Below are 45269 nucleotides of genomic sequence, written 5' to 3'. Positions count from 1 at the left end.
CCCCCCCCCCCCCCCCCCCCCCCCCCCCCCCCCCCCCCCCCCCCCCCCCCCCCCCCCCCCCCCCCGGGGGTCCGATGGTGTCCCGAGCCGGTCCGCGGCCCGCCGCTCGTGGGCCAGTACGTAGCCCAGGGCGATGCCGACGGTGACGACGACGAAGAACCCGATCAGCCAGGACAGCACGACGAAGACGAGCCCCAGCCCGCCGAACTGCTCCAGGCTCCGGTCGATGGCGCGCGGCATGTAGTACCGCGACCCCAGCGTGACGGCCTGCACCCCGACGGCGACGAGGACCGCACCGGGCAGCAGCGGCAGCCACGGAATCCTGGAGCCGAGCAACAGGTGCTGGGTCCACCACCACAGCAGGGTGCCGCTGACCAGGGAGACCAACGCGCCGACGGCCGGGCCGGCGCCGAACGCGTCCTGGACCGGTCCCTGGAAGAGCAGCGCGGTCATCCACACGACCAACCAGGCCACCCACCGCCAGGCGGCGAGCCGGGCTCCGGCCTTCGGCAGGTGCCAGGACCGCTCACAGGTCGTCTGCAGGGCGCGGCTGCAGGCGGTGGCGGACAGCAGCGTCACGAACACTCCCAGGGCGCCGGTGCCGGCGACGACCGCCGTGTCGCCGGCGGCGTACACCGCGCGGACCTGGTCGAGGGCCGCGTCCGTCATGCCCAGGGTGGCGCTCATCGTCCTGATGAGCTCCTGCCGCATCCACTCGGGCGCGAGCGCGCCGATCACGAACAGCGCGGGGATCGCCCCGAGGAAGGCCTGTGCGGCCAATCGGGTGGCGCAGTCCAGGACGTGGATCCGTGCGAGCTGTTCCAGGACCCGGCCGAGGAACGGCGCGTAGGTGCGCATCCAGCCCGGCACGACGAAGCGGCGCGGCAAGAGGCGCGTTCCTGGCACGGTGACGGCTCCTTCCGGGGGAACGCGCGCCCTTGGCCTGCGGCCGCGCCGTTCACGAGCAGGATGCGGGATCGGGCACGGCGCGGCACCTCGGGCCCGCGTTTCCCTCGCCGCGACGGCGGCGAAGCACAGCCACCACCGGGTGTTTTTCCATATGTTCGCGAATCCGTTACAGAACCGATACATCTCCACCCATGTCCGGACCTGAATTTCGGACGGCTTCGGAGAAAACTGTCCGCCGTTGCGCCCCAGGAATCACATCCGAGAAAGCAGGACGTTCACAGGTATCCGACCGACCTCAAGTCCACCCGAACGCGGAGGTATCACGATGTCCGTCTGCAGGAATGACTCCCATAAAGCCCGAGAGGCCCTCCGAGTTGTCCGCCGCACCGCCGGATTCCGTCCCCCTCGCCTATTTTTGCTCCTCTGCCTGCTGACCGCGGGCACCCTGGCCGGCCCGGTATCACCGGCCGAAGCGGCCACACCGTACGGCGCCAAAGCGGTGGCCGTGGCGGCCTCGAAGGAAGGCGCCCCTTATGCACGCGGCGGCATGGGACCGAAAAGGTTCGACTGCTCGGGGCTGATGCTGTATTCGTTCCGGAAAGTCGGGAAACAGCTCCCCCGCACCGCCGAGCAGCAGTACGAACACACTTCCCACGTATCCCGCGACAAACGCGCATTGGGTGATCTTGTGTTCTTCCCACAGGGCTCGACCATGGAACACGTGGGCATTTATGCCGGTCAGGACAAGATCTGGCACGCCCCTCGTCCTGGCACCCGCGTAAGACTGGAACGGATTTGGAGCAATAACGTTCGCTACGGCCGGGCCGGTTGACGGAAGGACGACATGGGGAGGCCCCGGCCCCTCCCGGAACCGCCCGGACGGGGGCGGTCGGGAGGGGCCGGGGCCGGGGGGATCAGCCGTTGTAGCAGACGTTCCCGACAGCCGGGTTCAGGAGACCGATCACGTTCACGCTGTTGCCGCAGACGTTGATCGGCACGTGGACCGGGACCTGGATCAGGTTGCCCGACAGGACGCCGGGCGAGCCGGCGGCGATCCCCTCGGCATTGGCGTCGGCCGACGCCGCGGACGCGCCGCCCATGACCGCCAGGCCGACCGCCAGGGCAAGACCCGCACTCTTCCACACTCGCATCACGCGCACTTCTCCTCGCAACTGCCGCAGCGGCGCGCCTGCGCGCCGCACGGTCCCGGGTCGGGGCCGTCCCCCTCTCTTCGGCAGCTTCGGGCGCCGAGCACCGCCCCGGGGCGGTGCTTTCCCTCTAAGGAGTGCCGCCGCGCCCCTGATCGGCCGTATCGCGCGGACCCGGATCCGATCAGCCGTTCAGGCCCTTCATCAGCTCGGGGGCGTAGCGGTCGCCCGAGGCCACGCCCAGCGGGGCCACCGCGTCGATGCGCGCCAGGTCCTCGTCGGAGATCTCCACCCCGGTTGCGGCGACGTTCTCCTCCAGGTATCGGCGGCGCTTGGTGCCCGGGATGGGCACCGCGCCCTGGCGCAGCGTCCAGGCGAGGGCGAGCTGGGAGGGGGTGACGCCCTTCTCGGCGGCGAGGCTGCGGAGCAGGTCGACCACGGCGAGGTTGCGGTCGAAGTTCTCGCCCTGGAAGCGCGGGTCCGTGCGGCGGAAGTCGTCGGCCGCGAAGTCGTCGGGGCTGGTGACGGCGCCGGAGAGGAAGCCGCGCCCGAGGGGCGAGTAGGCGACGAGGCCGATCCCGAGTTCGTCGAGGGTCGCACGGACGCCGTCCTGCTCGATGCCGCGCTCGAAGAGGCTGTATTCCGTCTGCACCGCGGCGAGCGGGTGCACGGCGTGGGCCCGGCGGATGGTGGCGGGCGCGGCCTCGCACAGGCCGATGTGGCGGACCTTGCCGGCCGTGACGAGCTCCGCCATGGCGCCGACGCTCTCCTCGACGGGGACCCGCGGGTCGATGCGGTGGAGGTAGTGGAGGTCGATGTGGTCGGTGCCCAGGTGTCGCAGGGATCGGTCGGCGGACCTGCGGATGTAGTCCGGGGTGGCGTTGTGGCCGCGGAAGGCGCCCTCGTCGGTGAACTCGATCCCCGTCTTCGTGGCGATGACGGCGGACTCCCGGCGGCCGGCGAGGGCCCTGCCGAGCAGTTGCTCGTTGAGGAAGGGGCCGTAGCCCTCCGCGGTGTCCAGCAGGGTCACGCCCAGTTGCAGGGCCCGGTCGATGGTGGCGAGCGACTCGGTGTCGTCGGTCGCCCCGTAGTGGGCGCTCATGCCCATCAGGCCGAGTCCCTCGGCGCCGACCTTCAGGCCCTGGCCGCCCAGTGCGCGCATGTCCATGGTGTTTCTCCTCGGGGTGTCCGGTCCCGTCCGGTGGTGTCCGGTGGGCGAAAGGGAAAGTAACTAACTGGATAGGTAGAGCATGCGCGCATCGGGCGCCACATGTCAATAACTGGATAGTTACTTGCTAGGCTCCCGGTATGGCACGGGACTCCAGCGCAACCAAGGCACGCCTCCTCGACGCCGCCTTCTCCGAGTTCGCGACCCACGGCATCGCCGGAGCGCGGGTGGACCGGATCGCCGAGGCGGCCCAGGCGAACAAGCGGCTCATCTACGTCTACTTCGGCAACAAGGAGCAGCTCTTCGACGTCGTGCTCCAGCGGGCGCTGGAGGCGGGCTCGGATTCCGTCCCCTTCCGCGTCGAGGACCTGCCGGGGTACGCGGGGGCCGTCTTCGACCACCTGGTCGAGCGGCCGGACCTGATGCGCCTGGTGCTGTGGAAACAGTTGGAGCGGCCGGGCTCCACGCCCGCCGAGGCCGAGTCCTACAGCGCCAAGATCGGCGTGGTGGAGCGGGCCCAGCAGGCCGGGTACGTCGATCCGGCGATCGACCCCGTCGACCTCCTCGTGCTGGTCATGGGCCTGTCCCAGGCCTGGTTCGGCGCGCTCGGCGGCCCCGCGGCCGGGGGCGCGGGCGCGGGTTGGCCCGAGGAGCGGCTGGCCCGCCACCGCGAGGCCGTGGTGGAGTCCGTACGCCGTATGACGACACCGCCCGGGGGCCCGGTCGGCTGAGGGAGCCCGACATCCGGGGCGACCGGGCGGCCGGAGTGTCCGGCGGCCGTTACGGCGGGTCCTCCAGCGGGGACGGCCGGCCGGATTCCGGTTCGGGGCCGGTACCGGGACCGATGCGGAGCTCGAAGTCGCCGTCGTACTCCTCGTGGCCGGCGACCACCGCCTGCGCGACGGCCTCCTCGCCCATCTCGCCCCGGACGATCAGTGGGTCCCTGCGCAGGTCGCGCAGGAGGGCCACGCACATGCCGATCATCACCACGGTGAACGGGGCCGCCACGAGGATCGTCAGGTTCTGCAGTCCGGCGAGCGCGTCCCCCTTGCCGTTGCCGATGAGCAGCATGACGGCCGCGACGGCGCCGGTGACCACGCCCCAGAAGACGACGATCAGCCGGGCCGGCTCGAAGGTCCCCTTCTGCGAGAGCGTGCCCATCACGATGGAGGCGGCGTCCGCTCCTGAGACGAAGAAGATGCCGACGAGGACCATCACCAGCAGGCTCATCACCGTCGGGATGGGGAACTGCTGGAGCAGCCCGAAGAGTTGGCCCTCGGGCGTGGTCTCGCCACCGAGCCGGCCGCCCTCCTGGAGCTTCATCGCCGTACCGCCGAAGACGGCGAACCACACCAGGCTGACGCTGCTCGGGACGAGGATGACCCCGCCGATGAACTGGCGGATCGTACGGCCGCGGCTGATGCGGGCGATGAACATGCCGACGAACGGCGTCCAGGAGATCCACCAGGCCCAGTAGAAGACCGTCCAACTGCCCAACCAGGTGGCGACCTCACCGGCGCCGGTGGCCTCGGTGCGGCCGATGAGCTGCGGCAGGTCGCCGAGGTAGGCGCCCAGGGAGGTGGGGATCAGGTCGAGCACGATGATCGTCGGGCCGGCGATGAACACGAAGACGGCCAGCACGAGGGCGAGGACCATGTTGATGTTCGACAGCCACTGGATGCCGCGTTCGACGCCGGAGACCGCCGAGGCCACGAAGGCGACGGTGAGCACGGCGATGACGCCGACGAGGAGGCCGGTGCTGACCGTGTCCATCCACCCCAGTTCCCGGAACCCGCTGCCGATCTGCAGGGCGCCCAGGCCCAGCGAGGCGGCCGAGCCGAAGAGGGTGGCGAAGATGGCCAGGATGTCGATGACGCGGCCCGCCGCGCCGTGGGCGTGCCGTTCGCCGATGAGGGGCTCGAACACGGCGCTGATCGTCTGACGGCGCCCGCGGCGGAAGGTGCTGTAGGCGATCGCGAGGCCGACGACGGCGTAGATCGCCCAGGGGTGGAGCGTCCAGTGGAAGAGCGTGGTCGCCATCGCCGTCTGCATGCGTTCGGCGGAATCGACGGGGTGGGTGCCGGGCGGCGGCTTGTCGTAGTGGGCCAGTGGCTCGCTCACGCCGTAGAACATCAGCCCGATCCCCATGCCGGCGCTGAACATCATCGCGACCCAGGACACGGTGCGGAATTCGGGAGCCTCGCCCTCGCGGCCGAGGCTGATCCGACCGTAACGGCTGATGGCCAGCCACAACGCGAACACGACGAAACCGCTGGCGGCCAGCATGAAGGCCCAGCCGCCGTTGTGGATGAGCCCCTTCAGCAGGCTGCTCGACACGCTTTCCAGCGAGTCGGTGGCCAGGGCGCCCCAGAGCACGAAGGCGAGCGTCAGGACCGCCGTGACGCCGAAGACCACCATGTCCGTACGGGAACGGGGGGCGGCCGGTGGCTCTTTCGACAACGGGGTCCCCTCTCACGCGTGACCTCGTTCGCCGCGGCCACGCAGGAACGTTTGCGTGGATACCTGACCTATCACGCTTATCGCCCGTAACCGGGCTCATCCTCACCGCCGGCGGGCAGTCCGCAACGCCGTTGGCCCAGTCGGGGGCGGTTTCGGCGCGGCCGCCGCGATGTCCGGGGCCGTGCGACGGTCGCGGGTCAGTCTCGGACGGGACGCGAACCACGGCTGGGCGGAGGTCCACGCATGCCCGGTGCTCCCCGCGGCGGGCCGACCCTCTACCTCGTGGGGGCCCTCGCCGGCTGCGTCGTCGGACTGGTCGGCGGGAGCTTCCGCTGGTGCCTGGAACGCGCCGACGCGCTGCGCGGATCGCTGCTGGACGCCTCGCAGGAGCTCGGCGTCGCCGGCCGACTGGTCCCGATCGCCCTCGCGGCGGTGGGCGCCGCCGTCGCCTGCGCGATCGCCCGGCGGGTCCCGGCCGCCGCCGGGAGCGGCATCCAGGACGTCGAGGCCGTGTGGCACGGGGAGCGGGAGCCGGACCGCCTGCTGCCGCTCCTGCCGGCCAAGTTCGTGGGCGGCGTGATCGCCATGGGCTCCGGTCTCCTCCTCGGCCGGGAGGGGCCGACGGTGCACATGGGCGCCGCGATCGGCACGGAGGCGGGACGCCGTACGCGGATGAGTGCGCGGGACGTCACCCTGCTGCACACCTCACTGGCCGGAGCCGGGCTCGCGGTGGCGTTCACCGCCCCGCTCGGCGGTGTGGTGTTCGTCCTGGAGGAGGTGACGAGGACGATCCGGGCCCGACTGGTCCTGCTCACCCTCATCGGTACCGTCACCGCCGTCGGATGCGCCCGGCTGATCCTGGGCGACCGCCCCGTCTTCGCCATGCCCGACCCGGCGGCGCCGCCCCTGTCGCTGCTGCCGGCCTTCCTGCTGCTGGGCGCCGCCACCGGCGTGCTGGGTGTGGGCTACAGCCGGCTGGTGGTCGGCGCCCTCGCCTACTGCGACGGCGTCACCCGGGTCGGGCCGGTCGCGCGGGCGGCCGTCATCGGGGCCGTCGTGGGCCTGCTGCTGGGCATCGATCCGTCGCTCGGCGGCGGCGGGGAGCAGTTGAGCGGGCTCCTGGTGGACGGCGAGGTGCCGGTGGTCACCGTGCTGGCGGGGTATCTGGTGGTGCGCTTCGTGGCGGGGCCGCTCAGCTATGCGGCCGGTGCGCCGGGCGGCCTGTTCGCCCCGCTGTTGGCGTTGGGCGCCCTGTGGGGAGCTCTCGTACAGGGCCTCGCGGCCCCCGTGCTGCCGGGCGGGACGGGAGCGGCGTCGTTCGCGGCCGTCGGCATGGCGGCGCTGTTCGCCGCGGTGGTGCGCGCACCCTTGACCGGTGTCGTGCTGGTGGTCGAGATGACGGGGGCCACCGCGCTGGTCGTGCCGCTGCTCGCGGCCTGTTTCGCCGCGACGCTGACCGCCGACCGGTTGGGGAGCGTCCCGATCTACGACACCCTGCGGCTGCGCATGACGCGGTCGTCCTGACGCCCCTGCGGCCTTCCCGCGGCGGAACCCACCAGAGGATTCCGATGTGACGGGTTTCGGGCGGATTGCCCGTTACGTTGATCCGGTGACCGCCCCAGCACCGTCCGCCGCTCCCCCGCAGACCTCCCCCGCCAGGGCCCTGCTCCCGCTGGTCCTGCCCGCGATCGTGATCGGCGTGGGCTCCAGCCTGCTGCTGACCGGCGTGAGCGAGCTGGCCGACCTGCTGAAGAACGTCCTGTGGGGGACCCTCCCCGACGCGATCGGGGTGGGCCGCTGGTCCGTCGCGTGGATGCTGGCCGTCCTGACCGTGACCGGTCTCGCGGTCGGGCTCGTCGTGTGGAAGGTCCACGGACACGCGGGGCCGGATCCGGCGACCACCGGGCTGGTCGACCCGCCACTGCCGCCCGCGGTGATCCCGGGCCTGTTGCTGGTGACCACGCTGTCGCTGGCCGGCGGTGTGAGCCTCGGCCCGGAGAACCCGATCACCGCCGCGAACATCGCCCTCGCCTTCTGGTTGGGCCGGAAGTTCATGCCGGCCGGTGCCCCGCAGCTGTGGGTGGGGCTGGGCGCCGCAGGGACGGTCGGGGCGCTGTTCGGGACCCCGGTCGCGGCCGTGCTGATCCTCACCGAGTCGATGGCGTCGGGGCCCGGGCAACCGGCGGTTCCGGGCGGCAAGCCCCCCACGCTGTGGGACCAGCTCTTCGCCCCGCTGATCGCGGCGGGCGCGGGGGCGCTGACGAGCAGGTTGACCGAGGCGCCCGTCTTCGGACTGCCGCTGCCGGCCTTCACCGGTCCGGGCTGGGCCGACCTGCTCGGCGCGCTGGTGGTCTCCTCCGTCGCCGCCGCCATCGCCATGGCGGCCGTCTACGCGTTCCCGTACGTCCACCGCGCCTTCCACCTGCTGCCGCATCCGGTGCTCGCGCTGACCCTGGGCGGCCTGGTGCTGGGGCTGCTCGCGGCGCTCGGGGGGCGGCTGACCCTGTTCAAGGGGTTGGAGGAGATGGGCGAGCTGGCCGCCGATCCGACCGCGTACTCCGCCGGCGCGCTGCTCCTGATGGCCGTGGTGAAGCTGGCGGCCGTCCTGGTGGCTTGCGGGTCCGGGTTCCGCGGCGGCCGGATCTTCCCGTCCGTCTTCGCGGGGGCCGCGCTCGGACTCGCGGTCAGCGCCCTGGTTCCTTCGGTCCAGTCGCCGGTCGCGGTGACCTGCGCGGTGCTGGGCGTGCTGCTGGCCGTCACCCGGCAGGGCTGGGTGAGCCTGTTCACCGCCGCGATCCTGGCCCCGGACCCGGGACTGCTGCCGCTCCTGTGCGTGGCGCTGCTGCCCGCCTGGCTGCTGGTGAGCGGGCGGCCGCAGATGCAGCTGACGGAGGCGGGCGCACCGCTGCGCTGACCCGGCGCACCTCCGGTCCCGCACCGCGCCCGGCCGCGGCTCACCCGGCCCCCGCCGCCGGCTCCCGTCCCTTGGTCGCGGTCCCCTCCGCCGTCCGTCACGCCGATCGCCGAGAGTGACACCCGTCACTTCGAGTGACCGATGGGACATGACCTGCGTCGCGCGGGGCAAGTGCGGAACTTGCCAGCTCACCGCGGGTCCGCCGCGGTGGCACAAGCGGAGGTACAGCGCGTCGTGTCGGAGCAGAAGACCATCTACACAGCCGGGACATGGCGGTCCGCGGCCTCGGGAGCGACCAGAGAGATTCTGGATCCGGCGGACGGGTCCGTCCTCGCCGTGGTGGCCGAGGGCGGCACCGCGGACGTCGACGCGGCCGTGAGCGCGGCCCGCGACGCCTTCGACCTGGGCCCCTGGCGCACCGTCCCGGCCCGCGAGCGGGCGGCGCTGCTGCACCGCACGGCGGACCTACTGGGGCGCGAGCGCGACCGCATCGGTCTCATGGAGAGCCTGGACGCGGGCAAGACCCTCGAAGAGGGCCGCGCGGACGTGGACTGCGTCATCGACGCGTTCCGCTACTTCGCCGGCCTCGTCGCCGGGGAGGACGCGGGCCGGGTCGTGGACGCCGGCGACCCCGACATCCACAGCGTCGTCGTCCACGAGCCGGTCGGGGTCTGCGCCCTGATCACCCCCTGGAACTATCCGCTGCTCCAGGCGAGTTGGAAGATCGCCCCGGCGCTGGCGGCGGGCAACAGCTTCGTCATCAAGCCGAGCGAGATCACCCCGCTGACCACGGTGGCGCTGATGGAACTCCTGGCGGAGGCCGGTCTTCCCGACGGGGTGGCCAACCTGGTCACCGGGGCGGGCGATCCGGTCGGTGCGCGCCTCTCCGCGCATCCCGACGTCGACCTGGTGTCCTTCACCGGCGGACTCGTCAGCGGTACGAAGGTCATGCGGGCGGCCGCCGAAACGGTCAAGAAGGTCGCCCTCGAACTCGGCGGCAAGAACCCGAACGTCGTCTTCGCCGACGCCTGCGCCACCGACGAGGGCTTCGACACCGCCGTCGACCAGGCCCTGAACGCCGCGTTCATCCACAGCGGCCAGGTCTGCTCGGCCGGCTCGCGACTCATCGTCGAGGAGCCGGTGCACGAGCGCTTCGTCGCCGAACTCGCCCGCCGCGCCGAGCGGATACGCATCGGCCGCGGCACCGACCCGGGCGTCGAGTGCGGCCCGCTCGTCTCGGCGGCGCAGCGGGAGCGCACCGAGTCCCACGTCGCGGCCGCGCTCGCCGAGGGCGCCGTACTGCGCGCCGGCGGCGAGCGCCCCGACGGACCGGGCTTCTTCTACCGGCCCACCGTCCTCGACCGGTGCCACCGGCGGATGCGCGTCGTGCGCGAGGAGGTCTTCGGCCCGGTGCTGACCGTGGAGACCTTCCGGAGCGAGGAGGAGGCCGTCGCCCTCGCCAACGACACCGAGTACGGGCTCGCCGGCGGCGTCTGGACGTCCGACGCGGGCCGCGCCCGCCGGGTCGCCGGCCGCATGCGGCACGGCACCGTCTGGATCAACGACTTCCACCCGTACCTGCCGCAGGCCGAGTGGGGCGGCTTCGGGAAGTCCGGCACCGGGCGCGAGCTCGGACCGTCCGGGCTGGCCGAATACCGCGAGTCCAAGCACGTGTACCAGAACCTCGCCCCGCGCCCCGTGCGCTGGTTCGCTGGTTGAGGAGGCAGGAGAAGACATGAGCACGACCACCCCCCACCATCAGGACCGATCCGCGTCCGGCGCGGCCCCGACCGTCCAGGAGTACGACTACGTCATCGTCGGCGGCGGCACCGCCGGCTCCGTGATCGCCTCCCGACTGACCGAGGACCCGGACGTCACCGTGGCCGTCATCGAGGGCGGGCCGAGCGACGTCGACCGCCCCGACGTGCTCACGCTGCGCCGCTGGATGGGCCTGCTCGGCGGCGAACTCGACTACGACTACCCCACCACCGAGCAGCCGCGCGGAAACTCGTACATCCGGCACAGCAGGGCCCGCGTCCTCGGCGGCTGCTCCTCGCACAACACGCTCATCGCCTTCAAGCCGCTCCCCTCCGACTGGGACGAGTGGTCGGAGGCGGGCGCCGAGGGCTGGCACGCCGCGGCCATGGACCCGTACTTCGACCGGCTCCTCAACAACGTCGTGCCGGTCGCCGAGGCGGACCGCAACGCCATCGCCCGCGACTTCGTGGACTCGGCCCAGGAGGCCCTGGGCGTGCCGGTCGTCGAGGGGTTCAACCGCAAGCCGTTCCACGAGGGCGCCGGATTCTTCGACCTCGCCTACCACCCGGAGACCAACAAGCGGTCCTCGGCCTCGGTGGCGTACCTCCACCCGGTCATGGACGAGCGGCCCAACCTGCGCATCCTGCTGGAGACCTGGGCGTACCGCCTGGAGCTGGACGGGACGCGGGTGCGCGGCGTCCACGTCCGCTCGGCGGACGGCGGACGGTCGCTGGTCACCGCACGGCGCGAGGTGGTCGTCTGCGCGGGCGCCGTGGACACCCCGCGGCTGCTGCTGCACTCCGGCATAGGCCCCCGCGAGGACTTGGAAGCCCTCGGGATCCCCCCGGTCCACGACCTGCCCGGCGTCGGCGAGAACCTCCTCGACCATCCGGAGTCCGTGATCGTCTGGGAGACGGACGGTCCGATACCCGAGAACTCGGCGATGGACAGCGACGCCGGCCTGTTCGTGCGGCGCGACCCCGACTCCCCCGGTCCCGACCTGATGTTCCACTTCTACCAGATCCCGTTCACCGACAACCCGGAGCGGCTGGGCTACGAACGCCCTGCGCACGGCGTCTCGTTGACCCCGAACATCCCCAAGCCCCGCAGCCGCGGCCGCCTCTACCTGACGAGTGCGGACCCGGAGGTCAAACCGGCCCTGGACTTCCGCTACTTCACGGACGAGGACGACTACGACGGTCGGACCCTGGTGGACGGCATCAAGCTGGCCCGCCGGATCGCCGCGACCGAGCCGCTGGCCGGCTGGCTGCGCCGCGAGGTGTGCCCGGGACCGGAGATCACCGACGACGAGGCGCTCAGTGCGTACGCCCGCTCGGTCGCGCACACCGTCTACCACCCGGCCGGCACCTGCCGGATGGGCGCCGCGGACGACGAGGAGGCGGTGGTGGGGCCGGACCTGAAGGTCCGTGGCCTCGATGGCATCCGCATCGCCGACGCCTCCGTCTTCCCGACGATGCCCGCGGTCAATCCGATGATCGGAGTACTCATGGTCGGCGAAAAGGCTGCCGAGCTGCTGGGCGGTGAGGTCCTGTGACCACCACCGGTCCTGCCAGTACCACCGGTTCCGGGATCACCCCCGGTTCCGACATCACCACCGCGCCCGATTCCGCGACCGCGCCCGAGGGCGCCGGCGCTCCCGTGTTCGGGGTCCGGGGCCTGTGGAAGGTCTTCGGGCCCGACCGGAAGGCGGCCCGGGTCCCCGGCTCCGAGGACGCCGCCCTGTCCGCCGCCGAGCTGCGCGAGCGGACCGGCTGCACCGCCGCTGTCCGCGACGTCACCTTCGACGTCCGCAAGGGCGAGGTGTTCGTCGTCATGGGCCTGTCCGGCTCGGGCAAGTCGACCCTCGTGCGCTGTCTGACCCGGCTGATCGAACCCACGGCGGGGTCGCTCTCCATCGACGGCGAGGACGTCCTCGCCATGGACGCGGGCCGGTTGCGCGAACTGCGCCGTCACCGGGCCGCCATGGTCTTCCAGCACTTCGGGCTGCTGCCGCACCGCACCGTCCTCGACAACGTCGCCTACGGGCTGGAGATCCAGGGCATGAGCCGCGCCGAGCGGCGCGCCAAGGCCGCCGAGATGGTGGCCAAGGTCGGGCTCGAAGGCCTGGAGTCCCGCCGGCCCGGACAGTTGTCCGGAGGCCAGCAGCAGCGCGTCGGTCTCGCCCGCGCGCTCGCCGCCGACCCCGAGGTGCTCCTCTTCGACGAACCGTTCAGCGCCCTCGACCCGCTGATCCGCCGCGAGATGCAGGACGAGGTGGCGCGGCTCCACCACGAGGAGGGCCGCACGATGGTCTTCATCACCCACGACCTGGCGGAGGCCCTGCGACTCGGCGACCGGATCGCGCTGATGCGCGACGGCCGCATCGTCCAGCTCGGCACGCCGGAGGAGATCGTGGGCTCGCCCGCCGACGACTACGTACGGGACTTCGTCCGCGACGTGCCGCGCGAGCAGGTGCTCACCGTACGCGGCGCGATGCGCCCCGCGGCGCCCGGCGAGGACGCCCAGGGGGTCGCCCTCGCTCCCACCACCACGGTCGCCGAGGCCATCGAGGCCGTCGCCCGCAGCGGGGCGTCGGCGCGGGTCGTCGACCGGGGCCGGTGCCTGGGCGTCGTCGACGACGCCGCGCTGCTCGCGGTGGTGGCCGGCCTGCCGGCCCCGGCCGGACGGGGGGTGGCGGCATGACGCGCCGACCCCGTCGCACCGAAACCGACACCGGGAGGTGGTGCGGATGACCACGACGACCAGACCAGTACGGGAACCCGGCCGCCGGGACCGCGCCGGCGACCCGGGGAAGCCGAACGGGAACCGGGGCCCCGCCCGACCCGGCTCCGCCGTCTCCCCCGGCGGCCGCCTCAAGGCGATGCTCCACCACCGCGCCGGCCGCAGGGTCCTGCCCCTCGCCGTCGCCGCGGTGGTGCTGATCCCGCTCGCCATGGCCTTCCCCGGCTCCGGCAGCTGGCCCGCGGCCCTGTCCGTGGACCTCTCCGGGCCGCTGGGCCGGGCCGGGGACTGGATCGTCGACAACCGCGACGGCCACCCGCTCTTCCTCTACTTCTTCGGACACATCAGCAACGCCGTCGTGGTGTCCGTGCGCGCGGTGTACGTCGTCCTGCTCGCCGCGGGCTGGACCGGCGTCACCGCCCTGGCCGGACTCGTCGCGCTGCGCCTGGCGGGCGTACGGCTCGCCCTGACCTGTGTGGCGGCCTTCGCCGCGTGCGGGCTGCTCGGCATGTGGGTACCGACGATGCAGACCCTCGCGCTGATGGTCGTCGCCGTGTCCGTGTCCGTCGTCGTGGGCGCCCTGCTCGGCCTCGCCGCCGGGCTGTCGTCGCGCGCCGACCGGCTGCTGCGGCCCGTCCTGGACACCATGCAGGTGCTGCCCGCCTTCGCGTACCTGCTGCCGATGGTGCTGGTCTTCGGCATCGGCGTGCCCGCCGCGGTCCTGGCGACCGTGGTGTACGCGGCCCCGCCGATGGCCCGGCTCACCGCCCTGGGCCTGCGCGGGGCGGACGCCGGGGTGCTGGAGGCCTCGGCCTCCCTCGGCGCGACCGGACGCCAGCGGCTGCTGACCGCACGGCTCCCGCTCGCCCGCGGACAGCTGCTGCTCGGCGTCAACCAGGCCATCATGATGGCCCTGTCGATGGCCGTCATCGCCTCGGTGATCGGTGCGGGCGGTCTGGGCGACCGGGTCTACCAGGCCCTCGCCTCGGTCGACGTCGGAGCCGCGCTCGCCGCCGGCATCCCCATCGTGCTGCTCGCCGTGGTCCTCGACCGCACGGCCGACGCGGCGGGCCGCCGGCTGGGCGGCGCTCCGGTCCCCCCGGACGAACAGCCCCTGCTGCGCAGGGTTTTCGCCGGCTGGTACGGGCGCCTGCTCACCGTGCTCACCGCCGTCGCCGCCGCCGTCGTGGGCCACATGGCGGGAACGACCCTGTGGCCCGGGTCCTGGACCGTGCCGATCGCGGAGCCCGTCAACCGGGCGGTCGCCTGGATGACCGACCACCTCTACTCCGGGGTGCCCGTGGTCGGCGGCACCGCCGACTGGGCGGCCCGCTTCACCGGCTGGATCCTCGACCCGCTGCGCGGTGGCCTGCAGGCCGCCCCCTGGTGGGCACTGCTGCTGCTGACCGGGGTGATCGGCGTCCTCGTCGGTACCTGGCGGACCGCGCTGACCGCGGTCCTCGCGCTCGCCGCGATCGGCGTCCTCGGGGTGTGGGAGCCCTCCCTCGACACCCTGTCCCAGGTGCTGGCGGCCGTCGCCGTCACCCTCGTACTCGGTTTCTCGATCGCCGTCGGCGCCGCCCGCAGTCCCCGTGCGCAGCGACTGCTGCGGCCGGTGCTCGACGTCTGCCAGACCATGCCGCAGTTCGTCTACCTGATCCCGGTCGTCGCGCTGTTCGGCGTCGGTCGGGCGCCCGCCGCGGCCGCCGCGGTCGTGTACGCGCTGCCCGCCGTCGTCCGCATCACCACCCAGGGGCTGCTCGACGTGAACCCGGCCGCCGTGGAGTCGGCCCGCTCGCTGGGAGCGACCGGCTCGCAGCAGCTGTGGCAGGTCCGGCTGCCGTTGGCCCGGCCCGCGTTGCTGCTGGCGGTCAACCAGGCCGTGGTGCTCGTACTCGCCGTGGTGATCATCGGCGGCCTGGTCGGTGGCGGCGCGCTCGGCTACGACGTCGTCCTCGGCCTCGCCCAGGGCGACCTGGCGACCGGTCTGGTCGCCGGCGCCGCGATCGTCTGCCTCGGTCTGATGCTCGACCGCGTCACCCAGCCCGCGAAGGAGGCCTGACATGAACGAGCGCAACCACCCGGGCCGCCGCGGCCGCCGGGCCGCCGCCGCGTTCGCCGCGGGTACGGCCCTCGCCGTGCTCACCGGCTGCGGCGCGGCCGACATGACCCGTCAGGCCTCCCCGTACGCGGCCGCCCAGGGCGCGAAGACGGTCACCCTGTCCGTACAGTCCTGGGTCGGGGCCCAGGCGAACACCGCCGTCGCCTCGTACCTGCTCGAACACGAGCTGGGCTACCGGGTCGACACCGTCCAGGTCGACGAGGTCCCGGCGTGGGACGCGCTCAGCCAGGGCCGGGTCGACGCGATCCTGGAGGACTGGGGCCACCCCGAGCAGGAGAAGCGGTACGTCGAGGACAAGAAGACCATCACCCCGGGCGGCGACCTCGGCGTCACCGGCCACATCGGATGGTTCGTGCCGACGTACTTCGCCGAGGAACATCCGGACGTCACCGACTGGAAGAACCTCGACAAGTACGCCGACCTGTTGCGGACGCCCGAGAGCCGTGGAAAGGGGCAGCTGATGGACGGCTCGCCCTCGTACGTCACGAACGACAAGGCCCTGGTGAAGAACCTCGGGCTGGACTTCGAGGTGGTCTTCGCCGGCTCCGAGGCCGCTCAGATCACCCAGATCAAGCAGTTCGCGAAGGAACGCAAGCCCTTCCTCACCTACTGGTACAAGCCGCAGTGGCTGTTCGAGCGGGTCCCCATGACGGAGGTGAAGCTGCCCGAGTACAAGGAGGGCTGCGACGCCGACCCGGAGAAGGTGGCCTGCGCCTACCCGCACACCCCGCTGCAGAAGTACCTGAACACTCGCTTCGCGGAGCGGGGCGGGACGGCGGCCTCCTTCCTGAAGAAGTTCCGCTGGTCCGTCGAGGAGCAGAACGAGGTGTCGCTGATGATCGCCGAGGAGAAGATGCCGCCGGCCGAGGCGGCGAAGAAGTGGGTGGAGCGCAACGAGGACACCTGGCGGGCGTGGGTGAACTGAGGGGAACGAGCCGAACGGGTGGCGCCCCGATCCGGGGGTGTGCGGGGGCCGATTGCGGGTAGGCGCAGCACGTGATCACCTCCGTGACCGCTCCGGACGTGCCCACCACCCGGATGAAGCATCAAGAGAAATCGGAGGGCAACATGATCGTCATCGGCCTCATTCTGCTCATCATCGGCTTCATCACCGGCATCAGCATCCTGTGGACCATCGGCATCATCCTGCTGGTCGTCGGGGCGATCCTGTGGATCCTCGGTTCCCTCGGCCACGCCGTCGGTGGACGCAAGCACTACTGGTAGGGACCGGGGCATTCGGGGCATCGGTCACGACCAGTTCTCCGTAGGTGTGCGGCGGCCCGCGCCGGGTGCGGGCCGCCGCACGCCCGTGCCTGCGTGCGGGCGGTGTGCGTCCGGGCGGTGGGGCGGGGCGGCGTAGCAGGGCGGCGGTGTAACGGGTGCGGCGGTGCGGCATCGCGCATCCGCGACGCGACACCGCCGGGGGGGGCGCGCGGCGCCCGCCTCGCCGCTACCCGATGGTGGCGAGCTGCCGGGCGAGCACGTCGGGCGCCGGGAACGTGGCGCCCACCGCGCCGACGCGCTTCCAGTGGAGGCGGCCGTCCGGCCCCACGATGAACACGGAACGTCGCAGGCCGATCAGTGGCGCGTCGATGCCGAAGGCCCGGGAAACGGTCCGTCCCGCGTCAGCGAGCAGGGGAATGCGCAGGTCACGATCACGGGCGAAGCGTTCGTGGCTGTCGACGTCCTGGGGGCTGATGCCCCAGACCGTCGCGCCGGACGTACGGAGCGCGTCGAGGCCGTCGGAGTAGGAACACAGCTGTCTGGTGCAGACGGGGGTGTTGTCCCCGGGGTAGAAGGCCAGGACCACGGGCTTGCCGCGGTGGTCCGCGAGGGCGTAGTCGGAGCGTTCGAACCGGTCCTGGAGCAGGACTCCTCCGGGCAGGGAGAAGTCGCCCACGATGTCCCCCACTGCGGGAGTACGGCCCATGGTGGTTCCTTCCGTAGTCGGTGACGCGTCGCTTCGCGGCGCGTCGGCAGCCATTCTGCGCCCCGTTCCGACCGTTCGGTACGGGGCCCCTGGGCGCGGGGCGACGGGCGTGCGCCGGGACGCGCGCGGAATGGCCGGTTCTTGACTGTTTCCTCCCGACTGGGGTGGGTAGGCGAGGTTTCGACCGAGACACCGTGTTCGCCGACGGCCCGCCCCCAAGAGGTGGCGGACGTACCGTCGGCGACATCGCGAAGTGGAGATTCCCTGTGGCCATCGTGAAGAGCTCCCTCAAGGACGCCGACCTGAAGATCGTGGGCGACGCCCTGCAAGGCGCCCTGGTGGACCTCGTCGACCTCTCCCTCGTCGCCAAGCAGGTGCACTGGAACGTCGTGGGTCCGCGGTTCCGCTCGGTCCACCTCCAGCTCGACGAGGTCGTCACCTCGGCCCGCACCCACTCCGACGTGGTCGCCGAGCGCGCCTCCGCCCTCGGGGTCTCCCCCGACGGCCGGGCGGCGACGGTGGCGTCGACCAGCGCGATCGCCGGGGTGAAGGAGGGCTGGGTGAAGGACGTGGACGCCGTACAGGTCCTCGTGGACGGCCTGGGCGCGGTGATCACCCGCATGCGCGAGCGCATCAAGGCGACGGGCGACGCCGACCCGGTCACCGAGGACATCCTGATCGGCCTCACGGGCGACCTCGAAAAGCACCACTGGATGTTCCAGGCCGAAAGCGCCTGACGAGGCCGAAGGTCCCACAGCGACGATGGCCCACCCGCCGGTCGGCGGGTGGGGCATCCGCGTGTCAGTGGACGGAGCAGCCACGGGGCCGTATCGAACCCGCGGGAACGGTCGGGACAGGTGGCGGAAGGTTCGGTCAGTGCCCCCGTTCGCGCTCGGCCTCGGTAGTCGGCCGGCACCTCGGGTCGTCGGGGTGGTGCGTGTGCTGGTTGGGTCGGGCCCCGGACATCGAGTGCGGGATGATCGTCCGATAGCGGGAGCCGAGGGGGCCCTGGCAGCGGGCGCAGATCCGGCCTGCGGTCACGCTGTCGCCGCGATCTTGTCGACGATGGTCGAGAACTCGCGGCCGGACGGCAGCCGGACGTAGGCGAGGTCCACCCACGACCCGGACGTGTGGCCCGGCGCGGACGCCGTACTGGTGGCCCCGGCCACGACGAACACCATCAACCGGTGGGCGCTCGGCATCACCGACACCTGGCTCGTCGGGTTCGTGGCGGAGGCGATCGGCAAGGGGATCCCCATGACGATGATGCCGTGCGTGAACTCGGCGTACTCCCAACATCCCCAGTTCCCGCTGTCTCTGGAGACGCTCCGTACGGCTGGGGTCCGCGTGCTGTACGGGCCGGGAGGGTTCGAGCCGAACGCGCCCGGGGAGAAGCGCGCGTATCCCTGGGGTGCGGCACTTGATGCCATCGGCGGGCCGGTCACATAGGTGTGAGGGCCCGGGTCAGGACAAGAGGCCCCTCCCGCCGGTGGAGGCGGGAGGGGCCTTCGCGCTGCTGTGGGGCGGGCCGGTGGGTGCCGGGGGTCAGTCCTTTACCGCGCCGCCGAGGCCCGAGACCAGGCGGCGTTGGACGAGGACGAAGAAGACGAGGACCGGCAGGGTCATCACCGTGGAGCCGGCCATGATGCCGCCCCAGTCGTTCTCGTCCGGTTTGAAGAAGACCAGTAGGGCCATGGGGAGGGTCGACTGGGAGGTGTCGCTGATGATGAACGACTTGGCGAAGAGGAAGTCGTTCCAGGTGGAGATGAAGGAGAAGACGCTCGTCGCCACGAGCCCGGGGAAGACCAGCGGGAAGAGGATCTGCCACAGGAAGCGGGTGCGGCTCGCGCCGTCGATGTACGCCGCTTCCTCCAGTGCCTCCGGGACCGCCTTCACGAAGCCGCGCAGCATCCAGATCGCGAACGGCAGGGAGAAGGCGATGTGGGGCAGGACCAGCGACCAGAGGGTGTTGAGCTGTCCCGTGTCCCGCATCAGGAAGAAGAGCGGGATCGTCAGGGCTTCGATCGGCACCATCTGCGCCACCAGGAACATGATGAGCAGCGTCGTACGGAAGCGGAACCGGAAGCGGGTGACGGCGGTCGCCGCGAGGAAGGCGATCAGCGCGGAGGCGAGGACCACGGAGCCCGCGACGAAGAGGCTGTTGAGGAAGTAGCGCCCGAATTCCTGCTGTTCGAAGACGCGGCGGAACGAGTCGAGGGACGGCGCGAGGGTCCACGGGCGTGCCTCGGTCGACTGGATCTCCCCCGCCGGTTTGAGCGCGGAGAGCACCATCCAGTAGAGGGGGAACGCCACGACCACGGCGACGGCCAGTGCGGACGCCTCGGCCGCGAGCCGCCAGGGGCGGCGGATCCCGAACCGGGCCCGCCGGGCGGTGCGGGCGGTGCGTGCCGTCCGAACCGTCCGGGCCGTGGGGAGCGTGGGGTGCGTGCCGGTGGGGCTCACAGTTCTTCTCCCTGCCGTCGCATCAGGCGTAGGTAGACGAGGGTGACGGTCAGCAGGATCAGCAGCATGACGACGCCGATCGCCGAGCCCAGGCTGTACTGGGAGGAAGCGAAGGCCTTCTGGTAGGCGTAGACGTTGAGGACGAGGTTCTGGCCGGCGATGCCGCCGCCGGCGGTCATCACGTAGATCTGGGTGAAGACCTTGAAGTCCCAGATGATCGACTGGATGGTGACGACGATCAGGATGGGTCGCAGCATCGGCGCGATGACGGAGCGCCAGATCCGCCACTGGGAGGCGCCGTCCAGCGAGGCCGCCTCCAGCACCTCGGAGGGGATCGCCCTGATGCCCGCGTACACGGTGACCATGACGAACGGGAACGAGCACCAGACGACCTCGAAGAGGACGAGGGCGAAGGCACTGAAGCGCCCGTACGTCCAGGAGAAGTCCCCCAGGCCGAGCAGCCGGTTGACCGGGCCGTAGTCCGGGTCGAAGAGGAAGACCCAGACGGTGGACCCGGTGACGGCCGGGGTGGCCCACGCGCCGAGTGCGGCCAGCATCAGGGCGAGTCTGGGGAGCGCCCGGATCCGGGTCAGCAGGACGGCGAGCGCGCAGCCGACGGCGAGGGTGGTGACCACGCACGCCGCGGCGAAGACGACGGTCGCGAGCAGGACCTGCCAGAACTGGGCGTCGGCGAAGAGCGTCCGGTAGTTGCCGAGGCCCTTGAAGGTGGTGGGTTCGCCACCGCTGACCTGGGCCTGGGTGTATTCGAGGAAGGAGATCAGGCCGAGTTGGTAGATCGGGTAGAGCAGCAGCGCGGCGAGGACGAGCAGGGCGGGGGCGAGGTAGAGCCAGGGGGTCCAGCGGCTGCCGTGGCGCCCGCCGCCACGAGTGCGTGGGGACCGGGGCGCGGGGGCCGGTGCGGTCTTCGGGGAGGTGGTGGGCGGCGCGAGGGCGGTTGCTTCGTGCGTCATGTCGTCGGGCCGGTCAGCCGGCGCTGGAGAAGGCGGCGTCCATCTTCTTCGCCGCGTCCCCGGCGGCGGCGGGTACGTCCTTCTTGCCACTGACGATCTCCTGGAACATAGTCGGCAGGACGGTCGAGGCGTCGATCTGCCCCCAGCCCGGGGAGGCCGGCACGAACCTGGTGCCCGCCGCGAGGGTCCGCACGAACGGCTCGACGAACGGGTCCTTCCGCGCCACCTCGGAGCGGACGTCGGTGTAGGTGGGCAGGAAGCCCATGGCGTCGAAGAGCTGCCGTTGGGTGTCCTTGCCCGCGAACCGCTTCATCAGGTCGACGGCGAGCGTGCGGTGGGAACTGCTCTTGAGGACGCCGATGTTGTTGCCACCGGCGAAGGCCGGGGCGATCTCGCCCTCCTTGACGCCGGGCAGCGGGACGACGGCGTACTTCCCCTTCACCGTGCCCGCCTCCACGGCCTGGTGGCTGAAGTCGCCGCCGATGGCCATGGCCGCGTTGCCGGAGGCGAAGGCGGTGACGGTGGCGTTGCCGCCCATGGCGGCGCACTTGGCGGCGGGACAGTTGTCGTCGCCGAAGAGGGAGGTGTACGTCTCGATGCCCTTGCGTGCGGCGTCGCCGGCGATCGTCGCCTTGAACGTGCCGCCGCTCTCCTCGGCGAGTTCACCGCCGTTGGCCCAGATGAAGGGCATGGCGCCGTAGGTGTAGGCGCCGCCGACGGCCAGGCCGTACAGCTCGGGCTTCGCCTTGCGGATCCGCTTGGCCGTGGATACCAGTTCGTCCTGGGTCCTCGGCGGTGTCAGTCCCAGTTCCGTGAAGACGTCGGTGCGGTAGTACAGGGCGCGGACGCCGACGAAGAGCGGTGCGCCGTACACCTTGCCGCCGACGGTGACCGACCGGGCGGCCGTGCGATCGGCGTCCTTGGCCTCCGCCCAGGCGGCGAACTCCGCGCTGATGTCGGCGAGTCCGCCGTCCTTGACGTAGCCGGCGGTGTCGGTGTTGCCGTACTCGATCAGGTCGGGGGCGCTCTTGGGGTCGTTGAAGGCGGCTTTGATGCGCTGGGCCCGGGTCTCGACCGGGATGTACTCGACCTCGACCTTCACACCGGCGTGCTGCCCGGTGAAGGCGGCGACGGCTCCGTCGACGACCTTCTTCTTGGGGTCGTTGTTGACCTCCTGGAAGAGCCAGACGCGCAGGGTGCCGGACTTCTCGTCCTTCGACGAGGTGGCGCCGGAGGTCTGGGGCGCGCATGCGGTGGACGTCAGGGCGGTCAGTCCGGTCAGGACGAGCGCGGCGAAGGGTACGGCTATGCGGGAGCGGAGCTTCATGGGCGGTCCCCGGGAGAGAGTGCGAACGCGTTGCACAGGGTGCAACACCTGTTTCGTAATGCACAACTTGGAGGAGGCTAGAACGACTCAAACGCCGGGGACAAGTGGTCTCCACCACTCTGTGACCGGACGAAGCGCCCCGCGCAACGCGGAGGGGGCCGGTGACACCACCTCAGCCGCCGCCGAGAACCGCTCGGTTCGAGCTCGGCTCAGGTGCGCCGGGCGGACGCAAGACGTGCCGCGCGGCGTGCGGCCCGGCGGCGTACGAGGCCGCCGCTCCCGGCGGCGACGGCCGACGCCAGGACGGTCAGCCCCGCCGCCACGGCGTACGTGATCCGCGTACCCGCGGCGACGGACGCGGGTCCCGCCGTCGTGATGTCCGCGGCCCCCGAGGCGAAGGCGAAGACGGCGCTCATGACGGACGCGCCGGTGATGAGACCGAGGTTGCGCGACAGGTTGAGCACCCCGGACACCACGCCCCTGCGGTCCGCGGGGACACCGGCCATGACGGCGGTGTTGTTGGCCGTCTGGAACACCGCGTAGCCGGCCGTGACCACCACGAGGGGGACCAGGTACCCGAACACCCCGGCGCCTGCCGGCAGTACGGCCAGGGAGGCGGTACCGACCGCCATCGCCGCGAGGCCCGAGACGGTCGTGCGGTGCGCTCCGAAACGGTCCGCGAGGCGGCCGGCGGGCACGCCGGTCAGTGCGGCGACGACCGGACCCGAGGCCAGGACGAGTCCGGCGAGGGCTCCCGGGAGCCCGAGCCCGAGCGTGAGGTGGAAGGGCCCGACGACGAGGGTCGTCATCATCACCGTCGAGACGAGGACGCCGGCGACGACGCCCGGGCCGAGCACCGGATCGCGGAACGCGGACGGCCTGATCAGCGGCGACGCGGCCCGCGCCTCGACGCGTACGAACAGGGCCGCGCCGCAGGCGGCGGCCACCAGCAGGGCGGCGTTCACCGCGTCGAAGCCACCCTGGCCGAGCGTCACGGCGAGGGCGTAGGCCCCGAGCGTCAGGGCCAGCAGCAGTGTGCCGGGGTGGTCGAAGCCCACCGGGGCGGCGGCGGACCGGGGCGGGTCGCAGGGGAGGTGACGGCGCACCAGGTGCAGGGCCAGCAGGCCGGGCGGCACGCCGACGAGGAAGAGGGCCTGCCAGCCGACTCCGGAGATCAGGAATCCGCCCAGGGAGGGGCCGAGGGCGGTACCGATCGCGGACGTGCTCCCGAGGAGGCCCATGGCGCGGCCGACCCGTTCCTTCGGCACCGTCCCGGCGACGAAGGCCATGGCGAGGGCCGTCATGACGGCGGCCCCGAGGCCCTGCGCCGCACGGGCGGCGATCAGCAGCCCCAGGGTGGGCGCGGCGGCGCACAGCAGCGAGGCGGCCGTGAAGAGGAGGATCCCGCCGAGCAGCAGGCGCCGGCGGCCGACGAGGTCGCCCAGCCTGCCGGCGCTGACGATGAGGGTGGTGAGGGCGAGGAGGTAGGCCAGGACGATCCACTGGACCGCCTGGAACGAGGCGTCGAAGGCGGTGGCCATGGCCGGGAGGCCCACGTGGGCGATGCTCGTACCGAGGGAGGCCGGCAGCACGGAGAGGGACAGCCCGGCCAGGGCCCACCGGGCCGTGGGCGTGAGCGCCTGCGGCCCGGGGGCGGCGGCACGGATCGGATCCTGCGCGGAACGACTGTGCGGTTTCATGCGCGGAGCGTGCGCACGACGGCGCCTGTCCGGCAAAGCTTGTTGCCGATTCCGGGACGGATGAGGGCGAAGGAACGAAGGACGGCCGCGGACACGGGGACGGTTCCCTGCGGGCCGGGCGGTTCCGGGACGGCGGAACCGCCCCGGGTGGCTCGGGGAGGGCGGCGTTGCCCGCGCGGGGCTCAGGCGCAGGCCGGGCAGAGCCCCCGGTAGGTGACCTCGACCTCGGCGACGGCGAAGCCGAACCGTTCCCCGTCCGGGAGGCCGGCGAGGGGATCGCCGGCCGGGTGGACGTCGCGGATCAGGCCGCAGCCGGTGCAGACCAGGTGCTGGTGCGGGTGGTGCGCGTTCGGGTCGTAGCGCTTCGCCCGACCGTCGGTGGAGACCTCCGCGACCTCGCCGAGGGAGACCAGTTCCCCGAGGGCGTTGTAGACCGTCGCCCGGGAGATCTCCGGCAGTTTCCGTACGGCACGGGCGTGCACCTCGTCGGCCGTGAGGTGGACGTGGTCGCCATCGAGGACCTCCGCGACCACGCGCCGTTGCGCGGTCATCCTCCAGCCACGCCCTCGCAGTCGCTCCAGCAGGTCACTCATGGCATCACCCTGTTCGGTCGGGCGGAGGGTTCCCGGAGGACCGCCGGCGGGGGCCGGGAAACCCGCGGCACGGAGCTTGGTGTTCTTCTTGACTTGGATTGCGTCCATCGTAGGATCGGATTTATTGACAGCCAAGGGGCAGGACGACTCCAGCGCGGCAGGAGAAGCCCCACCGACGGGCCCGACCCGGGTCCCGACCCCTGCGCCCCGACTGTTCCACACGCATGCAGTTCCTGAGCACCGTGATCCGGTCCGGAAGGATTCCCATGTCTGAGAACCATGACGCAATCGTCGTAGACGCGAAGGACGGGGGCGGTGGAGGTTGTCCGGTCGCGCACGAGCGCGCCCCGCACCCGACCCAGGGCGGTGGGAACCGCCAATGGTGGCCCGAACGCCTGAACCTGAAGATCCTCGCCAAGAACCCGGCCGTGGCCAACCCGCTGGGCGAGGAGTTCGACTACGCCGAGGCGTTCAAGACCCTCGACCTGCCGGCCGTCAAGCGGGACATCGCCGAGGTCCTGACGACCTCGCAGGACTGGTGGCCCGCCGACTTCGGCCACTACGGCCCCTTCATGATCCGAATGGCCTGGCACAGCGCGGGCACCTACCGGATCAGCGACGGACGCGGCGGCGCCGGCGCCGGCCAGCAGCGCTTCGCCCCGCTGAACAGCTGGCCGGACAACGGGAACCTGGACAAGGCCCGCCGCCTGCTGTGGCCCGTCAAGAAGAAGTACGGCCAGAACCTCTCCTGGGCCGACCTGATGATCCTCACCGGCAACGTCGCGCTGGAGCAGATGGGCTTCGAGACCTTCGGCTTCGGCGGCGGGCGGGCCGACGTCTGGGAGCCCGACGAGGACGTCTACTGGGGTCCGGAGACCACCTGGCTCGACGACGAGCGCTACACCGGCGACCGCGAGCTGGAGAACCCGCTCGGCGCGGTCCAGATGGGCCTCATCTACGTCAACCCGGAAGGCCCCAACGGCAATCCGGACCCGATCGCCGCGGCCCGCGACATCCGTGAGACGTTCCGCCGGATGGCGATGAACGACGAGGAGACGGTCGCACTGGTCGCGGGTGGTCACACCTTCGGCAAGACCCACGGCGCGGGCCCGGCGGAGAGCGTCGGCGACGACCCCGAGGCCGCGCCGATCGAGCAGCAGGGCTTCGGCTGGAAGAGCACGTACGGCACCGGCAAGGGTGGCGACGCGATCACCAGTGGCCTTGAGGGCATCTGGACGGACACCCCGATCACCTGGGACAACAGCTTCTTCGACATCCTCTTCGGCTACGAGTGGGAGCTGTTCAAGAGCCCGGCCGGCGCGCACCAGTGGCGTCCGAAGGACGGCGCCGGGGCGGGCACCGTGCCCGACGCCCACGACCCGTCGAAGACCCACGCGCCGACGATGCTGACGACGGACCTCTCGCTGCGGTTCGACCCGGCCTACGAGCGGATCTCCCGGCGCTTCCACGAGAACCCGGCGGAATTCGCGGACGCCTTCGCCCGCGCCTGGTACAAGCTGACCCACCGCGACATGGGCCCGGTCGTGCGCTATCTCGGCCCGGAGGTCCCGACCGAGACGCTGCTGTGGCAGGACCCCCTGCCCCCGGTGACGCACGAGCCCGTCGGGGCCGACGACGTCGCCGCCCTCAAGGCGCGGGTCCTCGGCTCGGACCTGTCGGTGTCCCAGCTGGTCTCCGTCGCCTGGGCCTCGGCCGCCTCGTTCCGGGGCAGTGACAAGCGCGGTGGCGCCAACGGCGCGCGCGTGCGACTCCAGCCGCAGAGCGGGTGGGAGGCCAACGACCCGGACCAGCTGGCGACGGTGCTGCGCACGCTGACGTCGATCCAGGAGGAGTTCCACTCCGCCGGATCCGGGGACAGGCGGATATCGCTCGCCGACCTGATCGTCCTCGCGGGCGGCGCCGCCGTCGAGCAGGCCGCGAAGGACGCCGGCTTCGACATCGAGGTGCCCTTCACCCCGGGCCGCGTGGACGCCTCGCAGGAGCAGACCGACGTCGAGTCGTTCGCGGCGCTGGAGCCCGCCGCCGACGGCTTCCGCAACTACCTCGGGAAGGGCAACCGACTGCCGGCCGAGTACCTGCTGATCGACCGTGCCAACCTGCTGAACCTGAGCGCCCCCGAGATGACGGTGCTCGTCGGTGGTCTGCGCGTCCTCGGCGCGAACCACCAGCAGGCGCGGCACGGGGTCCTCACCACCACGCCCGGGACCCTGACGAACGACTTCTTCGTCAACCTGCTCGATCTGGGCACGACGTGGACGGCCACGGCCGAGGACGGCAACGCCTTCGAGGGCCGCGACGCGGCCACGGGCGAGGTCCGGTGGACCGGCACTCGCGCCGACCTCGTGTTCGGCTCGAACTCCGAGCTGCGCGCGCTCGCGGAGGTCTACGCGAGCGACGACGCGAAGGCGAAGTTCGTGAAGGACTTCGTGGCGGCCTGGGACAAGGTCATGAACCTCGACCGGTTCGACCTCGCCTGACGGTGACGTCCGGGCCGGCCGGTGTTCCCCGGCCGGCCCGGACCGCCTCCTGCCCGCACCTCGGTCAGAACTTGACCTTGGTCGTCGAGAAGGTGACGGGCTGCGCCGGGTCGGCGTAGCACTGGAAGGGGTCCCACTCGTTGGTGTCGGGCTGCAGGCGGTCCCAGCCGAACGCGGTGTCGGTGAAGCTGGAGCCACCGGCGCCCGTGGTGAGGGTGCCGCTGCCCGGGGCGCGGAGGGTGACCTCGAGGTTCGGGAAGTCGAACTCGACGCCGCCGGCCCACTCGCCGTCCGACTTCACGCGCAGGTCGTTGCCGTTGCGCTCGACCCACTGGTTGGCGGTGCCGAGGTTGCTGCCGCCGGTCAGCTTGTAGCTGACGACCTTGGCGTTGGCGGGAACCTTGTAGTTGAACGAGATGGTGTTCAGAAGCTTGTTGTAGTCGGCGACGGCCTTGATCGGCGCCGAGTCGAAAGTGACCTTGAAGGTCTGGAACGGCGCGACCTTGGCCGGCGCCGTGGTGGTGAAGTTCCGGCTGTACTCGACCGGTATCCACTCACCGGAGAGCCGGGTCTGGCAGATGTACGGGAGCGTCGTCGACACGGTCGCGGCGCTGGCCGGACCCGACGTGGCGAGCACTCCCGTCAGGGCCAGACCGAGCGAACCCACCATGCCACCGGTCAGCTTCCACTTGCGCTGCACTGTTGTTCCTTTCGGAGCCCGTCGGCGTGGAGGTGTCCCCGCCTGGTCGGTCACTTTTCAGGAGCGTGCTGGAGATCCGTTGGAAGAAAGATCCAGCCAACCAGGCGGGTTCACGTTCCCCGGGTCAGGCCTTCGCGCGCTGGGCCCAGGCCGCTTCGAGAGCGGCCGTCAGCGCGGCCGGGTCCTGCACTCCGGAGACCGGCGGACGTCCGTCGATCACCACGGAGGGCACTCCGCTCACGCCGAGCCGGACGGCGCGGCGCTCGTCGGCGGCCACCCGGTCGGCGTAGCGGTCGCCCTCCAGCAGTTCCTTGACCTCGTCGGCGTCGAGGCCGGCATTCGCGGCGATGCCGGACAGCACCTCCGGGTCCGCCACGTTCAACGCGTCGGTGTGGTAGGCGTGGAACAGGCCTTCCAGTACCGCGTCCACCCGGCCGCGAGCGGTGGCCAGGTGGATCAGCCGGTGGGCGTCGAAGGTGCTGACGGGCCGGGACTTGTGGAGGTTCAGCTCCACGCCCTCCTGCTCACCGTTCGAGCGGATCAGTGCGATCCGCGCGGGTACGGCGGCCGGGTCGGTCCACTGCTCCATGGCCGCGGCCGCGGTGACACCGGGGACCCCGTCCGCGTCGGGGGCCAGCTCGAAGCTGCGCCACACCACCTCCACCGCGTCGCGGTGCGCGAACCCGTCCAGTGCCTTCGCGATGCGGCTCTTGCCTATGTAGCACCACGGGCACAGGACATCGGAGTAGATCTCGATCTTCATGCGTACGCTCCTCACTACGCGCCGCCTGCGGGACCGGACCGGCGACTGCCGCTCCGGGCAGCGGCGCCGACTGCGTCCCCGCCTCAGGCGACGGTGACGACGACCTTGCCCCGCACGTGTCCGGTCTCGACCTCGCGGTGGGCGTCGGCGGCGCGCTCCAGCGGGAAGGTCCGCGAGATCTCGACGCGGAGCTTGCCCGCGGCGTAGAGCGCGGTGAGCTCGGCGAGCCGGCCCTGCGCGCGCCGGCTGAAGATGCCGCGCACACCGAGCTCCTCCAGCCGCTCGAAGGCGACCAGGGTGCCGATCCGGTCCTTGTCCTTGACCAGTTCCACGGAGTCGTCGACGGCGACGCCGCCGATGCCGTCGAGGGCCGCGGTGACTCCCTGCGGCGCGAGCGCGCGCACCCGCTCCACCAGGCCCTCGCCGTAGCGGACGGGGGTGGCGCCGAGCTCGCGCAGGTAGTCGTGGTTGCGCTCACTGGCGGTACCGATGACCGTGGCGCCGCGCTCCTTGGCGAGCTGCACCGCGATGGTCCCGACCCCGCCGGCCGCGGCGTGGACGAGGAGGGTGTCGCCCGCGCCGACGGCGAGGTCCTCCAGGGCGGTGTGGGCGGTCTGCGCGGACGCGGAGAACGCCCCGGCGACCTCCCACGGCATGTTGGCCGGCTTGGCGACGACCTGGTCGACGGACACCACCAGGTATTCGGCGTAGCAGGACAGGATCGCCCAGCCGAGGACCTCGTCGCCGACGGCGAAGGCGTCAACGCCCTCGCCGAGCTCGTCGACGACACCGGCGAAGTCGTTCCCGACCTTCTGCGGGAACTCCAGGGTCGCCCCCGGCGGCGTCCAGCCTCCGCGCACGGCGCAGTCGTAGGCCTGCACGCCGGCGGCCTTGACCCGGACGCGGATCTGCCCTTCGGCCGGAATGGGGGTTTCGACCTCCGCGACCTCCAGTACCTCGGGGCCGCCGAACGCGTTGAACACCGCTGCCTTCATAGGACACTTCCTTCTTCGTGCGTGAGATTTCCGGCCGGGGCTCGTGGCCGTCCGGACGCGCCGGCGGCGGGGGTCGGGCCGCCGGCGGGTGGATCAGTAGTTGCCGAGACCGCCGCAGACGTTCATGGCCTGCGCGGTGACGGAGCCCGCCGCGTCGCTGACCAGGTAGTCGACCATGGCGGCGACTTCCTCGACCTCCACGTAGCGGCCGATCGGGACGCGGGTGTGGACCTTCTCGGCGGCCTCTTCGAGGGTGATGTTGAAGGACGAGGCGTAGTGCTGGCGGACCCGCTCGGCCATCGGCGTCTCGACGAAGCCGGGGCAGACGGCGTTCGCGGTGATGCCCGTCCTGGCCAGGTCGAGGCCGAGGGCCTTCGTGAAGCCGACCACGCCGTGCTTGGACGCGGAGTAGGGGGCGGCGGTCACGGCGCCCTGCTTGCCGGCCGTGGAGGCGATGTTGACGATGCGGCCCCAGCCCTTGCCGAGCATGCCGCCGGCGCTGAGCACCTCGCGCGTCAGCAGGAAGACGCTGTTGAGGTTGGTGTTGATGACGTCGTACCAGAGCTCGTCCGACATCTCGGCGACCGGGCCGCCACCGCTGCGCCCGGCGTTGTTCACGAGGATGTCGACGGTGCCGAACCGCTCGACGGCCGCGCCGACGAAGCGCTTGACGTCCTCCCGGTCGGTCACGTCGCAGGTGGTTCCGTCCACCGAGCCGCCGGACTCCTGGAGGGACTTGACGGTCGCGGCCAGCCGGTCCGCGTCGCGGCCGCACACGAAGACGTGCGCGCCCTGGTCGGCGAGGTGGGCGGCGATGCCCAGCCCGATGCCGCTCGTCGCCCCTGTGACCAGCGCGACCTTGCCGTTCAGCGAGCCCATCGTGCCTCCGTATCGCAATGTTCCGGCCCTTTTCCGGACCAGACGGACTACGGAGAGGTTGGTTCCCCGCCCTCGACCGCCGGTCGAGACCCGGTGGAGGGGCCGTGCGGGCGCGCGGCCGTCGTCCTGCGCGAATATCCCCGGTCACCGCCGCCGCCCGCACGCCGAGACCGACCTTCGAGTGGTCTTCGAGAAAGGCAACAGAGCGTCAAAGGATCAATTGACGAAGTTTCTGTCGTGGTAGGGGGCCGGTCTCTCCGCAGCCGGGCCGGAAAGGACTTGACTCGATGTCCAGCTCGAACACCTACGGGACGAGTCGCGCGCGATGACCCGACGAGTGGTGATTACAGGAATCGGCGTACGGGCACCCGGCGGCTCCGGGGTGAAGGAGTTCTGGGACCTGCTGTCGGCGGGCCGGACCGCGACCCGCCGCATTACCTTCTTCGACGCCTCCCCCTTCCGCTCCCAGGTGGCCGGGGAGGTCGACTTCCACGCGGCTGCCGAGGGCCTGACGCCTCGTGAGATCCGCAGGATGGACCGGGCGACGCAGTTCGCCATCGCCTGTACCCGCGAAGCCGTCGCGGACAGCGGCCTGGAGTTCGGCGACGTGCCCGCGCACCGCATCGGGGTGAGCCTGGGCAGCGCCGTCGCCGCCGCGACCAGCCTGGAGAACGAGTACCTGGTCATGTCCGACCGGGGCCGTGACTGGGTCGTCGACCCCGACTACCTCTCCCCCCACATGTTCGACTACCTGAGCCCCGGGATCATGCCGGCCGAGGTCGCGTGGGCGGCCGGCGCCGAGGGCCCGGTGACGATGGTGTCGGACGGCTGCACCTCGGGGCTCGACTCCGTCGGGTACGCCGCGCAGCTGATCCGCGAGGGCAGCGCCGACGTCATGATCGCGGGCGCCTCCGACACCCCGATCTCGCCGATCGTGCTCGCCTGCTTCGACGCGATCAAGGCGACGACGTCCCGCAACGACGACCCCGAGCACGCCTCGCGGCCCTTCGACGCCACCCGCAACGGGTTCGTCCTCGCCGAGGGCAGCGCGATGTTCGTCCTGGAGGAGTACGAGGCGGCGCGCGCCCGCGGCGCCGACATCTACGCCGAGGTCAGCGGCTACGCCACGCGCTGCAACGCCTACCACATGACCGGTCTCAAGACGGACGGCCGGGAGATGGCGGAGGCGATCCGGGTGGCCCTCGACGAGTCGCGCGTCGACGGCACCGCCATCGACTACATCAACGCCCACGGCTCGGGCACCAAGCAGAACGACCGCCACGAGACGGCCGCCTTCAAGCGGAGCCTCGGGCAGCACGCCTACGAGGTGCCCGTCAGCTCCATCAAGTCGATGATCGGGCACTCCCTCGGCGCGATCGGCTCGATCGAGATCGCCGCGAGCCTCCTGGCGATCAAGCACAACGTGGTGCCGCCGACCGCCAACCTGCACACCCCCGACCCGGAGTGCGATCTGGACTACGTCCCGTTGACCGCTCGCGAGCACCGGGTCGACTCCGTCCTCACCGTCGGCAGCGGATTCGGCGGCTTCCAGAGCGCCATGGTCCTCCGCGCCCCCGAAGGAGCGAAGGCATGACCAGGACCGTCATCACCGGGCTCGCCGTCACGGCGCCCAACGGAATGGGCGTGGAAGCCTATTGGAAGGCGGTGCTCGACGGCACCACCGGCATCGCCCCGGTCACCGGCTTCGACGCCACCGGCTACCCGGCCTCGCTGGCCGGCCAGATAGCCGGCTTCGACCCCGCCGACCACCTGCCGGGCCGACTGCTCCCGCAGACGGACCGCTCGACGCAGCTCGCGCTCGTCGCCGCCGAGTGGGCGCTGACCGACGCCGGTGTCCCCAACGACACCGTCCAGGACTACGACATCGGCGTGGTGACGTCGAACGCGCTGGGCGGGTTCACCTTCACCCACCACGAGTTCGCCAACCTGTGGACCAAGGGTTCGAAGTTCGTCAGCGTCTACGAGTCCTTCGCCTGGTTCTACGCGGTGAACACCGGCCAGATCTCCATCCGCCACCGGCTGCGCGGTCCCAGCGCCGCGCTGGTCGGCGAGCAGGCGGGCGGTCTCGACGCACTGGGCCACGCCCGCCGCACCATCCTGCGCGGCACGCCCGTCGTCGTCGCCGGCGGTGTGGACTCCGCCTTCGACCCGTGGGGCTACGTCTCCCAGCTCGCCGGCGGCCGCGTCACCCGCGGGAACGACCCGGCCCGCGCCTACCAGCCCTTCGGCGCCCAGGCCTCGGGGTACGTCCCGGGCGAGGGCGGGGCGATGCTGATCGTCGAGGACGCGGCCGGCGCCGCGCTGCGCGGCGTACGCCCGTACGGGGAGATCGCCGCGCACGCGTCGACCTTCGACCCCGCTCCCGGCTCGGACCGGCCGCCGACGCTCGGCCGGGCCGTGGAGGCCGCGCTCGCCGAGGCGGGGCTGGCGCCCGGGGACATCGACGTGGTGTTCGCCGACGGCGCCGGCATCCCGGAGCTGGACGCCGCCGAGGCGGACGCCATCCGCTCGGTGTTCGGGCCGGGCGGCGTCCCCGTCACCGCGCCCAAGGCGCTCACCGGGCGCCTGTACTCGGGCGGCGGTCCGCTGGACGTGGCCACGGCGCTGCTGTCGATCCGCGACGGGGTGATCCCGTCCACGCCCACCGTCACCGAGGTGCCCGCCGAGTACGGCATCGACCTGGTGCACACCGGGCCCCGGGAAGGCCGCGTCCGCAACGCGCTCGTCCTCGCCCGCGGCCGGCACGGCTTCAACTCGGCCGTCGTCGTGCGGGCTCCGCGCGACTAGCCGGCCGGCCCGGCCCGTTCCCCTCCCCCACCCGGATCCAGTCCCAGGAGGGACACCCACATGACCACCGCTGTCAGCACCGACCTCTACTCGCAGGTGCTCCACTTCTACGCCCACCAGATGCAGGCGCTCGACGCCCGCCGCTTCGAGGAGTACGCGGCCTCGTTCACCGAGGACGGCGTGTTCCTGCACTCGCCGGGCGCCGAACCGGCCCGGACCCGCCCCGGGATCGTGCGCGAGCTCGTCGAGTTCCACAAGAAGTACGACGGCCAGCAGGTGCGCCGCCGTCACTGGTTCAACCAGGTCGCCCTGGAGCACCAGGAGGACGGCACGATCAAGTCCACGGCGTACGCCCTGGTGACCACCGTCCGGCCGGGCGGTCAGCCGGAGATCAACCCGAGCTGCCTCGTCCACGACGTCCTGGTCGTCGAGGACGGCGAGGTGCGGATCGCGTCCCGTCTCATCACGCACGACCAGGTCTTCTGAGGATGGCGGCCGACGCCCGCGCCGCGGGCGGGGCGGAACCCCGTCTCCAGGAAGTCGCGGACGGCGTCTTCGCCTACGTGCAGCCGGACGGCGGATGGTGCCTGAACAACGCCGGGCTGATCGTGTCCGGGGGGCGCTCCGCCCTGGTCGACACCGCCGCCACGGAAGCCCGGACGAAGGCCCTGAAGGCGGCGGTCGGGACGGTCACGTCCCGCCCGCCGCGGTACGTCGTCAACACCCACTCGCACGGTGACCACACCTTCGGCAACTACCTCTTCGCCGACGAGGCGGTCGTCGTCGGGCACGAGGGCACCCGGACCGAGATGGAGACGGTGGGCCTGCACCTGACGGGCCTGTGGCCCGACGTCCGGTGGGGCGAGGTCTCCGTGGTGCTGCCCGAGATCACCTTCCGGGACCGCCTCGACCTGTACGTGGGAGACGTGCGGGCCGAGCTGATCCGGCTGGGTCCCGCGCACACGGCGAGCGATACGGTGGTGTGGCTGCCCGAGGAGCGGGTGCTGTTCACCGGGGACCTGGTGATGTCCGGGTCGACGCCGTTCTGCCTGATGGGGTCGGTGGACGGCTCGTTGGCGGTGACCGAGCGGCTGCGCGCCCTCGACCCCCGCACGGTCGTCGCCGGTCACGGACCGGTGGCGGGGCCCGAGTTGCTCGACGCCACCGAGGGGTACCTGCGGTTCGTGCAGCGCCTGGCCCGGCAGGGCGTCGAGGCCGGTGTAGGACCGCTGGACGCGGCCCGTGACGCGGACCTCGGGGAGTACGCCGAGCTGCTGGACTCCGAGCGTCTGGTGCCGAACCTGCACCGCGCGTACGCGGAGGAGCGGGGCGCGGCGCCCGGTGTTCCGCTCGACATCGAGCTGATGTTCTCGGAGATGATCGACTACCACGGCGGCCTGCCCGTGTGCCACGCCTGACGGCGGACACGGTGAAGGGGCCCCGCCCGACGGCGGGGCCCCTTCGTCGTGCGCCGGGAACCGCGGCGCCGGAGTCAGGGCGCCGCGAAGCGGCGCCGCCGCCCCCGGCGTCGGCGGTTCAGACGGCGTCGGGCGTCGCGCTCAGCAGGCGGGCGTACGTGCCGGCGAGCGGTGCGAACTGCAGGCCGCTGTGCCCGGCGCCGCAGTTGACGTCGCGCCAGCGGCGCTGGAGTTCCTCCCCCTCCGCCTGGGCCCGGGTGCCGGCGGTGCGCAGCAGCCGGTCGACGACGGAGGCCAGCAGGTCGGCGGCGAGGGCGCTGTCGCGTCCGTTGCGCGCGGAGTCCAGGGCGGAGTAGGGCCCCTCGTCAGTGGTGCGGGCGACGCGTTCCAGGAGCAGTTGCGCGGCGTCGGTCTCGCCCTCGGCGCGGGCCAGGAGCTGCTCGAAGGGTCCGGCGTCCTGGGCGCCGCTGATGGCGCCGGCGGGTCCGGCGAGCTTGCCCTGGACGAGGTGGGACCAGCGGCGCAGCGCGCCGCGGGTGGCGCCCAGCAGGGGTGCGGCGAGGGTGAGTCCGTTGCCGGCCTTCAGCGGTACCTGGTGGCAGGCCGCGTCGGATTCGGGGGCGGGGCCGGCGAGGAGCACGTCTAGCGGTACGGACAGCTCGTCGGGGACGAGTACGTCGTCCAGGACCACCGAGTTGCTGCCGGTGCCGCGCAGGCTCACGGTGAACCAGGTGTCCTCGACGCGGTAGTCGGTGCGGGGCACCGCGAAGATCCGTACCTGCTGTCCTTCGGGGGTCAGGGCGCGGGCGGCGACGAGGGTCCAGTCGGAGAAGTCGACGGCGCTGACGTAGGGCCAGGTGCCGTTCAGGCGCCAGCCGCCGGGTCCGCGTTCGGCGGTGCCGCTGGGGACGAGGCCGGCGGAGACGACGGTGTCGGGGCCCTTGTGCCAGACGGCCTCCTGGCCCGCCTTGGGCAGGTAGGCGGTCATCCGGCCGGCACTGGCGACGACGGAGGCGCACCAGGCGGCGGAGGTGCAGCCCTCGCCGAGGGCGGCGACGGCGTCCAGCAGTCCGGTGAAGGTACCGGCGGTGCCACCGGGGGCGACCGGTGCGAAGTAGCCGGGGAAGCCCGCCGCGACGACCGCCTCGGCGACGGGTGGGGCCAGGGTGCGGGCGGCCTCGGAGGCGCGGGCGTGTTCGGCGGCGATCGGCGCCGCGGCCCGGGCGGCGGCGATCAGCGGGTCGGCTGCACGGTCGATGCGCATCGTGTGTCTTCCTCTGGTGTGGTGCGGAAGGGTGGGGGATCAGCGCCCGATGCCGAGCCGTTCGGCGGCGGTCGTGAAGGCGCGGGCGGTGTCGGGCAGCCGGTCGAGCGCGTCCCGGTAGTCGGCGCGGGCCCCGGCGAGCCGGTCGCGCACGACGGGGTCGTACAGCACCGCTTCCAGGCCGTTCACCACGGCGTCCTCGTCGAAGATCTCGGTGTTCAGGACGGTGTCCGAGAAGGGGTTGTCGTGGAGCAGTCCGGACAGCATCCGGCTCCAGCGCAGCGGCCAGGCGTGGAAGGAGGGCAGGGGCCCGGGGAAGTCCGCGAGCCAGGAGCGGACGGCGGGTGAGAGTCCCGAGGGGGCCGGGGCGCCGGCGGGCAGGTCGTGCCCGTTGGTGGCGACGAGGCCGGGCACGTCCGCGAGGATGGCCCGTTCGAGGGCGTAGGAGGTGAGGAAGCAGGACATCACCGCGTCGGCGGCGCCGAGCAACCGGTGGTACCGGTCCGCCGTGTACGTCGGTTCGAAGTGGACGCGGTCGGGCGGCAGGCCGAGTGTCTCGAAGTAGGGGCCGACCATCACGAACCGGGTGTCCGCGGGCAGCCTGCGCAGGTAGTGGCCGATCAGCTCGGGCAGTCGGACGGCCAGTTCCCGGGTGGCCGGCCCGGCCCGGGTCTGCATGGTGTGCTGCCAGGGGAGGGTGGGGAAGAGCAGCAGCCGGTGGCCGGCTTCGGCGCCGACGGAGCGCCGTACTTCCGCGCGGGTCCGCTCGGTGAGCGGGCGCAGGGTGCTGTTGGCCCGGTAGAGCATGCCGTTCGGGCCGGCGGGCCGTTGGGGCCGGTTGACCGGTACGGGGCGCAGGTGCAGCGGCATGTCGAGGAGGTTGGCGTCGATGGTCACGGTTCGCCCGAGGACCTCGACCTCCCGTTCGGTGTCGGCCAGTCCGAGCATGTCGATGGGCAGGACGGGCACGCCGAACTCCTGGACGTACCAGGGGTCGGTCTCGTAGTTCACGAGGTGGGTGAGCCAGTGCCCGATGTAGTCGCTGAGGACGATGGCGTCGGGCCGGAACTCCCGGACCGTGCGGGCCACCACGTCGCGGACGCCGTGGCCCAGCGCGGAGGTCACGACGGTGTAGGGGTGGCCGGCGGCCTTCAGCTGGGCCTCGTTGTCGGCGTCGATGACGAAGTGGCATCGGACGCCGGTGGACTTCAGTTGGTGGACCAGGTCCAGTCCCACGGTGGTCTCGTGCAGGGTCTTGGCCAGGGTGGCCATGAAGAGCAGTCGCATGGGTGTCCGCCGTCCCGGGTCAGTGGGTGGGGGCGGGGACGAGCCGCTCGATGGCTTCGACGGCCTGCGCGGCGTTGGGCTGGGCCGCGACCTCGTCGGCCAGCTCGCGGGCACGTTCCCGGTAGGACGGGGTGGCCAGGATCTCCGCGCAGGCGTCCGCGAGGTTCTCCGCGGAGTCGTCCTCGGGGGCGATCATCCTTGCCGCGCCGTGGGCGTCGAGCCGGGTGCTGTAGTCGACGCAGTACGGCAGGTACGGGACGAGCACCTGCGGTACGCCGTAGGCCACGTAGCCCATCGTGGTGTTGCCGCCCGCGTGGTGGATGGCCAGGTCGGCGGTGGGGGCCGCCTGGTGGAGCGGGATCCAGCCGGCGCGGACCCCGGGGTAGAGGGGGCGCAGCCGCTCGGCGACCGCTTCCGGAGTGGCGACCAGGACTTCCACGTCGAGCTTGGAGACCTTCTCGACGAGGCCGCTCAGGATGTCGAAGTCGGATTCCGGGGTGACGCGGCTGCCCGCGGAGACCAGGACCCTGGGCCGGTCGCCCTTCTGGAGCATCCACGGTTCGACGGTCTTCTGCGTGGCGTACGGGACGTAGCGCATCAGCTGGGCGGGCAGGGCGTCGGCGGGCCGCAGGCTGGGCGGGCAGATGTCGACGAAGAGGTCGGTGCGGGGCATCTCGTAGAGGCCCAGGCGTTCCATCTCGGGACCGAGTTCGGCGGCCGCCGCGAGGTCGATGGTGCGCGGCTCGCCCATGTCGATGGCCTGTTTGACGTAGGGGACGCCCGCGTACGCCGCGATCAGCGGGGCGGCGAAGGCCAGTGCCCCGCCGACGACCACGTCGGGCCGCCAGCGGTCCACCAGGTCGATGAGCCCGTCCAGGCAGCTCGCGGCGTACCGGCCGAAGGTGCGGCCGTTGAAGATGTACCGCTCGTGCAGGTCCTCGGGGATGGGGACGCGCACGCCCCGCCGGTCGACGAGTGCTTCCTGCATGGCCTTCGAGGAGACGGCGACGGCGGGGAGGCCCGCGGAGGTGATGGTCGCCGTGCAGTTCTCGGGTGCGGCCATGATGACGTCGTGGCCGGCGTTGCGGGCCGCCTGTGCCAGGGGAACGATCCCGAATATCACTCCGGAGGTGCCACCGGCTACGAACAGAATCTTCATGCGGACAATCCTGGAAAGTCGGGCTCGGGACGGGCTCGGAGGGAGCTCGCGGTGGGCTCGGGACGGGCTCGGGAGGCGCTCGGGGCCGGGTCAGAGGGCCGGCTTGCGCGCGGTGATGATCCGGTAGCCCAGGTGGTCGCGTTCGAGCTCCGAGACCTCGCCGATCATCTGCTTGAACTCCTCGGCGAAGGCCTGGCCGCCCTTGGCGACGACCTTCTCGTAGTTCTCCTCGACGATCCGGCCGATGCGCGCGGCGGACTTGCGCAGGTGCTCGCCGGCGTCGTAGTCGCGCTCCACGACGAACCCGGCGGCGGTGAGGAGTTCGACGTACTGCTCGGGGGTCGGCAGGGAGTCGACGGTGAAGCCCTCGACGAGGACCTTGCGCCAGTGCGCGTCCAGTTCGACGCTCTCCACGTAGTCGGAGAGGACGAAGACGCCGCCGGGTTCGAGGATGCGGTGGATCTCCTGGAGGGCCTTCAGCCGGTCGGAGAAGTACATGACGGATTCCACGGCCCACGCGGCGTCGTACGAGCCGTCGGCGTAGGGCAGTTCCATGGCGTCGGCGCGCTCGAAGGTGACGCGGTCCGATACGCCCGCCTCGCGGGCCAGTTCGGTGCCGGCCTCGATCTGCTCGGTGCTCACGGTGATGCCCGTGACCTTGCCCCCGCCGGCCTGGGCGAGCCGGATCGCGGGACGTCCCTTGCCGCAGCCGATGTCGAGGAGGTGCCCTCCGGGCCGCGGTGCGACCTGTTCGATGAGGACGTCGGTGAGGCGGTCCTTCGGGTCCGTGCCGGGGTCCTCGTCGTCCCAGTAGCCGATGTGCAGGTTCTGGCCCATGAAGATCTCCCAGAGCCACCCCCGGTCGTCGTAGAACTCGCCCACCTCGTCCGGCGTCAGGGCCTGGTGCTCCGCCATCGGTTGCGCTCCTCGCTTCTTCGGTCTTCGCGTGCAGGGGGGTCGATCCTGGCAACCGTGGTTCGACTCCGGCTCGAACAGTGATCGTGGATCCGTTTCCGAGCCCCGGTCGAGCGCCGGTCCGGTGTGAGGGGGGAGGGTGTGCGGCGGCCTCTCGGCGGGGTTGTGCCGTGCGCCGAGCGGGGGTCCAGCGGGGGTCTAGCGGAATCTCGCACTCTGGGGGATAAAGATCCCCATCGTGGCGGGAAGGGTTCCGGTCCGATTTTTCCGGACATCCGACCGGTGTCCCCGCGACCGCGAACTCCCCCGACGCACCGACCGGGATCGTGGACCACATACCACCACCGGAGTTCCGTATGGCCGCACAGCCTTCGGCTGCCGCAGCAGCCCCCGCCCCCAGCAGGGCAACGCTGTTCATTCTTCTCATTGCCTCGACCCTGACGATCATGGCCGGAGCCGTGGTCGCCCCGGTCGTCAGCGTCATCCGGGGCGATCTGGGGGTCAGCGGCACACAAGCCGGGCTGATCCTCACCGCGCACGGCCTCTCCCTCGCGATCGTCAGCCCGTTCGTCGGCTGGGCGATCGACAAGTGGGGGGTGCGCATGCCCCTGGTGATCGGTCTCCTCATCTACGGTCTGGCCGGCGGGGCGGGGTTGTTCGCCGACTCGTACACGACCCTGATCATCAGCCGGTTCGCCTTCGGCATCGGCGCCGCCGCCCTGTTCAGCGGGACCACGGTGGCCCTGCTCGCCCTCTACCAGGGGCCGGAGCGGGACAAGGTCGCCGGTTGGCGCGGCACCGCCATCAGCATGGGCGGGATCATCTGGCCGCTGATCGGCGGCGCCCTGGGCAGCCTGTCGTGGCACGGGCCGTTCGCGGTCTACCTGCTCGGCATCCCGCTGGCCATAGCGATGCTGTTCGTGCTGCCGGACGCCCCGGTGGCACCCCGCCCCAAGGGCGTCAACGCCGTGGCGCTGCTCCGGCAGCAGCCCCGGCTGCTCGTGCTGTACGGGCTGTCGATGTTCAGCTCGTTCCTGCTGTACGTGATGGCGGTCTTCCTGCCGCAGCGGCTCACGCAGCTCGACGTCGCCGACCCGTTCGTCATCTCCTTGATCACCACCAGCACCTCCGTGACGGGCAGTGTGATCGGCCTGTTCTACGCCCGGCTCAAGGGCCGTCTCGGGTACGTGAACCTGCTGCGGATGTCCCTGGTCCTGTGGACGCTGTCGATGCTGACCATCGGACTGGCGGGGCACCCCGCCCTGCTCACGGTCGCGGCGGGCCTGTTCGGACTCGGCAGCGGGGTCTCCGTACCGGCACTGGCGATGATGCTCGGCGAGTCCGCGCCGCCCGCGCTGCGCGGCCAGGTCATGGCCCTGTCGGGCACCGCCAACTTCCTTGGGCAGTTCGTCGCACCGCTGATCATCGGCCCGATCATCGGCGCCACCTCGATCACCACGGGCTTCCTCATCGCCACGGGTCTCGGCGTCACGGTGCTGCTGCTGTCGCTGGCGCTGAAGGACATCGCCCCCGCCGACGAGGCGGCGGCCGGTGCTGCCGGGGCCGCGCCGGCGTCCGCGCCCTCGGACCGGGTGACCGCGGAGGACACCAAGGACTGACGGGCGGCCCGACCGTCCGTAAGGTCCCGTAACGTCCCGGAAAATGCGGGCAGGCGTTAACGGCGTTAACGGTGATGGACCGTTAACGCCGTCAACGCCCGCGCCGGTTGGGCGTGCTCAGCGGGTGGCCGACGCTCCCGAGGACACCAGGTCGGCGCCGCTCCCGGGCCGGGTGAACCGCCGGTTGTGGTGGACGAGCGGCTCGGCTCCGCCCACCGCGGCGGATTCGACGCGGCCGACGAGGATGCTGTGGTCCCCGCCGTCCAGGACGTCGTGCAGGGCGCAGACGATCCGGGCCGTCGCGTCGGTCAGACCGGGCAGACCGTGTTCGAGGGGCTCCATGGGGGTGTCCGCGAACTTGTCGATCCCCGAGTGTCCCGAGCGGGCGAAGGCGCCGGCGATGTCGGCCTGGTCGGCGGCCAGCACGTTCACGAGGAACCGGTCGGTGCGGACGAACGCCTCGTGACCGGCGGCCCTCTTCGCCAGGCAGACCAGCACCAGCGGGGGGTCGAGGGAGAGAGACGTGAAGGAGCCGGCGGTGAAGCCCCGGCGCCGGCCGGCCGCGTCCACCGTGGTCACGACGGTGACCGGGGTGGGCACGTGTGCCATGGTGCGGGCGAATTCGGCGGGGTCGATGGTGGGCAACGGTCCTCCTGGCTCAGATGCGTACGGGCGCGGCCGCCGGATGAGTGCGTCCGCTCCTTCGGCCGGTTCCGGCCGTCCGCGAGGGCGCCCGGGAAACCGGCCCGTTCTCAGGCTGCGCGGACCACCATGGCCGCGTTGAAGCCACCGCGACCGCGGGCCAGCACCAGGGCGGTGCGCAACCGCTCGGGGCGGCGTACCGCGGTCACGAGGTCGATGGGGCAGTCCGCGGCGGGCGCCCCGGTGTTGACGGTCGGCGGGATCACCCCGTCGCGCAGGGACAGCAGCGCGGCGGCCAGGTCGAGGGAGGCTCCCCCGGCGGCGAGCCGGCCCGTCATGGTCTTGGGTGCGGTCACGGGAACCCGGTGGGCGCCGAACAGGGCCGCGATGGCCTCGGCCTCGTCGCGGTCGGCGTCACGCCGGCCGGCGGCGTCGGCGAAGACCACGTCGACGTCGGCCGGCTCCAGGCCCGCGTCGCGCAGGGCCAGTGCGGCGGCGTCGCGCAGGCGCGGGGTTCCGCCCGAGCCGGGCTTCGGGTCGAAGGTGGCGGCGTACCCGGCGACCGTCCCGTAGACGGAGGCTCCGCGGTCGCGTGCGGCGGCGGCGTCCTCCAGGACGAGCAGCGCCCCGCCCTCGCCGACGACGTGGCCGTCGGCCTCGGCGGAGAACGGCAGGTAGGCCCGCTCGGGGTCGTCGGACGTGCTCAGTTCGCCGCCGGCCAGGTGGGCGGCCCAGCCCCAGGGGCAGAGGGAGGAGTCCAGGCCGCCGGTGATCAGCAGCCGGATGCCCTTGCGGAGCTGGCGGCGGGCCTGGGCCACCGCGTCGAGCCCGCCGGCCTGTTCGCTGACGACGACGCTGTTGGGGCCGCGCATGCCGTTCTTGATGGAGATCTGGCCGCTGTTGACGGCGTAGAACCAGGCGAAGGACTGGTAGGCGCTGACGTGCTGGCCGCCCTTGCTCCACAGTGCCTGGAGCTCGCGCTGACCGAACTCGTAGCCACCCGCGGAGTTGGCGGTGATGACGCCCGCCTCGTAGTCGGCGAGCCGTGCCGGGTCCACTCCCGCGTCGGCGAGCGCCTCGTCGGCGGCGGTGAGGGCGAGCCGGGTCACGTGCGCGGTCTGCGGCAGCAGCCGGCTCGGGAGGTGCTCGGCCGGGTCGAACCCGGGAACCTCACCGGCCAGCCCGGCCGGGTACTGGTCCGCGTCGAAGCGGGTGACGGGGCCGATGCCGCTCTCCCCGCGCAGGACCGCGTCCCACCACGCCCCGGTGCCCAGCCCGTTGGGGGCGGCGACGCCGATGCCGGTGACGACGGGGGCCTCGGCCGGGCCGGCCGCGTCGAAGCGCGGGCGGCCGGCGCTGACGGTCGTGTCCGTGGTCATGCGGCATCTCCCAGGCGCGGACGGGTCAGGATCATGGCGCTCTGGAAGCCGCCGAACCCGCTGCCGACGGTGAGCACGGTGTCGGTGCGGTGCTCCCGTGCGGTCAGCGGGGTGTAGTCCAGGTCGCACTGGGGGTCGGGGTGGTGCAGGTTCGCGGTCGGCGGCACCACGTTGTGCTCGATGGCCAGCGCGCTCGCGGCCACTTCCAGGGAGCCGATCGCGCCGAGGGAGTGCCCGATCATCGACTTGATGGAGCTGACGGGCACCTCGTGGGCGCGCTGTCCGAGGCTCCGCTTGAAGGCGGCCGTCTCGTGCCGGTCGTTCTGCTTGGTGCCCGAGCCGTGCGCGTTGACGTAGTCGACGGCGCCGGGGTCGAGGCGGGCCTCGTCGAGGGCGACGCTGATCGCCTGCGCCATCTCGTGGCCCTCGGGCCGCAGACCCGTCATGTGGTAGGCGTTGCCGCGGCTGGCGAACCCGGAGATCTCGGCGTAGACGTGGGCGCCGCGGCGGCGGGCGCTCCCCAGTTCCTCCAGGACCAGCACGGCCGAACCCTCGCCGAGGACGAAGCCGTTGCGGGTGGCGTCGAAGGGCCGGGAGGCGGTCGCCGGGTCGTCGTTGCGCGGCGAGGTGGCCTTGATCGCGTCGAAGCAGGCGACGGTGATGGGGGAGATCGGCGCCTCGGTGGCCCCGGTGACCATCACGTCGGCGCTGCCCTCGCGGATCAGCTCGACGGCGTGGCCGATGGAGTCCAGACCCGAGGTGCAGCCGGTGGAGATCAGGGACACCGGCCCCTGCGCGCCGACCCGCCACGCCACTTCCGCCGCCAGCGAGCTGGGTACGAAGTAGTCGAACAGGTGCGGTACGGCGAGGGTGTGGTCCACCTGCCAGGTGCTGCCGCCGCCGCTCACCGCGTCGTACTCGGTGTCGAGGCCCGTCGTGCAGCCGACGGCGCTGCCCAGGGTGACTCCCGTACGGGTGGGATCCAGCGCCGCGGTGTCGAGCCCGCTGTCGCGGACGGCCTCGTCGGCGCTGACGAGGGCGAACTGGGCGGCCCGGTCGAGGCGGGCGGCCTCCTCGGCGGTGAAGCCGTGGTCCAGGGGGTCGAAGTCGGCCTCGGCGGCGATGCGCGAGCGGAACTGCGAGGCGTCGAAGAGGCTGATGGCGCGGGTCGCGGTCCGGCCGGAGGTGAGGTGGGCCCAGTAGTTCCCCGTGCCCACTCCCCCGGGTGCGACCACACCTATGCCGGTGATGACGACACGTCTGTTCATCGGATGTCCTTCGCGGGAGAGTCCTGCTGCGCCTCGGTGCTCCGCGCTTCCACGGCCTTGCGGAGGGAGGCGACGACGGTGAGCACGTCCGCGTCGGAAAGCCCCGGGTGCAGGGGCAGGCACAGGGTCCGGTCGGACGCCCAGTCGGATCCGGGGAGCGCGGGGGCGGGGCCGTCGGCGGGGGCGTAGGCAGGGACCTTGTGGAGGGGGGCGTAGCGGAAGGTGGTGTAGATGTCGTCCGCGAGCAGGTCGCCGGCGACGGCGTCACGGATCGCGGGGTCCATCTGCACCCAGTAGAAGTAGTACGTGGACGCGTGCCCGGCGGGCAGCGGCGGGGGCGTCAGGACGCCGTCGAGGGAGGCGAGTTCCCGGTCGTACAGGTCGACGATGTCCTTGCGGCGGGCGACCATCTCGGGCAGCCGGCGCAGCTGTACGGAGCCGATGGCGGCGGTGAGGTCGTTGCCGATGACGCGGCGCCCGGGCTCGGGGATGTCCAGCTCCCACCAGCGGGCGGACACCTTGGCGTGGCCGAAGCCGCTGGACTGGGCGAGGCCGTGGTAGGCGAGGCGACGGACCCGGGCGGCCTGCTCGGCGTCCTTGACGTGGATCATCCCGCCGTCCCCGGTGACGAGGACCTTCATGGCGTCGAAGCTCCACATCGCGAGGTCCCCGAAGGTGCCGACGGCCCGGCCGTCGACGCGGGAGTCGACGGAGCAGGCGGCGTCCTCGATCAGGGTGATGCCGAGCTCGCGGCAACGTGCGGCGATCCGGACGATGTCGCCGGGGTAGCCGCCGTAGTGGAGGACGACGACCGCCCTGGTGCGCTCGGTGAGAACGGCCTCGACGTCCTCAAGGGTGGGGTTGAGCGTGCGCGGGTCGACGTCGCAGAACACCGGACGGCCGCCGGTGCCGAGGACGGCGTTGGCGGCGGCGAGGAAGCTCAGGGACGGCAGGACGACCTCGTCGCCGTCCCGCAGGTCGAGCGCCTCGGTGGCCAGGAACAGGCCCGAGGTGGCCGAGTTGATGAAGACGACGTGCTCCGGAGCGACACCCAGGTGTTCGGCGAACGCCGCTTCGAAAGCCTTGGTCCGGGGTCCGTGACCGAGCCAGCGGTCCTGGAACACCCCGGCCACCGCTTCGAGTTCCTCAGCACCGACCTGGGGCTGAAAGAGATTGATCATGGCTGCCTCTCGCGTCCGGGTGTCACCGAGAGCTTGCGAACACCTGCTCGACCTTCGATCCAGTTCCGGTGGTCCCCCGGTCGGTACGGGCCCGCGGACAACCACCGGCACGCCGCCGCCCCCACGCGCGGCTTCGCGTGGGGGCGGGCGGCACCGGCCGGCCGGGGGCCGTTCGGACTCAGTAGCGGTAGTGGTCGGGCTTGTACGGGCCTTCGACGGGGACGCCGATGTAGGCGGCCTGTTCGGGGCGCAGGGTGGTGAGGCGGACGCCGAGGGCGTCGAGGTGGAG

40 protein-coding genes and 1 pseudogene are annotated in these 45269 nt (G+C 71.9%); 18 read left to right on the top strand and 23 right to left on the bottom strand.

From position 1 onward, the window contains the following. A partial coding sequence (locus NOD94_RS21085; protein ID WP_281207563.1) for a YhjD/YihY/BrkB family envelope integrity protein occupies positions 1 to 906 on the bottom strand: 906 nt, incomplete at its 3' end. 448 nt (positions 907 to 1354) lie between these two features. On the opposite strand from NOD94_RS21085, the gene NOD94_RS21080 reads away from it, so the two are divergent. Then, the gene (locus NOD94_RS21080; protein WP_281207570.1) at positions 1355 to 1741 is read left to right on the top strand and encodes a C40 family peptidase; all 387 of its coding nucleotides are present in this window, start codon (positions 1355 to 1357) and stop codon (positions 1739 to 1741) included. 82 nt (positions 1742 to 1823) lie between these two features. On the opposite strand, the gene NOD94_RS21075 is transcribed toward NOD94_RS21080, so the two are convergent. Further along, the gene (locus NOD94_RS21075) at positions 1824 to 2063 is read right to left on the bottom strand and encodes a chaplin (protein WP_281207562.1); all 240 of its coding nucleotides are present in this window, start codon (positions 2061 to 2063) and stop codon (positions 1824 to 1826) included. Positions 2064 to 2241: 178 nt separating this feature from the next. Continuing rightward, positions 2242 to 3225, bottom strand: a complete 984-nt coding sequence (locus NOD94_RS21070) for an aldo/keto reductase (RefSeq protein ID WP_281207561.1) — start codon at positions 3223 to 3225, stop codon at positions 2242 to 2244. 140 nt (positions 3226 to 3365) lie between these two features. On the opposite strand from NOD94_RS21070, the gene NOD94_RS21065 reads away from it, so the two are divergent. After that, positions 3366 to 3956 carry a TetR family transcriptional regulator gene (locus tag NOD94_RS21065; RefSeq protein ID WP_281207560.1) on the top strand — a complete coding sequence of 197 codons (591 nt, stop codon included), beginning with the start codon at positions 3366 to 3368 and terminating at the stop codon, positions 3954 to 3956. Positions 3957 to 4005: 49 nt separating this feature from the next. Here NOD94_RS21065 and NOD94_RS21060 read toward each other — a convergent pair whose 3' ends face one another. Beyond that, positions 4006 to 5643: a BCCT family transporter gene (locus NOD94_RS21060; protein WP_281207569.1), complete on the bottom strand. Its 1638-nt coding sequence runs from the start codon at positions 5641 to 5643 to the stop codon at positions 4006 to 4008. Between the two features lie 285 nt (positions 5644 to 5928). On the opposite strand from NOD94_RS21060, the gene NOD94_RS21055 reads away from it, so the two are divergent. The 8 genes from NOD94_RS21055 (at position 5929) to NOD94_RS21020 (ending at position 16445) form a co-directional block, all read left to right on the top strand. Continuing rightward, positions 5929 to 7209, top strand: a complete 1281-nt coding sequence (locus tag NOD94_RS21055) for a ClC family H(+)/Cl(-) exchange transporter (protein WP_281207559.1) — start codon at positions 5929 to 5931, stop codon at positions 7207 to 7209. An 85-nt stretch (positions 7210 to 7294) separates the two neighbouring features. Next, positions 7295 to 8599, top strand: coding sequence for an ion channel protein (locus NOD94_RS21050; protein ID WP_281207558.1), 1305 nt, complete (start codon positions 7295 to 7297; stop codon positions 8597 to 8599). A 234-nt stretch (positions 8600 to 8833) separates the two neighbouring features. Next, positions 8834 to 10318, top strand: a complete 1485-nt coding sequence (locus NOD94_RS21045) for an aldehyde dehydrogenase family protein (RefSeq protein ID WP_281207557.1) — start codon at positions 8834 to 8836, stop codon at positions 10316 to 10318. Between the two features lie 16 nt (positions 10319 to 10334). After that, a complete protein-coding gene (locus NOD94_RS21040) occupies positions 10335 to 11912 on the top strand; it encodes a GMC oxidoreductase (RefSeq protein WP_281207556.1) in 1578 nt (525 codons plus the stop codon). A 53-nt stretch (positions 11913 to 11965) separates the two neighbouring features. Beyond that, positions 11966 to 13060, top strand: a complete 1095-nt coding sequence (locus NOD94_RS21035; protein WP_281207568.1) for a glycine betaine/L-proline ABC transporter ATP-binding protein — start codon at positions 11966 to 11968, stop codon at positions 13058 to 13060. Positions 13061 to 13238: 178 nt separating this feature from the next. After that, positions 13239 to 15161 (top strand): ABC transporter permease subunit, encoded by a 1923-nt coding sequence (locus tag NOD94_RS21030; protein ID WP_281207567.1) that lies wholly within the window; start codon positions 13239 to 13241, stop codon positions 15159 to 15161. Position 15162: 1 nt separating this feature from the next. Next, positions 15163 to 16146, top strand: coding sequence for an ABC transporter substrate-binding protein (locus NOD94_RS21025; RefSeq protein WP_281207555.1), 984 nt, complete (start codon positions 15163 to 15165; stop codon positions 16144 to 16146). A 143-nt stretch (positions 16147 to 16289) separates the two neighbouring features. Continuing rightward, complete coding sequence (locus tag NOD94_RS21020; protein ID WP_281207566.1) at positions 16290 to 16445, top strand: DUF6131 family protein; 156 nt, start codon at positions 16290 to 16292, stop codon at positions 16443 to 16445. Between the two features lie 226 nt (positions 16446 to 16671). On the opposite strand, the gene NOD94_RS21015 is transcribed toward NOD94_RS21020, so the two are convergent. Beyond that, positions 16672 to 17151 (bottom strand): peroxiredoxin, encoded by a 480-nt coding sequence (locus NOD94_RS21015; protein WP_281207554.1) that lies wholly within the window; start codon positions 17149 to 17151, stop codon positions 16672 to 16674. Positions 17152 to 17417: 266 nt separating this feature from the next. On the opposite strand from NOD94_RS21015, the gene NOD94_RS21010 reads away from it, so the two are divergent. Together NOD94_RS21010 and NOD94_RS21005 are read left to right on the top strand one after the other, a co-directional pair. Further along, entirely contained in the window at positions 17418 to 17888 is a 471-nt protein-coding gene (locus tag NOD94_RS21010) for a DNA starvation/stationary phase protection protein (protein ID WP_281207553.1), read from the top strand. A 385-nt stretch (positions 17889 to 18273) separates the two neighbouring features. Continuing rightward, positions 18274 to 18600 (top strand): annotated as a pseudogene (locus NOD94_RS21005) (flavoprotein); the annotation flags it as partial. Between the two features lie 96 nt (positions 18601 to 18696). Here NOD94_RS21005 and NOD94_RS21000 read toward each other — a convergent pair. The 5 genes from NOD94_RS21000 to NOD94_RS20980 all read right to left on the bottom strand — a co-directional run bounded on the left by NOD94_RS21000 (position 18697) and on the right by NOD94_RS20980 (position 24205). Next, positions 18697 to 19521, bottom strand: a complete 825-nt coding sequence (locus NOD94_RS21000; RefSeq protein WP_281207565.1) for a carbohydrate ABC transporter permease — start codon at positions 19519 to 19521, stop codon at positions 18697 to 18699. 89 nt (positions 19522 to 19610) lie between these two features. Next, a complete protein-coding gene (locus NOD94_RS20995) occupies positions 19611 to 20585 on the bottom strand; it encodes a sugar ABC transporter permease (RefSeq protein WP_281207552.1) in 975 nt (324 codons plus the stop codon). Between the two features lie 13 nt (positions 20586 to 20598). Further along, positions 20599 to 21912 carry an extracellular solute-binding protein gene (locus tag NOD94_RS20990; protein ID WP_281207551.1) on the bottom strand — a complete coding sequence of 438 codons (1314 nt, stop codon included), beginning with the start codon at positions 21910 to 21912 and terminating at the stop codon, positions 20599 to 20601. A gap of 209 nt (positions 21913 to 22121) precedes the next feature. Further along, entirely contained in the window at positions 22122 to 23612 is a 1491-nt protein-coding gene (locus tag NOD94_RS20985) for an MFS transporter (RefSeq protein WP_281207550.1), read from the bottom strand. Between the two features lie 182 nt (positions 23613 to 23794). After that, positions 23795 to 24205 (bottom strand): Fur family transcriptional regulator, encoded by a 411-nt coding sequence (locus NOD94_RS20980; RefSeq protein ID WP_281207549.1) that lies wholly within the window; start codon positions 24203 to 24205, stop codon positions 23795 to 23797. A 266-nt stretch (positions 24206 to 24471) separates the two neighbouring features. On the opposite strand from NOD94_RS20980, the gene katG reads away from it, so the two are divergent. Beyond that, complete coding sequence (gene katG, locus NOD94_RS20975; RefSeq protein WP_281207548.1) at positions 24472 to 26703, top strand: catalase/peroxidase HPI; 2232 nt, start codon at positions 24472 to 24474, stop codon at positions 26701 to 26703. Positions 26704 to 26767: 64 nt separating this feature from the next. Here katG and NOD94_RS20970 read toward each other — a convergent pair whose 3' ends face one another. From NOD94_RS20970 to fabG, 4 genes are all read right to left on the bottom strand, one after another. Continuing rightward, positions 26768 to 27403 (bottom strand): hypothetical protein, encoded by a 636-nt coding sequence (locus NOD94_RS20970; RefSeq protein WP_281207547.1) that lies wholly within the window; start codon positions 27401 to 27403, stop codon positions 26768 to 26770. A gap of 124 nt (positions 27404 to 27527) precedes the next feature. After that, positions 27528 to 28166 carry a DsbA family oxidoreductase gene (locus NOD94_RS20965; protein ID WP_281207546.1) on the bottom strand — a complete coding sequence of 213 codons (639 nt, stop codon included), beginning with the start codon at positions 28164 to 28166 and terminating at the stop codon, positions 27528 to 27530. A gap of 83 nt (positions 28167 to 28249) precedes the next feature. Beyond that, positions 28250 to 29161, bottom strand: coding sequence for an NADP-dependent oxidoreductase (locus NOD94_RS20960; protein WP_281207545.1), 912 nt, complete (start codon positions 29159 to 29161; stop codon positions 28250 to 28252). Between the two features lie 93 nt (positions 29162 to 29254). Continuing rightward, on the bottom strand, positions 29255 to 30040 hold the full coding sequence (gene fabG, locus NOD94_RS20955) for a 3-oxoacyl-ACP reductase FabG (protein WP_281207544.1): 786 nt from the start codon (positions 30038 to 30040) through the stop codon (positions 29255 to 29257). Positions 30041 to 30365: 325 nt separating this feature from the next. On the opposite strand from fabG, the gene NOD94_RS20950 reads away from it, so the two are divergent. The 4 genes from NOD94_RS20950 to NOD94_RS20935 are packed head-to-tail and all read left to right on the top strand — an operon-like array spanning position 30366 to position 34266. Continuing rightward, the gene (locus NOD94_RS20950; protein WP_281207543.1) at positions 30366 to 31634 is read left to right on the top strand and encodes a beta-ketoacyl-[acyl-carrier-protein] synthase family protein; all 1269 of its coding nucleotides are present in this window, start codon (positions 30366 to 30368) and stop codon (positions 31632 to 31634) included. After that, positions 31631 to 32848 (top strand): ketosynthase chain-length factor, encoded by a 1218-nt coding sequence (locus NOD94_RS20945; RefSeq protein ID WP_281207542.1) that lies wholly within the window; start codon positions 31631 to 31633, stop codon positions 32846 to 32848. The genes NOD94_RS20950 and NOD94_RS20945 overlap by 4 nt, the downstream gene beginning before the upstream one ends. A gap of 60 nt (positions 32849 to 32908) precedes the next feature. Next, entirely contained in the window at positions 32909 to 33334 is a 426-nt protein-coding gene (locus tag NOD94_RS20940) for a nuclear transport factor 2 family protein (protein ID WP_281207540.1), read from the top strand. A 2-nt stretch (positions 33335 to 33336) separates the two neighbouring features. Continuing rightward, positions 33337 to 34266, top strand: a complete 930-nt coding sequence (locus tag NOD94_RS20935) for an MBL fold metallo-hydrolase (protein ID WP_281207539.1) — start codon at positions 33337 to 33339, stop codon at positions 34264 to 34266. A 118-nt stretch (positions 34267 to 34384) separates the two neighbouring features. On the opposite strand, the gene NOD94_RS20930 is transcribed toward NOD94_RS20935, so the two are convergent. The 4 genes from NOD94_RS20930 to NOD94_RS20915 form a co-directional block, all read right to left on the bottom strand. Further along, positions 34385 to 35530 carry a hydrolase gene (locus NOD94_RS20930; protein WP_281207538.1) on the bottom strand — a complete coding sequence of 382 codons (1146 nt, stop codon included), beginning with the start codon at positions 35528 to 35530 and terminating at the stop codon, positions 34385 to 34387. A 39-nt stretch (positions 35531 to 35569) separates the two neighbouring features. After that, entirely contained in the window at positions 35570 to 36817 is a 1248-nt protein-coding gene (locus NOD94_RS20925) for a DUF6365 family protein (protein ID WP_281207537.1), read from the bottom strand. Positions 36818 to 36836: 19 nt separating this feature from the next. Next, the gene (locus NOD94_RS20920; RefSeq protein ID WP_281207536.1) at positions 36837 to 37976 is read right to left on the bottom strand and encodes a glycosyltransferase; all 1140 of its coding nucleotides are present in this window, start codon (positions 37974 to 37976) and stop codon (positions 36837 to 36839) included. Between the two features lie 90 nt (positions 37977 to 38066). Continuing rightward, positions 38067 to 38891, bottom strand: a complete 825-nt coding sequence (locus NOD94_RS20915) for a methyltransferase domain-containing protein (protein WP_281207535.1) — start codon at positions 38889 to 38891, stop codon at positions 38067 to 38069. A gap of 356 nt (positions 38892 to 39247) precedes the next feature. On the opposite strand from NOD94_RS20915, the gene NOD94_RS20910 reads away from it, so the two are divergent. Further along, positions 39248 to 40510, top strand: a complete 1263-nt coding sequence (locus NOD94_RS20910) for an MFS transporter (protein WP_281207534.1) — start codon at positions 39248 to 39250, stop codon at positions 40508 to 40510. A gap of 117 nt (positions 40511 to 40627) precedes the next feature. Here the strand turns inward: NOD94_RS20910 and NOD94_RS20905 are convergent, their stop codons facing one another. The 5 genes from NOD94_RS20905 to NOD94_RS20885 all read right to left on the bottom strand — a co-directional run. Beyond that, positions 40628 to 41155 (bottom strand): flavin reductase family protein, encoded by a 528-nt coding sequence (locus tag NOD94_RS20905; RefSeq protein ID WP_281207533.1) that lies wholly within the window; start codon positions 41153 to 41155, stop codon positions 40628 to 40630. A 107-nt stretch (positions 41156 to 41262) separates the two neighbouring features. Next, positions 41263 to 42531 carry a ketosynthase chain-length factor gene (locus tag NOD94_RS20900; RefSeq protein ID WP_281207532.1) on the bottom strand — a complete coding sequence of 423 codons (1269 nt, stop codon included), beginning with the start codon at positions 42529 to 42531 and terminating at the stop codon, positions 41263 to 41265. Next, positions 42528 to 43799, bottom strand: coding sequence for a beta-ketoacyl-[acyl-carrier-protein] synthase family protein (locus tag NOD94_RS20895; RefSeq protein ID WP_281207531.1), 1272 nt, complete (start codon positions 43797 to 43799; stop codon positions 42528 to 42530). Before NOD94_RS20895 ends, NOD94_RS20900 begins: the two co-directional genes overlap by 4 nt. Then, a complete protein-coding gene (locus tag NOD94_RS20890) occupies positions 43796 to 44980 on the bottom strand; it encodes a DegT/DnrJ/EryC1/StrS family aminotransferase (RefSeq protein WP_281207530.1) in 1185 nt (394 codons plus the stop codon). The genes NOD94_RS20895 and NOD94_RS20890 overlap by 4 nt, the downstream gene beginning before the upstream one ends. A 178-nt stretch (positions 44981 to 45158) precedes the next feature. After that, positions 45159 to 45269: adenosylhomocysteinase (locus NOD94_RS20885; RefSeq protein WP_281207564.1), on the bottom strand; the 111-nt coding region annotated here is incomplete at its 5' end.

Origin of the sequence: Streptomyces sp. Isolate_45 (assembly GCF_024721315.2) — a bacterium.
Lineage (GTDB): Bacteria > Actinomycetota > Actinomycetes > Streptomycetales > Streptomycetaceae > Streptomyces.
The sequence above is the reverse complement of the archived record's forward strand: the minus strand, read 5'-3'. Positions and strand labels throughout refer to the sequence as shown.

Bases quoted from the DNA above. Each gene is read 5' to 3' on its own strand.
- NOD94_RS21070 (WP_281207561.1), bottom strand. From the start codon at position 3,225: ATGGACATGCGCGCACTGGGCGGCCAGGGCCTGAAGGTCGGCGCCGAG.
- NOD94_RS21065 (WP_281207560.1), top strand. From the start codon at position 3,366: ATGGCACGGGACTCCAGCGCAACCAAGGCACGCCTCCTCGACGCCGCC.
- NOD94_RS21060 (WP_281207569.1), bottom strand. From the start codon at position 5,643: ATGGTGGTCTTCGGCGTCACGGCGGTCCTGACGCTCGCCTTCGTGCTC.
- NOD94_RS21055 (WP_281207559.1), top strand. From the start codon at position 5,929: ATGCCCGGTGCTCCCCGCGGCGGGCCGACCCTCTACCTCGTGGGGGCC.
- NOD94_RS21040 (WP_281207556.1), top strand. From the start codon at position 10,335: ATGAGCACGACCACCCCCCACCATCAGGACCGATCCGCGTCCGGCGCG.
- NOD94_RS21030 (WP_281207567.1), top strand. From the start codon at position 13,239: ATGCTCCACCACCGCGCCGGCCGCAGGGTCCTGCCCCTCGCCGTCGCC.
- NOD94_RS21025 (WP_281207555.1), top strand. From the start codon at position 15,163: ATGAACGAGCGCAACCACCCGGGCCGCCGCGGCCGCCGGGCCGCCGCC.
- NOD94_RS21020 (WP_281207566.1), top strand. From the start codon at position 16,290: ATGATCGTCATCGGCCTCATTCTGCTCATCATCGGCTTCATCACCGGC.
- NOD94_RS21015 (WP_281207554.1), bottom strand. From the start codon at position 17,151: ATGGGCCGTACTCCCGCAGTGGGGGACATCGTGGGCGACTTCTCCCTG.
- NOD94_RS20995 (WP_281207552.1), bottom strand. From the start codon at position 20,585: ATGACGCACGAAGCAACCGCCCTCGCGCCGCCCACCACCTCCCCGAAG.
- NOD94_RS20990 (WP_281207551.1), bottom strand. From the start codon at position 21,912: ATGAAGCTCCGCTCCCGCATAGCCGTACCCTTCGCCGCGCTCGTCCTG.
- NOD94_RS20985 (WP_281207550.1), bottom strand. From the start codon at position 23,612: ATGAAACCGCACAGTCGTTCCGCGCAGGATCCGATCCGTGCCGCCGCC.
- NOD94_RS20980 (WP_281207549.1), bottom strand. From the start codon at position 24,205: ATGAGTGACCTGCTGGAGCGACTGCGAGGGCGTGGCTGGAGGATGACC.
- katG (WP_281207548.1), top strand. From the start codon at position 24,472: ATGTCTGAGAACCATGACGCAATCGTCGTAGACGCGAAGGACGGGGGC.
- NOD94_RS20965 (WP_281207546.1), bottom strand. From the start codon at position 28,166: ATGAAGATCGAGATCTACTCCGATGTCCTGTGCCCGTGGTGCTACATA.
- NOD94_RS20960 (WP_281207545.1), bottom strand. From the start codon at position 29,161: ATGAAGGCAGCGGTGTTCAACGCGTTCGGCGGCCCCGAGGTACTGGAG.
- fabG (WP_281207544.1), bottom strand. From the start codon at position 30,040: ATGGGCTCGCTGAACGGCAAGGTCGCGCTGGTCACAGGGGCGACGAGC.
- NOD94_RS20950 (WP_281207543.1), top strand. From the start codon at position 30,366: ATGACCCGACGAGTGGTGATTACAGGAATCGGCGTACGGGCACCCGGC.
- NOD94_RS20945 (WP_281207542.1), top strand. From the start codon at position 31,631: ATGACCAGGACCGTCATCACCGGGCTCGCCGTCACGGCGCCCAACGGA.
- NOD94_RS20940 (WP_281207540.1), top strand. From the start codon at position 32,909: ATGACCACCGCTGTCAGCACCGACCTCTACTCGCAGGTGCTCCACTTC.
- NOD94_RS20935 (WP_281207539.1), top strand. From the start codon at position 33,337: ATGGCGGCCGACGCCCGCGCCGCGGGCGGGGCGGAACCCCGTCTCCAG.
- NOD94_RS20930 (WP_281207538.1), bottom strand. From the start codon at position 35,530: ATGCGCATCGACCGTGCAGCCGACCCGCTGATCGCCGCCGCCCGGGCC.
- NOD94_RS20925 (WP_281207537.1), bottom strand. From the start codon at position 36,817: ATGCGACTGCTCTTCATGGCCACCCTGGCCAAGACCCTGCACGAGACC.
- NOD94_RS20920 (WP_281207536.1), bottom strand. From the start codon at position 37,976: ATGAAGATTCTGTTCGTAGCCGGTGGCACCTCCGGAGTGATATTCGGG.
- NOD94_RS20915 (WP_281207535.1), bottom strand. From the start codon at position 38,891: ATGGCGGAGCACCAGGCCCTGACGCCGGACGAGGTGGGCGAGTTCTAC.
- NOD94_RS20910 (WP_281207534.1), top strand. From the start codon at position 39,248: ATGGCCGCACAGCCTTCGGCTGCCGCAGCAGCCCCCGCCCCCAGCAGG.
- NOD94_RS20900 (WP_281207532.1), bottom strand. From the start codon at position 42,531: ATGACCACGGACACGACCGTCAGCGCCGGCCGCCCGCGCTTCGACGCG.
- NOD94_RS20895 (WP_281207531.1), bottom strand. From the start codon at position 43,799: ATGAACAGACGTGTCGTCATCACCGGCATAGGTGTGGTCGCACCCGGG.
- NOD94_RS20890 (WP_281207530.1), bottom strand. From the start codon at position 44,980: ATGATCAATCTCTTTCAGCCCCAGGTCGGTGCTGAGGAACTCGAAGCG.